General features: G+C 69.9%; 50 protein-coding genes and 2 tRNA genes (1 of these 52 only partly in view). 20 read left to right on the forward strand and 32 right to left on the reverse strand.

Annotation, left to right across the window (positions count from 1 at the left end):
• The 3 genes from Ato02nite_RS37905 to leuC form a co-directional block, all read right to left on the reverse strand.
• Positions 1–684: HU family DNA-binding protein (locus tag Ato02nite_RS37905; protein WP_213011520.1), on the reverse strand; the 684-nt coding region annotated here is incomplete at its 3' end.
• 260 nt (positions 685–944) lie between these two features.
• A complete protein-coding gene (leuD, locus tag Ato02nite_RS37910) occupies positions 945–1,532 on the reverse strand; it encodes a 3-isopropylmalate dehydratase small subunit (RefSeq protein WP_213011521.1) in 588 nt (195 codons plus the stop codon).
• A gap of 13 nt (positions 1,533–1,545) precedes the next feature.
• Entirely contained in the window at positions 1,546–2,985 is a 1,440-nt protein-coding gene (leuC, locus tag Ato02nite_RS37915; protein WP_213011522.1) for a 3-isopropylmalate dehydratase large subunit, read from the reverse strand.
• 49 nt (positions 2,986–3,034) lie between these two features.
• Here leuC and Ato02nite_RS37920 point away from each other — a divergent pair, with 49 nt between their 5' ends.
• The 4 genes from Ato02nite_RS37920 to Ato02nite_RS37935 all read left to right on the forward strand — a co-directional run bounded on the left by Ato02nite_RS37920 (position 3,035) and on the right by Ato02nite_RS37935 (position 5,547).
• Complete coding sequence (locus tag Ato02nite_RS37920) at positions 3,035–3,721, forward strand: IclR family transcriptional regulator (protein ID WP_213011523.1); 687 nt, start codon at positions 3,035–3,037, stop codon at positions 3,719–3,721.
• A gap of 31 nt (positions 3,722–3,752) precedes the next feature.
• Positions 3,753–3,932 carry an ATP-binding protein gene (locus tag Ato02nite_RS37925; RefSeq protein ID WP_213011524.1) on the forward strand — a complete coding sequence of 60 codons (180 nt, stop codon included), beginning with the start codon at positions 3,753–3,755 and terminating at the stop codon, positions 3,930–3,932.
• 52 nt (positions 3,933–3,984) lie between these two features.
• Positions 3,985–4,341 (forward strand): esterase/lipase family protein, encoded by a 357-nt coding sequence (locus tag Ato02nite_RS52100; protein WP_246607925.1) that lies wholly within the window; start codon positions 3,985–3,987, stop codon positions 4,339–4,341.
• A gap of 441 nt (positions 4,342–4,782) precedes the next feature.
• Positions 4,783–5,547 carry an MBL fold metallo-hydrolase gene (locus Ato02nite_RS37935; RefSeq protein ID WP_246607926.1) on the forward strand — a complete coding sequence of 255 codons (765 nt, stop codon included), beginning with the start codon at positions 4,783–4,785 and terminating at the stop codon, positions 5,545–5,547.
• Here the strand turns inward: Ato02nite_RS37935 and Ato02nite_RS37940 are convergent.
• The 4 genes from Ato02nite_RS37940 to Ato02nite_RS37955 all read right to left on the reverse strand — a co-directional run bounded on the left by Ato02nite_RS37940 (position 5,496) and on the right by Ato02nite_RS37955 (position 7,367).
• Positions 5,496–6,191: an N-acyl homoserine lactonase family protein gene (locus Ato02nite_RS37940; protein WP_213011525.1), complete on the reverse strand. Its 696-nt coding sequence runs from the start codon at positions 6,189–6,191 to the stop codon at positions 5,496–5,498. The genes Ato02nite_RS37935 and Ato02nite_RS37940 overlap by 52 nt on opposite strands.
• 68 nt (positions 6,192–6,259) lie before the next feature.
• Positions 6,260–6,332: transfer RNA gene (locus tag Ato02nite_RS37945), tRNA-Glu, on the reverse strand.
• Between the two features lie 90 nt (positions 6,333–6,422).
• Positions 6,423–6,494 (reverse strand) — tRNA-Gln (locus Ato02nite_RS37950).
• 63 nt (positions 6,495–6,557) lie between these two features.
• Positions 6,558–7,367 carry an NAD(P)H-binding protein gene (locus Ato02nite_RS37955; RefSeq protein WP_213011526.1) on the reverse strand — a complete coding sequence of 270 codons (810 nt, stop codon included), beginning with the start codon at positions 7,365–7,367 and terminating at the stop codon, positions 6,558–6,560.
• Positions 7,368–7,477: 110 nt separating this feature from the next.
• Here Ato02nite_RS37955 and Ato02nite_RS37960 point away from each other — a divergent pair, with 110 nt between their 5' ends.
• Positions 7,478–10,075, forward strand: coding sequence for an ATP-binding protein (locus tag Ato02nite_RS37960; RefSeq protein ID WP_213011527.1), 2,598 nt, complete (start codon positions 7,478–7,480; stop codon positions 10,073–10,075).
• On the opposite strand, the gene Ato02nite_RS37965 is transcribed toward Ato02nite_RS37960, so the two are convergent.
• The 4 genes from Ato02nite_RS37965 to Ato02nite_RS37980 are packed head-to-tail and all read right to left on the reverse strand — an operon-like array spanning position 10,064 to position 12,912.
• Positions 10,064–10,858 (reverse strand): fumarylacetoacetate hydrolase family protein, encoded by a 795-nt coding sequence (locus Ato02nite_RS37965; protein WP_213011528.1) that lies wholly within the window; start codon positions 10,856–10,858, stop codon positions 10,064–10,066. The genes Ato02nite_RS37960 and Ato02nite_RS37965 overlap by 12 nt on opposite strands.
• Before the next feature lie 37 nt (positions 10,859–10,895).
• Complete coding sequence (locus Ato02nite_RS37970; protein WP_213011529.1) at positions 10,896–11,150, reverse strand: helix-turn-helix transcriptional regulator; 255 nt, start codon at positions 11,148–11,150, stop codon at positions 10,896–10,898.
• Positions 11,147–11,989, reverse strand: a complete 843-nt coding sequence (locus Ato02nite_RS37975) for an ABC transporter permease (RefSeq protein WP_213011530.1) — start codon at positions 11,987–11,989, stop codon at positions 11,147–11,149. The genes Ato02nite_RS37970 and Ato02nite_RS37975 overlap by 4 nt, the downstream gene beginning before the upstream one ends.
• Entirely contained in the window at positions 11,986–12,912 is a 927-nt protein-coding gene (locus tag Ato02nite_RS37980) for an ABC transporter ATP-binding protein (protein ID WP_213011564.1), read from the reverse strand. Before Ato02nite_RS37980 ends, Ato02nite_RS37975 begins: the two co-directional genes overlap by 4 nt.
• Positions 12,913–12,968: 56 nt before the next feature.
• Between Ato02nite_RS37980 and Ato02nite_RS37985 the strand changes: the two genes are divergently transcribed.
• Both Ato02nite_RS37985 and Ato02nite_RS37990 read left to right on the forward strand, forming a co-directional pair.
• Positions 12,969–13,730 (forward strand): alpha/beta fold hydrolase, encoded by a 762-nt coding sequence (locus Ato02nite_RS37985; RefSeq protein WP_213011531.1) that lies wholly within the window; start codon positions 12,969–12,971, stop codon positions 13,728–13,730.
• Positions 13,731–13,771: 41 nt separating this feature from the next.
• A complete protein-coding gene (locus Ato02nite_RS37990) occupies positions 13,772–14,713 on the forward strand; it encodes a 3-methyladenine DNA glycosylase (protein WP_213011532.1) in 942 nt (313 codons plus the stop codon).
• Here the strand turns inward: Ato02nite_RS37990 and Ato02nite_RS37995 are convergent.
• A complete protein-coding gene (locus Ato02nite_RS37995; protein WP_213011533.1) occupies positions 14,700–15,290 on the reverse strand; it encodes a GyrI-like domain-containing protein in 591 nt (196 codons plus the stop codon). The genes Ato02nite_RS37990 and Ato02nite_RS37995 overlap by 14 nt on opposite strands.
• Positions 15,291–15,292: 2 nt before the next feature.
• Positions 15,293–15,733 carry an alternative ribosome rescue aminoacyl-tRNA hydrolase ArfB gene (arfB, locus tag Ato02nite_RS38000; protein ID WP_213011534.1) on the reverse strand — a complete coding sequence of 147 codons (441 nt, stop codon included), beginning with the start codon at positions 15,731–15,733 and terminating at the stop codon, positions 15,293–15,295.
• A 78-nt stretch (positions 15,734–15,811) separates the two neighbouring features.
• Here arfB and Ato02nite_RS38005 point away from each other — a divergent pair, with 78 nt between their 5' ends.
• Positions 15,812–17,137: a M16 family metallopeptidase gene (locus Ato02nite_RS38005; protein ID WP_213011535.1), complete on the forward strand. Its 1,326-nt coding sequence runs from the start codon at positions 15,812–15,814 to the stop codon at positions 17,135–17,137.
• Positions 17,134–18,477 (forward strand): M16 family metallopeptidase, encoded by a 1,344-nt coding sequence (locus Ato02nite_RS38010; RefSeq protein WP_213011536.1) that lies wholly within the window; start codon positions 17,134–17,136, stop codon positions 18,475–18,477. Before Ato02nite_RS38005 ends, Ato02nite_RS38010 begins: the two co-directional genes overlap by 4 nt.
• A 15-nt stretch (positions 18,478–18,492) precedes the next feature.
• On the opposite strand, the gene Ato02nite_RS38015 is transcribed toward Ato02nite_RS38010, so the two are convergent.
• Positions 18,493–19,479 carry a P1 family peptidase gene (locus Ato02nite_RS38015; RefSeq protein ID WP_213011537.1) on the reverse strand — a complete coding sequence of 329 codons (987 nt, stop codon included), beginning with the start codon at positions 19,477–19,479 and terminating at the stop codon, positions 18,493–18,495.
• A gap of 51 nt (positions 19,480–19,530) precedes the next feature.
• Here Ato02nite_RS38015 and Ato02nite_RS38020 point away from each other — a divergent pair, with 51 nt between their 5' ends.
• A complete protein-coding gene (locus Ato02nite_RS38020; RefSeq protein ID WP_213011538.1) occupies positions 19,531–20,517 on the forward strand; it encodes an endonuclease/exonuclease/phosphatase family protein in 987 nt (328 codons plus the stop codon).
• Positions 20,518–20,656: 139 nt separating this feature from the next.
• The gene (locus Ato02nite_RS38025) at positions 20,657–21,583 is read left to right on the forward strand and encodes an endonuclease/exonuclease/phosphatase family protein (protein ID WP_213011565.1); all 927 of its coding nucleotides are present in this window, start codon (positions 20,657–20,659) and stop codon (positions 21,581–21,583) included.
• Positions 21,584–21,871: 288 nt separating this feature from the next.
• Here Ato02nite_RS38025 and Ato02nite_RS38035 read toward each other — a convergent pair whose 3' ends face one another.
• Genes Ato02nite_RS38035 through Ato02nite_RS38045 form a run of 3 tightly spaced genes read right to left on the reverse strand, consistent with a single transcriptional unit; the run spans position 21,872 to position 23,238 of the window.
• Positions 21,872–22,174, reverse strand: a complete 303-nt coding sequence (locus Ato02nite_RS38035) for an Rdx family protein (RefSeq protein WP_213011539.1) — start codon at positions 22,172–22,174, stop codon at positions 21,872–21,874.
• Positions 22,175–22,198: 24 nt separating this feature from the next.
• On the reverse strand, positions 22,199–22,741 hold the full coding sequence (locus Ato02nite_RS38040; protein WP_213011540.1) for a DUF6036 family nucleotidyltransferase: 543 nt from the start codon (positions 22,739–22,741) through the stop codon (positions 22,199–22,201).
• The gene (locus Ato02nite_RS38045) at positions 22,738–23,238 is read right to left on the reverse strand and encodes a helix-turn-helix domain-containing protein (protein WP_246607927.1); all 501 of its coding nucleotides are present in this window, start codon (positions 23,236–23,238) and stop codon (positions 22,738–22,740) included. The genes Ato02nite_RS38040 and Ato02nite_RS38045 overlap by 4 nt, the downstream gene beginning before the upstream one ends.
• A gap of 231 nt (positions 23,239–23,469) precedes the next feature.
• On the opposite strand from Ato02nite_RS38045, the gene thrS reads away from it, so the two are divergent.
• On the forward strand, positions 23,470–24,672 hold the full coding sequence (gene thrS / locus Ato02nite_RS38050) for a threonine--tRNA ligase (RefSeq protein WP_213011541.1): 1,203 nt from the start codon (positions 23,470–23,472) through the stop codon (positions 24,670–24,672).
• Here thrS and cimA read toward each other — a convergent pair.
• Positions 24,669–26,255, reverse strand: coding sequence for a citramalate synthase (cimA, locus tag Ato02nite_RS38055; protein WP_213011542.1), 1,587 nt, complete (start codon positions 26,253–26,255; stop codon positions 24,669–24,671). The two genes, thrS and cimA, sit on opposite strands and share 4 nt — an antisense overlap.
• A gap of 200 nt (positions 26,256–26,455) precedes the next feature.
• On the opposite strand from cimA, the gene Ato02nite_RS38060 reads away from it, so the two are divergent.
• Positions 26,456–27,196 carry a tyrosine-protein phosphatase gene (locus Ato02nite_RS38060; RefSeq protein WP_213011543.1) on the forward strand — a complete coding sequence of 247 codons (741 nt, stop codon included), beginning with the start codon at positions 26,456–26,458 and terminating at the stop codon, positions 27,194–27,196.
• Positions 27,197–27,889: 693 nt separating this feature from the next.
• Here the strand turns inward: Ato02nite_RS38060 and Ato02nite_RS38065 are convergent.
• Together Ato02nite_RS38065 and Ato02nite_RS38070 are read right to left on the reverse strand one after the other, a co-directional pair.
• A complete protein-coding gene (locus tag Ato02nite_RS38065) occupies positions 27,890–28,987 on the reverse strand; it encodes a branched-chain amino acid aminotransferase (protein WP_213011544.1) in 1,098 nt (365 codons plus the stop codon).
• Between the two features lie 74 nt (positions 28,988–29,061).
• Positions 29,062–30,087, reverse strand: coding sequence for a 3-isopropylmalate dehydrogenase (locus tag Ato02nite_RS38070; RefSeq protein WP_213011567.1), 1,026 nt, complete (start codon positions 30,085–30,087; stop codon positions 29,062–29,064).
• A 375-nt stretch (positions 30,088–30,462) separates the two neighbouring features.
• Between Ato02nite_RS38070 and Ato02nite_RS38075 the strand changes: the two genes are divergently transcribed.
• Positions 30,463–30,804 (forward strand): hypothetical protein, encoded by a 342-nt coding sequence (locus Ato02nite_RS38075; protein WP_438873103.1) that lies wholly within the window; start codon positions 30,463–30,465, stop codon positions 30,802–30,804.
• Here Ato02nite_RS38075 and serA read toward each other — a convergent pair.
• The 6 genes from serA to Ato02nite_RS38105 form a co-directional block, all read right to left on the reverse strand.
• Complete coding sequence (gene serA / locus Ato02nite_RS38080) at positions 30,790–32,388, reverse strand: phosphoglycerate dehydrogenase (protein WP_213011546.1); 1,599 nt, start codon at positions 32,386–32,388, stop codon at positions 30,790–30,792. The genes Ato02nite_RS38075 and serA overlap by 15 nt on opposite strands.
• 101 nt (positions 32,389–32,489) lie before the next feature.
• The gene (gene mpgS, locus Ato02nite_RS38085) at positions 32,490–33,731 is read right to left on the reverse strand and encodes a mannosyl-3-phosphoglycerate synthase (RefSeq protein ID WP_213011547.1); all 1,242 of its coding nucleotides are present in this window, start codon (positions 33,729–33,731) and stop codon (positions 32,490–32,492) included.
• A 154-nt stretch (positions 33,732–33,885) separates the two neighbouring features.
• Entirely contained in the window at positions 33,886–34,899 is a 1,014-nt protein-coding gene (gene ilvC, locus Ato02nite_RS38090; protein ID WP_213011548.1) for a ketol-acid reductoisomerase, read from the reverse strand.
• 17 nt (positions 34,900–34,916) lie between these two features.
• On the reverse strand, positions 34,917–35,432 hold the full coding sequence (gene ilvN / locus Ato02nite_RS38095; protein WP_030436185.1) for an acetolactate synthase small subunit: 516 nt from the start codon (positions 35,430–35,432) through the stop codon (positions 34,917–34,919).
• A complete protein-coding gene (locus Ato02nite_RS38100) occupies positions 35,432–37,258 on the reverse strand; it encodes an acetolactate synthase large subunit (protein WP_213011549.1) in 1,827 nt (608 codons plus the stop codon). The genes ilvN and Ato02nite_RS38100 overlap by 1 nt, the downstream gene beginning before the upstream one ends.
• A 153-nt stretch (positions 37,259–37,411) precedes the next feature.
• A complete protein-coding gene (locus Ato02nite_RS38105; protein ID WP_246607928.1) occupies positions 37,412–39,775 on the reverse strand; it encodes a putative bifunctional diguanylate cyclase/phosphodiesterase in 2,364 nt (787 codons plus the stop codon).
• A gap of 101 nt (positions 39,776–39,876) precedes the next feature.
• Between Ato02nite_RS38105 and ilvD the strand changes: the two genes are divergently transcribed.
• Positions 39,877–41,724: a dihydroxy-acid dehydratase gene (gene ilvD, locus Ato02nite_RS38110; protein ID WP_213011550.1), complete on the forward strand. Its 1,848-nt coding sequence runs from the start codon at positions 39,877–39,879 to the stop codon at positions 41,722–41,724.
• Between the two features lie 122 nt (positions 41,725–41,846).
• On the opposite strand, the gene Ato02nite_RS38115 is transcribed toward ilvD, so the two are convergent.
• On the reverse strand, positions 41,847–42,410 hold the full coding sequence (locus Ato02nite_RS38115; RefSeq protein ID WP_213011551.1) for a TetR/AcrR family transcriptional regulator: 564 nt from the start codon (positions 42,408–42,410) through the stop codon (positions 41,847–41,849).
• 83 nt (positions 42,411–42,493) lie between these two features.
• Here Ato02nite_RS38115 and Ato02nite_RS38120 point away from each other — a divergent pair, with 83 nt between their 5' ends.
• Together Ato02nite_RS38120 and Ato02nite_RS38125 are read left to right on the forward strand one after the other, a co-directional pair.
• The gene (locus Ato02nite_RS38120; RefSeq protein ID WP_213011552.1) at positions 42,494–43,375 is read left to right on the forward strand and encodes an SDR family oxidoreductase; all 882 of its coding nucleotides are present in this window, start codon (positions 42,494–42,496) and stop codon (positions 43,373–43,375) included.
• Positions 43,376–43,420: 45 nt separating this feature from the next.
• Positions 43,421–46,069, forward strand: a complete 2,649-nt coding sequence (locus Ato02nite_RS38125; RefSeq protein ID WP_246607929.1) for an MFS transporter — start codon at positions 43,421–43,423, stop codon at positions 46,067–46,069.
• On the opposite strand, the gene Ato02nite_RS38130 is transcribed toward Ato02nite_RS38125, so the two are convergent.
• From Ato02nite_RS38130 to Ato02nite_RS38145, 4 genes are all read right to left on the reverse strand, one after another.
• Positions 46,056–48,548, reverse strand: a complete 2,493-nt coding sequence (locus tag Ato02nite_RS38130; protein WP_246607930.1) for a glycoside hydrolase family 2 protein — start codon at positions 48,546–48,548, stop codon at positions 46,056–46,058. The genes Ato02nite_RS38125 and Ato02nite_RS38130 overlap by 14 nt on opposite strands.
• Before the next feature lie 22 nt (positions 48,549–48,570).
• Positions 48,571–49,425, reverse strand: a complete 855-nt coding sequence (locus Ato02nite_RS38135) for a carbohydrate ABC transporter permease (protein ID WP_213011554.1) — start codon at positions 49,423–49,425, stop codon at positions 48,571–48,573.
• Positions 49,422–50,402 carry a carbohydrate ABC transporter permease gene (locus Ato02nite_RS38140; RefSeq protein WP_213011555.1) on the reverse strand — a complete coding sequence of 327 codons (981 nt, stop codon included), beginning with the start codon at positions 50,400–50,402 and terminating at the stop codon, positions 49,422–49,424. Before Ato02nite_RS38140 ends, Ato02nite_RS38135 begins: the two co-directional genes overlap by 4 nt.
• Before the next feature lie 63 nt (positions 50,403–50,465).
• Positions 50,466–51,740, reverse strand: coding sequence for an ABC transporter substrate-binding protein (locus Ato02nite_RS38145; RefSeq protein WP_213011556.1), 1,275 nt, complete (start codon positions 51,738–51,740; stop codon positions 50,466–50,468).
• A gap of 301 nt (positions 51,741–52,041) precedes the next feature.
• Between Ato02nite_RS38145 and Ato02nite_RS38150 the strand changes: the two genes are divergently transcribed.
• A complete protein-coding gene (locus tag Ato02nite_RS38150; RefSeq protein WP_213011557.1) occupies positions 52,042–53,052 on the forward strand; it encodes a LacI family DNA-binding transcriptional regulator in 1,011 nt (336 codons plus the stop codon).
• 3 nt (positions 53,053–53,055) lie between these two features.
• On the opposite strand, the gene Ato02nite_RS38155 is transcribed toward Ato02nite_RS38150, so the two are convergent.
• Positions 53,056–55,641 carry a putative bifunctional diguanylate cyclase/phosphodiesterase gene (locus Ato02nite_RS38155; RefSeq protein ID WP_213011558.1) on the reverse strand — a complete coding sequence of 862 codons (2,586 nt, stop codon included), beginning with the start codon at positions 55,639–55,641 and terminating at the stop codon, positions 53,056–53,058.
• Positions 55,642–55,750: 109 nt separating this feature from the next.
• Here Ato02nite_RS38155 and Ato02nite_RS38160 point away from each other — a divergent pair, with 109 nt between their 5' ends.
• Together Ato02nite_RS38160 and Ato02nite_RS38165 are read left to right on the forward strand one after the other, a co-directional pair.
• A complete protein-coding gene (locus Ato02nite_RS38160) occupies positions 55,751–56,125 on the forward strand; it encodes a PH domain-containing protein (protein WP_246607931.1) in 375 nt (124 codons plus the stop codon).
• Positions 56,126–56,214: 89 nt separating this feature from the next.
• On the forward strand, positions 56,215–57,099 hold the 5' portion of the coding sequence (locus Ato02nite_RS38165) for a PQQ-dependent sugar dehydrogenase (RefSeq protein ID WP_213011570.1). The gene runs 252 nt beyond the window's last position; the window shows 885 of its 1,137 coding nt (coding positions 1–885); its start codon is at positions 56,215–56,217; its stop codon lies beyond the right edge, outside the window.

Below are 57,099 nucleotides of genomic sequence, written 5' to 3' on the forward strand. Positions count from 1 at the left end.
CTTCTTGGCCGGAGCCGCCTTGGTGGCGGTCGCGGTCTTCTTGGCCGGAGCCGTCTTGGTGGCGGTCGCGGTCTTCTTGGCCGGGGCCGTCTTGGTGGCGGTCGCGGTCTTGGCGGACGCAGTCTTGGCGGGCGCGGTCTTCTTGGCCGCGGTCGCCTTGGTCGCGGTCGCCTTGGTGGCGGTCGCCTTTGTCGCGGTCGCCTTGGTGGCGGCGGCCTTGGTGGCGGTCGTCTTGGCGGGCGCGGTCTTCTTGGCCGCGGCCGTCTTGGTGGCGGTGGCCGTCTTCTTGGCCGGAGCCGCCTTGGTGGCCGGCGCCGCCTTGGCGGCGGTGGTGGTCGCCTTCCGGGCCGTGGTGGCCTTGGTGGCGGCGGCGGTCGCGGTCTTCTTGGCGGGAGCGGCCTTGGCGGCCTTCCCGTTCGCGACCATCTCCCGGAAAGCGGTACCGGGCCGGAACGCCGGCACCGATGTCTTCTTCACTTTCACCGCTTCGCCAGTCCTCGGATTGCGCGCGGTGCGCGCATTGCGAACCCGCTTCTCGAAGGACCCGAAGCCGGTGATCGCGACCTTGTCGCCCTTGGTGACGGCGTTCTCGACCTCGGCGATGACCGCATCCAATGCCGCCGTCGCCGTCTTCCGGTCTCCGAGTCGGGCGGCGAGCGCCTCGATGAGCTCGGCCTTGTTCACGGTATTCCTCCCGAACGATGAGAATGAAGCGTGTTCGCGACCTACCTTGAGTCGCGTAGGTGGTCGACCGGTGCAGAAAGACCTCATCCGTCGCGAACAAGCCTCACGTGGCCCAATGCGAGCCATTCTGCGCGCACCGTATGCCCTCTGACCAGCAGACACAAACATTCGTGGCAAAAAAACCCTTGTGTTGCAACGAATTCGCCCCCACCGGGGATCCGGTGGGGGCGAATTTCCGTGTACTGACAGCGTTTTCCGCCTCAGGCGACGACCGGCTTGAAAGCAAGCCGCCGCTTCTCGTACTCGGTGATCGATTCGGAGTGGCGCAAGGTCAGTCCGATGTCGTCGAGCCCCTCCATCAGGCGCCAACGACTGAAATCATCGATAGGGAACGGCCAGGATGCGTCGTCCACGCGCACCTGACGCGCGCCGAGGTCCACGGTGATCTCTTTCTCCGGCTCGCTGTCGGCCATATCCCAGAGGGCTTCGATGGCTTTCTGGTCGAGCTGGACCGGCAGCAGACCCTCCTTGAGGGCGTTGCCACGGAAGATGTCGCCGAACCGGGAGGCGATGACCACCTTGAAGCCCCAGTCGCGCAACGCCCACACCGCGTGCTGCCGGGACGAGCCGGTGCCGAAGTTGGGGCCGGCCACCAGGATCGTGGCTCCGGCGTGGGCCGGGTTGTGCAGCACGAAGCCCGGGTCCTCGCGCCAGGCGCTGAACAGCCCGTCCTCGAAGCCGGTGCGGGTGACCCGCTTCAGGTAGACGGCCGGGATGATCTGGTCGGTGTCCACATCAGAACGGCGCAGCGGCATGACCTTGCCGCTGTGGGTCTCGAATTTGTCCATCGGGAAACTCCTGTCACAGATCGGCGGGCGAGGCGAGGCGACCCACCACGGCCGTAGCGGCGGCAACCTGCGGGGAAACCAGATGCGTACGCCCGCCCTTGCCCTGCCGGCCCTCGAAGTTGCGGTTGGAAGTGGAGGCGGCGCGCTGGCCGGGGCTGAGCGTGTCGGGGTTCATGCCCAGGCACATCGAGCAGCCGGCGAAGCGCCACTCGGCACCCGCGGAGGTGAAGACCTTGTCGAGCCCCTCGGCCTCGGCGGCCTCGCGCACCTGATAGGAACCCGGGACGATCATCATCCGGACGTCGTCGTGCACCTTGTGGCCGCGCAGCACGTCGGCCGCGGCGCGCAGGTCCTCGAGCCGGCCGTTGGTGCACGAGCCGACGAAGACCACGTCGACCGGGACCTCGCGGAACGGGGTGCCGGGCGTGAGGGCCATGTATTCCAGGGCACGCCGGGCCGCGTTGCGGTCGGTCTCCTCGATGAACTCGTCCGGGTCGGGCACCACGCTGTCGAGCGCCGCGCCCTGGCCCGGGTTGGTGCCCCAGGTGATGAACGGGCTGACCGCCGAGGCATCCAGGATGATCTCGGTGTCGAACTCGGCGCCCTCGTCGGTGACGAGGGTCTTCCAGTAGGCCACCGCGGCGTCCCACGCCTCGCCCTTGGGCGCGTGCTCGCGGCCTTCGAGGTAGGCGAACGTCGTCTCGTCCGGCGCGATCATGCCGGCCTTGGCACCCCACTCGATGCTCATGTTGCAGATGGTCATCCGGCCCTCCATGGAGAGCTTGCGGATGGCCTCGCCGCGGTACTCCACGATGTGGCCGTTGCCGCCGCCGGTGCCGGTCTGCGTGATGAGCGCGAGGATCAGGTCCTTCGCGGAGACGCCGGGCTGCAGCTCGCCGACCACGGTCACGGCCATCGTCTTGGGTTTGGCCTGGGGCAGCGTCTGGGTCGCCAGGACGTGCTCGACCTCGCTGGTGCCGATGCCGAAGGCCAGCGCGCCGAACGCGCCGTGGGTCGCGGTGTGCGAGTCGCCGCAGACGATGGTCAGGCCGGGCTGGGTCAGGCCGAGCTGCGGCCCGATCACGTGCACGATGCCCTGGTTCACGTCGCCGAGCGGGCGGATCTGCACACCGAACTCGGCGCAGTTCTTGCGCAGCGTCTCGATCTGCGTGCGAGAGACGGTGTCGACGATCGTGAAGAGCTCGCCGCGCTTGGTGTTGAACGAGGGATCGTCATACCCGGTCGGGGTGTTGTGATCCTCGGTCGCGAGGGTCAGGTCGGTGCGGCGCACCGGGCGACCGGCCAGGCGCAGTCCATCGAAGGCCTGCGGGCTGGTCACCTCGTGCAGCAGGTGCAGGTCGATGTAGAGCAGATCAGGCTCACCCTCGGCAGCACGCACGACATGGTCGTCCCAGACCTTTTCGGCCAGGGTCCTCGGAGTGACTCCCACCATCTGGACATCCTAAATTCTGGGAGGTATGTTTCGGCTTGTGGGACACAGTATGAGCGGTGTCGGCGTTCTCGACAAGGCGGTTGTCATCCTCGCCGCATGTGTCGACGGCGCCAGCCTGGCCGAGCTAGTAGACCGTACGAAGCTGCCCCGGGCGACCGCACATCGCCTGGCCCAAGCCCTGGAGATCCATCGGCTGCTGGTCCGGGACACCCAGGGAAGGTGGCGTCCGGGCCCCCGTCTGGGCGAGCTCGCGAACGCCGCTCCGGACGTTCTGCTGACCGCCGCCGAACCCCTGCTTTCCGCATTGCGGGACGCAACCGGGGAGAGCGCGCAGTTGTACTTGCGTCGTGCAGACGAGCGAATCTGTGTTGCCGCCGCGGAACGCGCGAGTGGCCTCCGAGACACCGTACCGGTCGGTTCGGTGCTGCCGATGACGGCCGGTTCGGCCGCCCAGATCCTGCTCGCCTGGGAGCCGCCCGAGGCGGTCATGCCGCTGCTGCCCCGCTGCAAGTTCACCGGCCGCACGCTCGCCGAGGTGCGGCGCCGCGGCTGGGCGCAGAGCGTCGCCGAGCGCGAGCCGGGTGTGGCGAGTGTCTCGGCGCCGATCCGCGACCGGACGGGCCGGGTCATCGCGTCGATTTCGATAAGCGGTCCGATCGAGCGTCTGGGCCGCCGTCCCGGCGAGCGGCACGCGATGGCCGTCGTCCGCGCCGGGCAACGACTTTCCGGTTTGTAATCACGTAACGACAGCTCGACAGGGTGCGCGCGTGCGGCTCTTCGGGCGAGAGTTGGAGTGCGCGTCCATCGACGCGCTTGTGCAGCAGGCGCGAGGTGGGCGCAGCGCGAGCTCGGTGCTGCGCGGCGAGGCCGGCGTCGGCAAGACCGCACTGCTTCGGTACGCCGAGAGCACTGCCACCGACGCACTACGCGGGAGTTTGCACGACTGACTACGCGTCGCACGTGATTCGCCGATGGACGCGCTCCCACCACGATCGACGCATGAAGCCGATCGTTCTGGTACACGGGTTTTGGGTGACCCCGCGCAGCTGGGAGCACTGGAAAGCACACTACGAGGCCAAGGGCCGTCAGGTGATCGCGCCGGCCTACCCCGGTTTCGAGGTCGAGGTCGAGGCGCTGAACGCCGATCCGACCCCGATCAGCGACGTCACCGTGCCGCAGATCATCGCGCACTACGAGGAGGCGATCCGGGCCCTGCCCGAGCCGCGATCATCATCGGGCACTCGGCCGGCGGCGCGTTCACCCAGATCCTGCTCGACCACGGGTTCGGCGCGGCCGGCGTGGCCCTCAACTCGGCGCCCACCGAGGGGGTCCGGGTGGTGCTGCTGTCCCAGCTGAAGTCCACCTTCCCGGTGCTGAGGACCCCGGCCAACCGGCACAAGGCCATCGGGCTGACCTTCGAGGAATGGAAGTACGCCTTCACCAACACCTTCGCCGACGACGAGGCGCGGGCACTGTGGGAGCGGTACGCCATCCCGGCCAGCGGCGGCATCCTGTGGGGCGGGGTGCTCGCCAACTTCCAGCCCGGCCACCAGGACACCTGGGTCGATTACCACAACGACAACCGGGCACCGCTGCTGTTCGTCTCCGGCTCCGGCTCCGGCTCCGGCTCCGGCTCCGGCTCCGGCTCCGGCTCCGGCTCCGGCTCCGGCTCCGAGGACCACATCATGCCGCCCGCGATCCAGGAGTCGAACGCCAAGCACTACAAATCAGCCACGATCACCGAGCGGCGGGAGTACGAGGGTTACGCCCACCTGCTGCCGCCGACGAGGTCCTGGAATGGGCACTGGCGCACGCCGGATGAACATCACCCACATCGGCGGGCCGACCACGCTCCTGGAGATCGGCGGGGTGCGGCTGCTGGTCGACCCGACGTTCGACACCCCCGGCCGGCGGTACTCGTTCGGCTGGGGCACGTCGTCCCGCAAGACCACCGGGCCGGCGATTCCGCTCGCCGAGATCGGGCCGGTCGACGCCGTTCTGGTGACCCACGACCAGCACGCCGACAACCTCGACGACTCGGGCCGGGCGCTCCTGCCGTCGGTGCCGACGATGATCACCACGACGGTGGGCGCGCGGCGGCTCGGCGGCAACGCCACCGGCCTGAAACCGTGGGCGAGCACGCCCGTCGGCGAGCTGGAGATCACCGCGACACCGTCCCGGCACGGACCGGCCGTGCTGTTGCCGATCTTCGGACCGAGCATCGGCTTCGCGCTGCGGCCGGCCGGCTCGGCCACCGTGGTGTGGATCTCCGGGGACACGGTGGTCTTCCCCGGCGTGCTGGAGGTGGCGTCCCGGTTCGACGTGGACACCGCCGTCCTGCACCTGGGGAAGGTGCAGTTCGGGCTCACCGGGCCCGCCCGGTACACGATGACCGGGCGGGACGCGGTGCGGCTGGCGGCCGCCATCAAGCCGCGGCAGATCGTGCCGGTGCACTACGAGGGCTGGTCGCACTTCCACGAGGGGCGGGCCGAGATCACGGCAGCCTTTCCTCAGGGTGCGCTCACCTGGCTCGAACCGGGGGTCCAGACCGCGTTGTCGTGAGCGAAGACGACCTGTTTCGGGTCGTGCGCCAGGATCCGGTGCAGCCAGGCCGGATAGTGGCCGACCCCGGCCCGCTGGGCCAGGACGTCGCCGGTGAACAGGCTGGCGTTGTCGTGACTCTGGCCGGCCACGATCACGGTGCCGTCGCCGCGGGCCACCAGCACCGACTGGTGGCCCGCGGTGTGTCCGGGGGTCGGCAGGATCACCACGCCGGGCAGGATCTCGGTCTCGCCGTCCAGCTCCTCGTAGCGGGCACCGGGGTGATCGATCAGCGGCGGCAGCGTGTAGTCCGGCGTCGTCCGGGCCGAGGCCAGCTCGGCGCGCTGGGTGAAGACCGGGCGGCCGGCCAGCAGCGGGTTGCCGCCGCAGTGGTCGAAATGCAGGTGGCAGTTGACCACGTACCGCACGTCGTCGATCTTCGCGCCGGACGCTTTCAGCGCGGTGGCGAGCGGGATCCGGCGCGGGTGGTACCACGCGTCCACCTCCGGATGGCTGCCCATGCCGGTGTCGACCAGGACGGTGCCGAGCTCGTGCTCGATCAGGTAGCCGAGGGTGGGCTCAACGCGGGGGTGCCCGGTGCCGGTTTCCGACGCGGGACGGACGAAATAGCCGAGATCGACTCGACGGACCACGGTGTCAGCCATCCGGACATTATTCCGGCTGAAACACAGAAGCGGCCTCACATCTTTCGATGTAAGGCCGCTACGCTGTGTAGCCCCGAAGGGATTCGAACCCTCGCTACCGCCTTGAGAGGGCGGCGTCCTAGGCCGCTAGACGACGGGGCCAGGACTTGCTTTGCTGCTGCGCTCTCGCTCAGCGGCGGGCCGAACTCTATCAGAAGTCCAGCTCCACCGGCCTTTGCGGGAACGGTAGCGCTGGGGTACCAGGACTCGAACCTAGACTAACTGAACCAGAATCAGTCGGGCTGCCAATTACCCCATACCCCATTGGCCCGGTTTCCCGCGCCGAGAAGAAACTCTACCCGACCACCCCGGGCCTACCAAATCGGGTTACCGGTCCTCGAAGAGATCAGCGTTCCGGCGGGCCCACTCGAGAAACGTCGTCGCAGGTCGGCCCGTTATCTCGGCAACCGTCGGCACGGCCGGCTGGGGGTACTCAGCAAGCATCTCGAGGCCGTCGACGTACCAGGCGGCGTGCTCGCCCATGTCCGTCGCCAACTCCGCGACCGCCTCGTCGCGCGGTAACTCGACGTAACGAAGCTCACGGCCGAGCGCCTCCCCGATCAGCTCCACCTTCCGGCGGCGGCTGAGCGTCTCCGGTCCGGTCAACTCCAGCGAGCGACCCACCAGGCCGTCGTCGAGGAGCGCGCGGGCGGCCACCGCCGCGATGTCCTCCTGGGCGATCGGTGCGTTGGCCGCGTCCCCGAAGGCATCGCGCACCTCGTCGCCGGCCCGGATCTGCCGGCTCCAGATCGCCGCGTTGGCCATGAACTCGCCCGGCTCGAGGTGGGTGAACGGCAGCCCGGCCGCCTCGACCGCGTCCTCGACGGCCTGCCAGTGCTCGCCCTTGGGCCCGGCCAGGTCGACGACCCGGGAGATGCCGGCCTCGGCGGCCAGCCGGCACGCCTCGGTCACGGTGGGCAGGTAGGGCGCGAGGTAGAGAACGTCCACCCCGGCGTACGCGGCGGGCAGCGTCGACGGCCGACCGAGGAAGCCGCGGGCGATCTCGACGCCGGCCGGCAGCGCGGCCCGCACCGGGTCGACGGTCAGGGCGCGTACGTCGTCGGCGCCCAGTGCGAGCAACTCGTCGACGACCATCCGCCCGATGTTGGTGGTGGCTCCGGTAACCAGGATCTTCATCTCGATATCCCCCCACAGGACAGAATGCCGGAACGCTGGGGTGGTGGCGACGCTGACTGCGCCCGCTAGCGTGAGTCCGGTCGCCAAACAAACGCTTAAGACGGAGACCGATGCGCTTCGAGGTGCTGGGCCCGGTGCGGGTGGTGACCTCCGGCGGCGCCGTCGTGCCGCTCGCTCCCCGGCCGCGTGCCCTGCTCGCGGCGCTGCTCGCGGCGGACGGGCAGCTCGTCTCGGCCGAGAGGCTGATCGCCGAGCTGTGGCCCGAGGGTGCACCGGCCACCGCCGGGCCGGCCCTGCAGGTGCACGCGTCCGCTCTGCGCAAAGTGGTCGGTGACCGGCTGCTTTCGACGGCCGGTGGCTACGCGTTGCGGGCCGGCGAGCTGGACGCGGCCGAGTTCGAGACGACCGGTGACCTCGGGCTGTGGCGTGGGCCGGCCTACGAGGCCGGCGGCGCTGGGCCGATCGTCGAGGCGGCCGCGGCCCGGCTGACCGAGTTGCTGCTCGCGCGGCGGCGCGACTGGGTCGATCGGGAACTGGCCGCGGGCCGTCCGGTGCTGGCCGAGTTGAGTGCCTGGGTGGCCGCCGATCCGGTCGCCGAGCCGTTGGTCGAGCGCCTGATGCTGGTGCTGCATCGGGCCGGGCGGTCGGCCGAGGCACTGGAGGTCTTCGCCTCGGCGGCCACCGTGCTCCGGTCGTACGAAATGGAAGCCGGACCGAATCTCGCGGCCCTCGCCGCGGGTATTCGCCGGCGCGACCCGACGCTGGACCGTCCGGCGCCGGGTCTGCCCGGCTCGCGCAGCCGCTTCATCGGCCGCCGCGCCGAGCTGGACCGGGCGCACGCCCTGGCCGGCGAGACCCGGCTGCTCACCGTGACCGGGCCGGGCGGCTGCGGCAAGACCCGATTCGCGTACGAGCTGGCCCGCGAGGTCGCCGCCGAGTACGACCTGGTCCTGGTCGTCGAGCTGGCCGGTTACGCGTCGGCCGACGCGACCCGGTTCGCCGCCGCGGCGGGCGTGCGCGACGAACCGGGAGTGTCCGCGGTCGAGGCGTTCGCCCACCATGTCGGCGATCGCCGGGCGCTGCTCGTGGTGGACAACTGCGAGCACGTGCGGGCCGGCGCGGCGGCCACGGTGGACGATCTGATCCGGGCGGTGCCGAGCCTGCGGGTGCTGGCGACCAGCCGGGAGCCGTTGGGGATCCCCGGCGAGACACTCTGCCCGCTGCCCGGTCTGACCGCGTCCGACGCCGTGCGGCTGTTCGCCGACCGGGTGGCCGCCGCCCGGGGCGGCACCGGCCTGCGGGCCGCCGAGCAGGAGCCCGCCGCCGAGCTGTGCCGGCGCCTCGACGGCCTGCCGCTCGCCCTGGAACTGGCCGCCGCCCGGCTGCGCTCGCTGCCGCTGGCCGCCGTCACCGGCCGTCTCGACCTGCTCATCGGCAACTCCCCGGTGGAACGGCACCGCACCATGCGGGCGGCCATCGACTGGGGGCACGACCTGCTCGACGAGGTTCAGCAGGGTTTGCTGGCCCGGCTCAGCCTGTTCGCCGGGCCGTTCGATCTCGACGCCGCCGGGCGGGTGCACGGCGCCGACGCGCTCGACCCGCTGACCCAGCTCACCGATCGTTCGATGGTCGACTGGGACGGTTCTCGGTACCGGCTGATCGCGACGATCCGGGAGTACGCGGCCGAGCGCCTGCCCGCCGCCGACCCGGCCCGCCGCCGGTTCGTGGCGCTCTGGCTCGACCGGCTCGCCACCCCGCCCCCGCCGGACGGCCCGGCCCACACCGCCTGGCTGGCGTCGATGGACGCCGCGCACCCGAGCGTGCTGGCCGCGCTGGAGTGGTCGCTGACCGACGGCGACCCGGCCGACGGGCTGACCCTGGCCGCCGCGATGTGGTGGTACTGGTGGATCACCGGCCGGATGGCCGAGGGCCGTGGGTGGCTGCGGCACGCGCTCGACACCGCGCCGCCAGGTCCGTCGGTGGGCCGGGCCAAGGCGCTCCGGGCGGCAGCCGCACTCGCTCGTAACAGCGGTGACCTGAGCGAGGCACGACGGCTCGGTGAGCAGGGCCTGGCGACGTTCCGGCTGCTCGACGACCAGCCCGGGGTGCTGGCCGCGCTGAACAACCTGCTGATCACCGCGCAGGGGCAGGGCGACTACGAGGCCTCGCTGGCCTACGGCTATGAAGCTCTGACGCTGGCCGAAAAGGCGGGCGATGCCCGGATGATCGCGGCCGGGCTGAACAACACGGCCGGGACGCTGCGCTGCCTGGATCGTCTCGACGAGGCCGGGCCGCTGTTCGAGCGAGCCCGGGTGGCGTTCCGAGCGATCGGCGAAAAACGCGGCGAGGCCGCCGCGCTGACGAACCTCGGGATCGTCGCTCGGCGTCTGCGGGATCCGGAAAAATCCGGCGGTCACCTGCGACAGGCGCTCGCCCTCTACACCGAGCTGGGCATCACCGAGGGTCAGCTCGACGCCGTCGAAGGACTGGCCCAGCTGGAGCCGCCCGAACGGGCGCTGACCCTGCTGGCCGTGGCCGAACGGGAGCGGTCGGCCCTCGGTTCGGCGATCTTCACCCCCGATGAGGTACGCGATCGGGACGCGGCCGAGAAAAATGCCCGGTCCGCCCTGACCACCGATGAGGTGGCCCGGGCGTACCGGGCGGCGAGCGGCATGTCGTGGGCCGCGGCGGTCGCGCTATTCCAATGAGACCACCGGGTTGCGCAGCTCCCCGATGCCCTGCACGGTGATCGAGACGGTGTCGCCGGTGGTCAGCTCGCTGACCCCGGCCGGGGTGCCGGTCAGGATGATGTCGCCGGGCAGCAGCGTCATGACGTGCGAGACGTACGACACCAGGGTGGGGACGTCGAAGACCATGTCCTTGGTGCGGCCGATCTGGCGCACCTCCATCGCGTCGGGGTTGCGACCGACCTCGCAGCGGATCTCGAGGTCGCTCACGTCGAGACCGGTGACGATCCACGGGCCGATCGGGCAGAACGAGTCGAAACCCTTGGCCCTGGTCCACTGCGGGTCGCTGCGCTGCAGGTCACGGGCGGTGACGTCGTTGCCGATGGTGTAGCCGAAGATCGCCGCCTCGGCGCCGGCCCGGTCGACCCGGCGGGCGCCGCTCGCGCCGATCACGACGGCCAGCTCGGCCTCCTCCTCGACCCGCTGCGACTGCGGTGGCAGCCGGATCGCGTCGTTCGGCCCGATCACCGAGGTGGACGGCTTCAGGAAGATCAACGGCTCTTTGGGTACGGCGTTGCCGAGCTCGGCGGCGTGGTCGGCGTAGTTGCGGCCGACTCCGATCACCTTGCTCGCGAAGATCGGGGCGAGCAGCCGGACGTCGGCGAGCGCCCAGCGCTGGCCGGTGAACTGCACCTTCGCGAACGGAATCGAGTCGATCTCGGCGATGGTCAGGCCTTCGCCCTCGGCGCCCTCGACGACACCGAACGAAACTCCACCAGCATGGACAAAGCGGGCGAAACGCACGAAGAATTCCCTATCTCTCGAGGCTCTCCCCCGAAATCTACGCCGACCGGGCAGCTCCGTTGGACTCCGCGCCCAGCCGCGGGAACGGCTCGAGCGAGAACACCACCTCGACCGGCACCTCGAAGTAGGCGCAGATCCGCAGCGCCAGGTGCAGGCTCGGGCTGAACTCGCCGCGCTCCAGGTAGCCCACCGTCTGGTAGTGCACCCCGAGAGCGTCGGCGAGCTGCCGCCGCGAGATGCCGCGCTCGGCACGCAGCATCGCGATCCGGTTGTACGTGACCTCGCTGCTCATCGGCCGACGGTCGCCATTGCCCGCTGCCGCCGCGCCTCGACCGCCGAACCGGACTCCCGGCGCGCCATCCGCCGCAACACGGCCGGCGCCAGCCCGAGACCCACCACGGTCCACAGCGCGAGCACGCCGAACGTCTCCAGATGCCGCCAGGAGTGGGTCAACTCGACCAGGGCCATCGAATCGGGCAGGAACACCGAACGCATGCCCAACCCTAGCCAGTAGATCGGGAAGACCTGCCCGATGGCCTGCAGCCAGCCCGGGAAACCGGTGATCGGATAGAAGATGCCGGAGAGCGCGACCAGTCCGAAGATCGGCAGGGTCACCAGGGCCATGTTGCGCGGGTTGTCGAAGATCGAGCCGAGCACCGCGCCGAGCGGCATGGTCGCCAGGAACCCGAGCGGCACCAGCCACAGCAGGGTGAGCCAGCCGGTTGCGCTCACGTGCAGGCCCTCCACCAAGAACAGCCCCGGCACCAACTGGAGCAGCAGGCTCACCCCGGTCATGCCGCCGACCAGCACGGCCTTGCCGGCCAGGTATCCACCCATCCCGTTCGGCGTGGCCTTGGCTCGCAGCAGCGTGCCGTCCTCCCGCTCCACGGTCAGCAGCTGGGCGACCGTCAGCAGGCTGCCGAACGCGATGCCCATCCCGAACACCCCGGGCAGCGTGCTCGCCCCGAGCGAGAAGGACGTGCCGGGCACGTGCGCGTCGCGCTGGAAGAAGATCGTGCCGAACAGGATGAGCGCCGGGATCAGGTACGACGACAGGTCGCTCGGCGTGGTCAGGGTCTGCTTCAACTCGATGCCACCGCGGGCCAGCCCGGCCCGGAGAGTCGAGATCATCGCTCGCCTCCCTCGGCGTCCAGCACCAGCTTCATGTACGTGTCTTCCAGACTGTTGCGACGCACTTCCAGGTCGGCGATGTCCTCGCCGTACTGCAGGAAGAGCTGCCGGACGAACGCGGTCGCGTCTTCCGCCGCGTGGATGAACCGCTGGCCGTCACGGGTCCAGCGGACCTCGGTGAGGCCGGTCACCTGGCGGGACAACTGGTCGGCCGAGCCGTCCGCGATGATCAGGCCGTCGTTGAGGATCACGATGCGGTCGGCCAGTTTCTCGGCCTCGTCGAGGTCGTGGGTGGTCAGCAGGATGGTGGTTTCGTCCACATCGGTGAGCCGGTGCACCAGGTCATGGAACTCGCGGCGGGCGGCCGGGTCGAACCCGGTCGTCGGCTCGTCGAGGAACAGCAGCTCGGGCCGGCCCACGATGCCGATCGCCACGTCGAGACGGCGCCGCTGGCCGCCGGAGAGCCGCATGACCCGCTGATCGGCGTGCGCGGTGAGCCCGACCGCGTCGAGCAGGTCGTCGACCGGCCACGGCCGGCGGATCTCGTCGGTCGAGTAGGGCGCGTAATACGTACCCAAATGCTTGAGCAGCTCCCGGACCCGCCACTTGCCGTGGTCGCGCCAGGACTGCAGGACCACGCCGACGCGGGCCCGCCAGTGCTCGCCGGCGCCCGCCGGGTCGACGCCGAGCACCCGCACCTCGCCGGCCGATCGCATGCGGAAACCCTCGAGGATCTCGATGGTCGTGGTCTTGCCCGCGCCGTTGGGCCCGAGCAGGGCCAGCACCTCACCACGCCGGGCCGTGAAGCTGACGCCGGCCAGCACGTCCTTCGCGCCGTAACGCATGCGCAGGTCACGGACGTCGATGACCCGCTCGTCGACCGGCACGTCGAGGCCGGCGTCGAGCTCCCCCGTCAAAGTCATTCCTCCCATGTCCAGCACAGTATCAAAATTGTAGTAGGTGTACTACATTCGAGAACATGTCTTCTGTCGATGTTGTGACCGTCGGTCAAGGGCCCGGGCTCGTCGTGCTCCCCGGTTCGACCCGGCGCGCCCGCCATTACGCCGCGCTGGCCGCCGCCCTGTCACCGGCGTACACCGTGCATGTGGTCGAACGGCGCGGCCGCGGCCGCAGCCCGGCCCAAGGCTCCTCCTACGGCCTGGACCAAGAGGTGTCCGACGCCCTCGAGGTGCTGTCGGAGACCGGGTCCCGGCAGCTCTTCGGGCACAGCTACGGCGGGCTGATCGCCCTGCACGCCGCGCTGCGCACCGATCTCGACCGGGTCATCGCCTACGAGCCCGGGGTGAGCATCCACGGCGCGATGCCGTTCGACTGGATGCCCCGCTACGCGCAGCTGCTCGCCGCGGGCAAGCCCGCTCGAGCCCAGGTCCACTTCCTGCACTCGGTCGACCTGATGCCGGGCGGGCCGGTCGTCACCGCAGCCGTCTGGGCGATGCAGCGGTTCACCACCGAGGGCCGGGCGGTGCGCGAACTGCTGCCGACGGTCACCCGGGAACTCGGGGAGATACGAGCGATGGACTCCGACGGAAGTCGCTATGCGGCGGTCACCGCGCCGGCTCTCCTGCTCGGCGGCGGCCGGTCCCCGGCGTACATCCAGGAGGCTTTGCCGTTTCTTGCCGAGATCATGCCGAACGCCAAGGTCATCATGACGCCCGAATTTGACCATAATGCACCAGACTTGGGAGACCCGGCCGCCGTGGCGGACCTCATTCGCGCCTAACGGTGATCGTGTTGATCGCGTCGGCTGGATACGCTGATGCGATGGGGATCAAGCAGGTGAGGGCGCTCACCACCACGCTGCCCTCGGTCACCTGGATTCCCCTCGCCCGAGCCCACGCCGAGCGGGCCGACGAGATGACCGCGGGCCACCGCTCCCGTCGCGCCACCGGGGAAAAGCACGCGATCGAAGACTTCCTCTACGACTACTACGGCACCCGGCCGGCCCAGCTGCGCCGCTGGCACCCCGGCGTCGGCGCCGGCCTGGCGCCCGCCCCCGCCGGCCTGGCCGAGCAGGGCACGTGGAAGTTCTACATGACATTCCCCGACGGCGTGGTGACCCTCGACCAGGTCGCGTTCCTGCACGCCCGCGGCGAGAGCGTCCGCTACATCCACGGCCTGCTCACCGCGACCGCGTCCCGCCCGGTCTTCTCCGGCTGCTTCGGCCTGCACGAGTGGGCGATGGTCTACCGCGACCCCGACCACCGCCACCCCCTGCCGCTGCGTCTCGGCCAGGCCGAGACCGACCGGGTGGTAGAGCAGAACCCCATCCGGTGTACGCATTTCGACGCGTTCCGCTTCTTCACCCCCGAGGCCGTCGGCCTGAACCGGTTGCAGCCCACCCGGGCCACCCAGGTCGACCTGGACCAGCCCGGCTGCCTGCACGCCGCGATGGACGTGCACAAGTGGGCACAGAAACTCGGCCCGGCCGTCCCCGGCGCGCTGGCCCTCGACTGCTTCGCCCTGGCCGGCGACATCCGGCTGCTCGACATGCAGGCCAGCCCCTACGACCTGACCTCCTACGGCCACGAACCGGTGAAAATCGAAACCCCGGAGGGCAAGGCGGAGTATGTGGCGCGCCAGCGCGAGTTCGCCCGGCGGGCGGCCGCCCTACGAGCCCGCCTGATCCGGGTGTGCGAGGAATTGATGGGCCCGGAGAACGCCGTCCGCAACCGCGAGGCGGTCGCGCCTTTCAACCACCGCTGACCGGCTGCCGCAGAATGGTCCGGAGTTTTTCCGGGGCAGTCTTGCGGGCGTCGCTGAGGTAGATCTCGTGGTGCTTGCCGGTCATCCGGAGGCCGTTGGCCGGGATGAACTCGTGGTGCATCCGGGCCAGCGCCGGGGCCTCGTCGTCGTAGGAACCGACGTGCAGGGTCTGCACGCAGCTTCCCTCGGACAGCGACTCCAGACGGACGCCGGGCTTCTCCGCCGCGTCGGCGAACATGGCCTGGTCGATCCAGTCCGGGACCATGATCATGAGCGTCCAGTCCCAACGTGACTTGTCGCGATCCCCGGTGAACGACTCCATGTCGTCGGCCCACCACAGGCCTTCCAGGGGCATCACGACGTAGTCGCGTCCCAGGATTTTCCTGCTGGCGAACTTCAGGCGGTAGGCCACCGGGTAGAGCGCCTCGGTGGCGGCGGCGAACTCCGCGCCGGTGTTGGGGTCGCCGTGGCCGTCGATCATGAGGTACTGCAGGTCGGGCACGTCGACGATCTCGAACCGGGCCGCCCGCGCGCGGTAGGCGGCGATCTCGCGCTTGAAGTCGACCTTGCCCGTCATGATCAGTCGGTGGGATAGGAGCGCCGGTTCTTCTTCGTCTCGCCGCGGCGTTTCTTGCCGGCGATGCGGCGCTCGACCGAGCCCCTGGTCGGGCGGGTGGCCCGCCGGGCCTGCGGCGGTGGGGCGACCGCCGAAGCGACGAGGGCGGCCAGCCGGGCCGCCGCTGCCTCGCGGTTGCGGAGCTGGGACCGGTGCTCGGAGGCGACGACGGTCAGCACGCCGTGCACCAGGCGCGACTCGAGACGCGCGAGCGCCCGCTCGCGCAGCGCGGTGGGCAGCAGCGGCGAGCCGGCCAGGTCCCAGGAAAGCTCTACCCGCGAGTCGGTGGTGTTGACCCCCTGGCCGCCGGGCCCGCCGGAGCGCGAGAAGCGCCAGGAGAGCTCGGCCGCCGGAATCGTCAGGCGGTCGTTGACCCGGACATCCTCAAGCACGCCGCCCAGCATGGCACCCGATGCGGCGACGCCGCCACGCGGTTATCGATCAGGCGCGGCGACCGTTGACCTACGAGGCAGTATGGGTGGGTGACGTCCCCAAGTGCGCCGGTTGTCACCACCGGCTATCCGTGGCCTATTGAAACCACGCGACTGGACAACGGCCTTCGGGTTGTGGTCAGTGCGGACCGGAGCTCGCCGGTCGTCTGCGTCAACCTCTGGTACGACGTGGGCTCGCGGCATGAGCCGGCCGGGCAGACCGGCTTCGCGCATCTCTTCGAGCATCTGATGTTCGAGGGGTCGGTGCATGTCAAGAAGACCGAGCACATGCGTCTGGTGCAGGGGAACGGTGGGTCGCTGAACGCGACCACCAACCCGGACCGCACCAACTACTTCGAGACCATGCCGTCCGAGCACCTCGAGTTGGCCCTGTGGCTGGAGGCCGACCGGATGGGCGGGCTGGTGCCGGCGCTCACCCAGGAGACCCTGGACAACCAGCGCGAGGTGGTGAAGAACGAGCGCCGCCAGCGCTACGAGAACGTGCCCTACGGGGACGCCTGGCTGCGGCTTCTCGAGCTGCTCTACCCGCCGGGGCATCCTTACCACCACGCCACGATCGGGTCGATGGAAGACCTGAACGCCGCGAGCCTGGACACCTTCAAGGCCTTCCACCAGCAGTATTACGCGCCCAACAACTGTGTGCTGACGGTGGCCGGCGATGCCGAGGCGCAGACGGTGTTCGCGCTGGCGGAGAAGTATTTCGGGGCGCTCGCGCCGGTCGCCGGCATTCCGCCGGCGCCGCACGGCCACCTGACGGGGCCGGCGACCACGCCGGCCCGGGAGACGGTCACCGCGGCCGTTCCGGCTCCGCGGATCTATCTTTCGCACCGTACGCATCCCTTCGGCACCAGGGGCTACGACGCGGTCACCGTGCTCGCCACGATCCTCGGTAACGGCCGGGGCAGTCGGCTCTACCAGCGGCTCGCCGACGGTAAGCGGATCGCCCAGCCCGACTACATCGGGTCGTACGGGGTGGATCTCGCGCACGCGGCGGCGCCGTTGATCATCACGGCTACCGCGAAGGACGGCGTGGACGTGGCCGAGCTGGAGGAGGGCCTCGCCGAGGTCGTCGGCAGCCTGGTCACCGAGCCGGTCACCGACGACGAGCTGTCCCGGGCGAAGGCGCTGCTGACCACCGCCTGGTGGCGCTCGCTGTCCACGGTGGGCGGCCGGGCCGACACCCTCGGCCGATATGCGACCCAGTTCGGCGACCCGGCCACGGTGGCCTACCGGCTGCCGCAGTGGCTCGCGGTGACCGCCGACGACGTGACCGAGGCCGCCGCGTACGCCCTGAAGCCCGAGTCCCGGGTGACGCTGACCTACCTGCCCGAGGAAAAGCCGGAGGAGAACGCATGACGCTCGTCGCCACCAGGCCGGGGACGGGCGAGGCCCGGCCGTACACCTTCCCGGAGATCCGGCGCGTCAGCGTCGGCGGCGGCACCGTGATCGCCGCCCACCTGCCGGGCCAGCTTCTGGCCAGCGCCATCCTGATGCTGGACGCGGGCGCCGCGCACGAGGCCGACGGCCGGGAGGGCACCGCCACGGTGCTGGCCAAGTCGCTCGAGGAGGGAACGAAGGCGCGCGACTCGGCGGCCTACGCGCTCGCGCTGGAGGGGCTGGGCGCCGAGCTGTCCCCGTCGGTGGACTGGGACTCGTTCCGGGTCGGTGTCTCGGCGCCGGTTCCGCTGCTGCTGGACGCGGTGCGGCTGGCCGCCGAGGCGATCCGCACGCCGCGGCTGGACGCCACCGATGTGCTGCGGGTGCGCGACGACGAGGTGACCGCGCTGCGGATGGACTGGGCGCAGCCGGGGCCGCGGGCCGACGCGACGCTGCGGGCCGACCTGTTCGGCACCGGACGGTACGGCCGTCCGCTGCACGGTGACCCGGCGTCGGTGGCCGCGGTGACGGTCGACGACGTGCTCGCGTTCCACCAGGCCTGGCTGCTGCGCCCGGGGGTGCTGCTGGTCGCCGGTGACCTGGACACGCTCGATCTGGCCGCGCTGGGTGAGGCCGCGTTCGGCGGCACTGCCGGCGAGGCGCACACCGGCGAGGGTCCGCTGCTCTGGTCGGTGCGCGACCACCGCCGGGTGATCCTGGTGGACCGGCCCGGTTCGGTGCAGTCGACGTTGCGTCTTGGCCACCGGTCGCCGGAGCGGGCCACCCCCGACTACGTGCCGATGACTCTCGCGGCGACGGTGCTGGGCGGGGCGTTCACGTCCCGGCTCAATCACCTGATCCGCGAGGTGAAGGGCTACACGTACGGCATTCGTGGCAGTTATGCGATGTCCCGGCGGTTCGGCCGGTTCGAGGTGGCCGCGGGGGTGCAGACCGCGGTGACCGTGCCGGCGATCGTGGACACGCTCGGCGAGATCGACCGCACCCAGCTGGACGGGGTGACCGAGGACGAGCTGGCGGTGGCCCGCTCGTGGCGGGCCGGTCAGTTGTCGGTGGAGATGCAGACGCCGGGTGCGATCGTGGGCGCGCTGAGCACCCTGGTGCTGCACGGCCTGCCGGACGACTACTACCCGTCGCTGCGCAAGCAGTACCTGGAGGCGACCGTCGAGCAGGTGTCGGCGGCCGCGGCGGCGCAACTGCACCCGAAGGGGCTGACCCTGGTGGTGGAGGGCGACGCCGCCGCGATCCGCGACGAGCTGGTGGCGGCGAACATCGGCGACGTTCTCGACGCCGAGATCTGAACCGGGTTACCGGGCCTATCGCGGCGGTTCGCGGTAGGCCCGGAGACCGCCGGCGCCGGTGGCGGCGAGCAGGCCGTGCACGATCGCCCGGCTGAACGTGTCGGCCGCGACCGTGAGCAGGGTGTTGAAGTCCTCCACGGCGAGCGGCAGGCCGTTCCCGGTGGCCAGCGCGAAGATCGTGTCGCCGTCGAACATGGAGTGTGCCGGCCGGATGGCCCGGGCCAGCCCGTCGTGCGCGACACCGGCGAGTTTCTGGCATTGCGCCTTGGTGAGGGCGGCGTCGGTGGCGACGACCCCGATCGTGGTGTGGAAGTCGGCGTCGGAAGCGCCGGGCGGGTCGTGCGGCCGGGGCGCGACCGCCGGGAACTCCCCGGCCAGGCCGTACGGCAGGCCGTAGAGCTCGCCGGTCGCCGGGTCCACGCCCGAACCGACCGCGTTGACCACGGCCAGCGCGCCGAGGGTCAGGCCGTCGACGACCGTGCTGGCCGAGCCGACCCCGCCCTTGAGGCCGCCCGCCTTGGCGCCGGCGCCGGCCCCGACCGTGCCCATCGGCACCGGACCGGACGAGGCCGCGTCGTGGGCGGCCGCCCCGAACGAGGCGTCCGGCACGGCCTGCCAGTCACCGCCGCGACCGAGATCGAACAGCACCGCTGCGGGCACGATCGGCACGACCTGGCCGGGTGCGGCGCCGACCGGGAACCCGATCCCGGCGTCGGCGAGTCGCCGCATCACCCCGCCGGCGGCGTCCAGCCCGAACGCGCTTCCTCCGCCCAGCACCACCGCGTGCACCCGTTCCACCAGGTTGCGAGGGTCGAGCAGATCGGTCTCGCGAGTGCCGGGGCCGGCCCCGCGCACGTCCACCCCGCCGACCGCGCCGCCCGGCGGAGCCAGCACAACGGTGGTGCCGGTGAGCCAGCCGTCGCCGATTTTCTCGTAATGGCCGACCCGCACCCCGGTCACATCGGTGATGCCATTAAGCCGTCCGGGTCTGATTTCGGTCACCCGAGTCACAGTAACCGTGTTCGGTAACCCACGGCCGATACGGTCCCCGGCATGACGCTCACCAGCACGTCGGCCAGGGTAAAACCGGCGCGGCGGGCCACCCGTACGGCGCTGATGGCTTTTCTGGTCTTTCCCGGTCTGCTCTGGGCGCTCATCCGGTTGTTCGGCCAGGAACGCGGCCCGCTGGTGCAGTTGCTGGCCTACACGCCCTACGTGGCGGTGTGGGCGTGGGTGCCGGTGGTGATCGCGCTGCGGGCCCGGAAATGGCCGGTCGGCGCGGCCGCCGTGCTCGCCGCGCTGGTGCTGGCGGTGTGCGTGGTGCCGCGGGCCCTGCCGAATGCCGACCGCGGACCGGCCACCGGGGTCCGGGTGACCGTCATGACGATCAACATGTTCCTCGGCGACGCCGACCCGGCCGCGGTGGTCGAGCTGGTCCGGGACCACGACGTGGCCGTGCTGGCCGTGCAGGAGTTCTCGCCCGACGCCCGGAACGGCCTGACCGCGGCCGGCCTGGACACGCTGCTGCCCTATCACTCGCTCGCCGACGAGTGGGGCGCGACCGGGTCCGGCGTCTACTCCCGGTTCCCGGTCAGCGCGGCCGGTTCGACCCGGGCCAAGGGCAACAACCAGCAGGCGTACGCGACGGTGCAGCCACCCGGTGGCACGGCTCTGGCCGTGCAGTCGGCGCATCCGCTCGCGCCGTACGCCGTCTCGGCGCTCGGCGACTGGCGGGCGGACATCGAGGCGGAACCGGTCCCCGACGGCGGCCGGCCCCGCATCCTGCTCGGCGACTTCAACTCGACCCTCGACCACGCGCCGATCCGCGACCTGATCGGGCGGGGCTACCGGGACGCCGCAGACACCGTCGGCAAAGGGCTGGTGCCCACCTGGGGGCCGTGGGAGCACCACCTGCCGCCGGTGACGCTGGACCACGTGCTGGTCGACGAGCGGATCGGGGTGCGGGACGTGTCGGTACACGGCGTGACCGGGAGTGATCACCGGGCGGTGATCGCGACGCTGACCGTGCCGACGGCGTGACCGGGTTGTGCAGAACTCGTGATGACGGCTCGTAAGCTGGCCGAACGCGGCTAGCCTCGCCAACATGAAGATCATCGGCCAGGCGGCGGTCACTCAGCCTGAGGTCACACCGAAGCCGCGACGCAAAGTAGTAGGCGTGATGCTCTGGATTCTGGTGATACCGGCGGCGGTGTGGGCGGTGGCCCGGCTCAGCGGGTCGGAACGCGGGCCGCTGGTGCCGTTCATGGCCTTCACGCCGTACGTTGCCGGTTGGAGCCTGCTGCCCGCCGTGCTCGCCGTCGCCGGGCGGCGCTGGACCACCGCCGTGGCCGCGGCGATCGTGATGCTGGTTTTCGCGGCACTTGTCCTGCCCCGCGCCCGCACCGGTGATCAAGGGCCGTCCGCGGGCGTCGCGCTGCACGTGATGACCAGCAACATGCTCGCCGGCGGCGCCGACCCGGCCACCATCGTCCAGCTGGTCCGGGACAACGACGTGGCGGTGCTGGCCGTGCAGGAGTTCACCCCGGCCGCGCGACAGGCGCTGACCGGCGCCGGGCTCGATCAGCTCCTGCCCTATGCCTCGCTCGCCGACACGGTGGGGGTCGCCGGCTCCGGCCTCTACTCGCGCTTCCCGGTCACCGGGGCAGGCTGGAAACAGAACGGCGGCGGCTTCCGGCAGGCGTACGCGACGATCCAGCCGCCCGGCGCCGGACCATTGGTGATCGAGTCGGCGCACCCGGTGGCACCCTCATCCGCGGAGCGCATCCGGGCCTGGCGCGCCGACCTTGCCGCCGAACCCGAAGCCGACCCGAACGGCCCGCCCCGCATCCTGCTCGGCGACTTCAACTCCACCCTCGACCACCGCTCGCTGCGCGACCTGATCGCCACCGGCTATCGGGACGCCGCCGACGCGACCGGCAAGGGCCTGGTCACCACCTGGCCGTACTACGGGCCCCACATCCCCCGGGTGACCATCGACCACGTGCTGGTCGACCGCCGGATCGGCGTACGCGAAACAAGCGCGCACCGGATCCCCCGCAGCGACCACCGCGCCCTGATCGCCACCCTCACCGTGCCGGCGGCATGATGACCGGCGTGACCACCCGCCTCGTCGCCGTCGGCGACGCCCCCGGGATGGCCGCGCTGCTGACCGCCAACCGCGACTTCCTGGCGCCGTGGGAACCGTTCCGCCCCGAGGATTACTTCACCGCCGACGGCCAGCACGGCTACCTGGAGGAGGCGTTGCGGCAGGCGGCGGCACGCTGCTGCACAACTCGGCCTCCCAGCGGGTGCTGCACCGAAACGGCTTCCAGCGGTACGGGACGGCACCGCGCTACCTGCGCATCAACGGCGAGTGGCGCGACCACGCCCTGTTTCAGCTGCTCTCCGACGACGACTGACCGGCCCGGTCGGTGTGCCCGAGGTCGCGGTCGGGCGCGACCCGGTCACGCACCTGGCGCTTGAGATCGGCCAGCTCGGGGAAGCCCTTCTGCTCCTTGCGCGACCAGAGCGTCTCCCCGTCGAGCCGGATCTCGAAGACCCCGCCGATGCCCGGAACGAGCGCCACCTCGCCGAGATCCCGCGGAAAGGTGGTCAGCACCTCCTGCGCATACCAGGCCGCCCGCAGAAGCCAGCGACACTGCGTGCAGTACTCGATCTCCAACCGAGGCGTCGTCACGGCCCCGAGTATGCCGCGCCCCCGTCAATCGGTCGTCCTGTACATGCCGATCCACTTCCGTAGGCGCTCCAGTACGAGCGGGTGGACCTCGACCATTTCAATGCGGTCCGCGATAGTCACCGGGTCGATGAGACCTTCGCGAATGAGGGCGTGAGCGAAGGCGTAATCCTTCTCTCGCCCGGCTACCAGCTTCGAGACCACGCAGTCATGCGGGTCGAGCGTGTATCCGCGTCCGGGCCGAGTGCTCTGCGACTCGACGAGGACCAATCGATCCCGCCACCGGTCGGGCAGGGTCGCGGTGGTCACGCTGACTCCCTGGGCGTAGTAGCCGTTCATCTCGTGGAACGGCGACAGCTCGCCGATGGCGCCGTCGACCTGATCGGCCTTCCGGTCACCCGGATCGTCGAAGAAGGCCACATCGACCTCCATTGAAGCGGTGGCCTCCAGCGGCAGGCGTTCCTCAGGGATCGAGCCCAGCACCGACTGGCTGCCGATGACGAGCACGTTCGGGTCGTCGGCGATCTGGCATGCGGCTCGCAGTACATGCTCGAGCTGGTCACGCCTCACGCTGCCCGTCCCGCTCCGCTGTGTGCGAAGGCGGCAAGCACCTTTCGACGCTGCTCCTGAGGAAGCACCCCGGCGAACGGCGAATTCTGCCGGAGTTCGAGAGACTCGGGATCTTCGGAGGTAAGTGCCCTGAGGACAGCACCGGGGCCCTCATCGATCCTTTCCTGCCATCGCGTCAGCCAGACTTCAGCCATCGTGTTGCGGTGGAGCTGCAGAAGCCGATCCAGATTTTCGCTGGCTTTGGCCAACACAAGGTCGGGATCGGCGACCAGGTTGCCGGCCACTGCCTGATGCAGCCAGAGCGACTTGAGCTGGTCGCGCGTGAGTTTCGGCTGAGGGTGCAGGAACGCCTCCACCTGGCGCCGTTCAACTCGCCGATGCTTGCCGACTTTGACGAAGGGCAGGTCTCCACGCTCGCACAGGTTCACGACCTGCTGACGGGACACACCCAGCAGGTCGGCCACCTGGCCGGTAGTCAAGAACTGACCTGACGTCACGTTCGAACCGTAGATCGTAAACGCTAAAAACACAAACGGAAGTCGGCGGCGCCGTTGGTAATTCGGATGCCTCGGTGGGGTGGGGATGCCTAGCATCGGGGGCATGATGCGCAGGTTCGTGACGACGACGCCGGTTTTTCCCGGCGTTGATTCTCGCTGACCTGACAGCGACCACACCGGGCGAGATGCCCGGGTGTGGGGTCTCGCCCTCATTTCCCAGGGAGACCCCAGATGTCTGTCGACCATCGCAAGCTCGGGCGTGAGCTCGACCTCTTCGACTCCGATCCGCTCATCGGCGCGGGGCTGCCGTTCTGGCTTCCGGCCGGGGCCGCCGCGCGCCACGCGGTCGAGTCCTACCTGTACGAGTTGGAACGGCGCAACGGTTATCAGCACGTGCACTCCCCCGCCCTTGGCAAACGCCAGATGTACGAGATGTCGGGGCACTGGCAGAACTTCTCCGAGGACATGTTTCCGCCGATGCGGCTCGGTGGCGACGAGCTGGTGCTGCGGCCCAGCCAGTGTCCGCATCACGCGCTCATCTTCAAGGCGCGGCAACGGTCGTACCGTGATTTGCCGTTGCGGATCGCCGAGGTCGGGCCGATGTACCGGGCCGAGCGCTCCGGTGTGCTCGGCGGGCTCGCCCGGGTGCGGTCGATTCAGCTCGACGACGCGCACAACTTCTGCGCCCTTGACCAGGTGGGCGACGAGGTTGCCGCGGTGCTGCGGTTGATGCGTGTCTCCCATGCCGCGCTCGGCTTCGAGCCGTCGTCTTTTCGGCTTTCGTTGCGCGGTGACAGCGGAAAGTATGCCGGTGGGGACGCCATGTGGGCACGGGCCGAAAGCCTCTTGCGGGGTGCTCTCGGCGCCGAGGGCATCGAGTTCGAGGCGGTGCCGGGCGAGGCCGCCTTCTACGGGCCGAAGATCGATGTGCAGATCGAGGACTCGGCCGGCCGGGAGTGGAGCCTCGCCACCATTCAGATCGACTTCCACCAGCCGGCCCAGTTCGACCTGTCCTACGCGGCGGCGGACGGCGGGCGGGAACGGCCGGTCATGGTGCACCAGAGCCTGATCGGCTCGATGGAACGGCTCTTCGGGCACCTGATCGAGGTGCACCAGGGCGCCTTCCCGGTCTGGTACGCGCCGGTGCAGATCGACGTGCTGCCGCTCGGCGCGGGCCAGGCCGACGCGGCGCGCGCCTTCGCCGCCGCGGCCGTCCGGGCCGGGCTCCGGGCCGAGGTGCACGAGGAGGGCTCGCTCGGCGCGCGCATCAGATCGGCGGCCGAGCGCAAAATCCCGTACGCCGGAATCGTCGGCGAGCGGGAGGTCGCGGACGGCCTGATCGCTCTCCGCCTGCGGGACGGAGGTCAGGTGCCGCCGATGCCGCAGGCAGAGGCGATCGCGATGATCGCCTCTGCCGGCCGGCCCGAGCTCTAGGCCGCCGCGGTCGTGCGGGCCAGGCCGTAGGTGAGGGCGTCCACCAGGGCGACCCAGCTGGCCTCGACGATGTTCTCGTGCACGCCGACGGTGGTCCAGTCGCGGTTGCCGTCGGCGCTCTCCAACAGCACCCGGGTGACCGCGTTGGTGCCGTGGCTGCCCTCCAGGATGCGCACCTTGTAGTCGGTCAGTTCGACGGTCTTGAGCTGCGGGTAGTGCTGCGACAGTGCTACCCGCAGGGCCTCATCGAGGGCGTTGACCGGGCCGTTGCCCTCGGCCGTCGCGATCACCCGCTCGCCGCGGACCCGCACCTTGACGGTCGCCTCGGAGACCACCGCGCCGTCCTCACGATGCTCGACCTGCACCCGGTAGGACTCGAGGTTGAACGGGCGGGCGTAGCCCTCGCCCGGCAGCTCGCCGCGCACCAGCAACTCGAACGAGGCGTCCGCGGCCTCGAACGACCAGCCGCCGGCCTCCAGCTCCTTGACCTTCCGGGTGACGGCCGAGACCGCGTCCGGGTGGCCGGCCAGGTCCAGGCCGAGCTCGCGACTCTTGAGCTCGATGCTGGCCCGGCCGGCCATCTCCGTCACCAGGATCCGCATGTCATTGCCGACAACCGACGGGTCGACGTGGTTGTAGAGCAGCGGATCCACCTTGATCGCGCTCGCGTGCAACCCCGCCTTGTGAGCGAAAGCCGCGGCCCCGACGTAGGCCTGGTGGGTGTCGGGGGCGATGTTGGCGATCTCGGCGAGCGCGGTGGAAACCCGCGTCGCCTGTTCGAGGCAGCCGTCCGGTAGGACCTGAACCCCGAGCTTGAGCTGTACGTTGCTGACCGTGGCGAACAGGTCGGCGTTGCCGGGCCGCTCGCCGTACCCGTTGGCGGTGCACTGGAAGTGCTTCACGCCGGCCTCGACGGCCGCGATCGTGTTGGCGACCGCGCAGGACGTGTCGTTCTGGCAGTGGATGCCGAGCCGGTCGGCGCTGACGCCGGTGCGCGCGACAACCTCCTCGATCGCCTTGGTGATCATCGACGGGAGCATGCCGCCGTTGGTGTCGCACATCACGACCCGCTCGGCGCCGGCTTCGAAAGCCGCCAACACCACCGAAGCGGTGTACGCCGGGTCGTAGCGGAAGCCGTCGAAGAAGTGCTCGCAGTCGACGAACGCGCGCCGGCCGTTCTCCTTCAGGAACCGGACGGTGTCCCGGACCATCGCCAGGTTCTCGTCGCCGGTGGTGCGCAGCGCCCGCTCCACGTGCCGGATGTCCGACTTGGCGACCACGCAGACAACCGGGGTCTCCGCGTCGAGCAACGCCTTGACCTGCTTGTCCTCCTCGACGGCGACGCCCGCCTTGCGGGTCGCGCCGAACGCCACGAGCAGCGCGTTCTTGAGGTCCAGCTCGGTTTTCGCCCGTTCGAAGAACTCGGTGTCCTTGGGCATGGCACCGGGCCACCCGCCCTCGATGAAGCCCACCCCGAACTCGTCCAGCAGCTTCGCGACCGCGAGCTTGTCGGCAACCGAGTAGCTGATGCCCTCGCGCTGCCCGCCGTCGCGCAGCGTGGTGTCGAAAACCTGGTAGTCCATGGGGGAGCTCCCTTTCCGAGGATGGTTTGGCGGGCCCAACAAAAAGACCCCCCGCGGATGCGGGAGGTCTGCGCGTCGGCGTGTGGTCAGCCGGCGCGCTAGGTGCCAATAATCAGCACGGAGTGGGTCACGACATGAAGCATGCCACTCTCGGCTCTCGTGGGAAGCGTTGTTCCACCTTTCGAGACTAGGTTGGGAGCGTGGTGACCGACTCTTACCCCCGGAATCTCGGTTTCTCGAAGACCTACAACTTCCGCGACGTCGGTGGTTACGCCGGGCTCGACGGCCGCACCGTGCGCTGGCGGCGGCTCTTCCGGTCGGACGCGTTGCACCGCATCGGCGACGAGGACGCGTCGGCCTTCGCCGCCCTGGGCGTCCGCACCGTGATCGACCTGCGGCGGCCGCACGAGGTCGAGCGGTACGGCCGGGTGGCCGAACGGTACGGCCTCGACTACCGCAATCTCGTGCTCCAGCACGTCGACTGGGAAGAGGTAGCCCACCCCGACGACGTCGTGCACGAGCGCTGGCTGGCCGACCGCTACCTGAACTTCGCCGAGGACGGGCGCGAGGCGCTGCTCGCCTCCCTGCGGATCATCGCCGACCCGGAGCGGGCACCGGTGATCGTGCATTGCATGGCGGGCAAGGACCGGACGGGCACGGTGTGCGCGCTGGCCTTGTCTCTGTTGGGGGTGTCCGACGAGGACATCGCGGCGGATTACGCCTTGACGACGTCATCGATGAAGCGCCTTACGGACTATTTGTTGGAGAACCATCCGTCGGCGGTTCTGGGCAATGAGCACATGTTCGATTCCCCGCCGGACGCCATGCTGATGTTTTTGTCCGATTTGCGGGCTCTGCATGGGTCGGTTGAGAATTATGTTCGGGAGATCGGTCTGCTCGGGTCCGAGATCTCCGCTATGCGGGGGCATCTGCTTTCCTGACGGATTCTTGCGCTGGGACGGTTGGGGGCCGGGAGTGACCATGCTGGGCGGTAAAGCATCTATGCCCTGCATGGCCACTCCCGGCCCCCAACCTTGCATGGCAGCACCTGACGGCCGGGACTTTGGTCGCTCGCTGGCGAGGCTGGGCGACTCCCTCGCTCTAACTGGGGACTGGCTGCCGCGCTTGTGGTGACTCCGGGCGATCTGCTCACGCCGGCCGCGCTGGGTGGTGGGCTAAGCGAACATTCCGCGCCCCTTACGGCCGTAGACGGGGAAACCCGGCGGTGGCTGGGGAAGCGGGCGGGCATCAGCTTTTAAAAGCTTGCGCGTTTATGTCGTTGAACAGTTGCTGGGTCGGGGGCGACGACGGGTTCGAAGTTGACTTTGCTGGTCACGTGGCGGGCAAGCCCGTTAGTGGGTCACCCAGCCTTACCCAACCCGTTCGCGTCTACGGTCGTCAGGGGCGCTGAATGTTCGCTTAGCCCACCACTCGGCGTGGCCGGCGCGAGCGATTCTCCCACCGCGGCCACAAGTGCGGCAGCAGTGCCCACCCGGGGTGACGGAGACGCTGAGCCCTCACCAACGGGTGACCGAGTCCTGGGGGCCGGGAGTGGCCATGCAGGGCATAGATGCTTTACCGCCCAGCATGGTCACTCCCGGCCCACAAGCGTCCTAGCGCAAGAAACAGACGGCCTAGAGAACCCGATGAACCCAGCCGAACGGATCGGCGGCGCGGCCGCGCTGAATGTCGACCAGCTCCTTGCGGATGCCCATGGTGACCGACCCGGACCCGCCGTCGGCGACGGTGAACTCGCCCTCGGGGGACTTGATCGTGCCGATCGGGGTGATCACGGCGGCTGTGCCGCAGGCGAAGGCCTCGCGGATTCGGCCCGACGCTGCGCCCTCGCGCCACTCGTCGATGCTTACCGGGCGCTCGGTGACCTGGCGGCCGGCCCGCTCGGCCAGTTTGATCACCGAGTCGCGGGTGATGCCGGGGAGGATCGTGCCGGTCAGGGGTGGGGTTACCAGGTTGCCGTCGTCCTGGACGAAGAAGACGTTCATGCCGCCCAGCTCGTCGACGTATTTGCGCTCGACGGCGTCGAGGTAGACGACCTGGTCACAGCCGTTTTCGATGGCCTCGGCCTGGGCGGAGAGGCCGGCCGCGTAGTTGCCGCCGCACTTGGCCGCGCCGGTGCCGCCGGGGGCCGCCCGGGTGAAGTCGGGGGTCACCCACACCGAGACCGGCTTGACGCCGCCGGAGAAGTAGGCGCCGACCGGCGAGGCGATCACCAGGTAGAGGTATTCGAGGGCGGGCCGCACGCCGAGGAAGACCTCGCTCGCGTACGCGAACGGGCGCAGGTAGAGGCTGCCCTCGTCGCTCTGCGGGATCCAGTCCTGGTCGATCCGGATGATCTCGCGCAGGGACTGGAGGAAGGCGGCCTGGGACAGCTGCGGCATCGCCATCCGCTGCGCGGACTGGGCGAACCGGGCGGCGTTGGCGTCGGGGCGGAACATCGCCACGCCGCCGTCGGCCATCTTGTACGCCTTCAGGCCCTCGAAGATCTCCTGGGCATAGTGCAGCACCGCGGAAGCGGGGTCGATCGAGATCGGCGCCCGAGCCTCGACGCGACCGTCATACCAGCCCTTGCCGTCGGCGTAGCGCACCGTGACCATGTGGTCGGTGAAGACGCGGCCGAAACCGGGGTTGACCAGTAGCGCGTCGCGCTCGGCGGCGGTTACCGGCGCCGGGTTCGGACGGATCTCGAAATCGAGGTTGTCACCACCGCTCATGGTTCGGAGACCTGCTTTCTAGGCGTAAGAAAAGATGCACCTGAAGATACCCCGAACGCCCGTTAAGACAACGATCAGAGCGCGGCGGCCACGCGATCGCCGACCTCGTCGGTGCGCAGCGACGCACCGGCGGTGCGGGACGCGACCTCGGCGGCGACCGCCTCGGACACCCGGCGGGCCTCGTCGTCGTGGCCCAGGTGCTCGAGCAGCAGCGAGGCGGAGAGGATCGCGGCGGCCGGGTCGGCGATGCCCTGGCCGGCGATGTCCGGTGCGGAGCCGTGCACCGGCTCGAACGTCGACGGGTACTTGCGCTCCGGGTTGACGGAGCCGCTGGCCGCCATGCCGATGCCGCCGGTCACGGCCGCGGCGATGTCGGTGATGATGTCACCGAAGAGGTTGTCGGTAACCACGACGTCGAACCGCTGCGGGTTGCTGACCATGAACATGCTGGCCGCGTCGACGTGCTGGTATTCCGTGGTGACCTCGGGGAACTCGGCGGCGACGGCGGCGAACGTGCGCGCCCAGAGGCTGCCGGCCTTGGTCAGGACGTTGGTCTTGTGCACCAGGGTGAGATGGCGGCGTTCGCGGCGCTGGGCGCGGGCGAACGCGTCGCGGATGACCCGCTCGACGCCGTACCGGGTGTTCAGACTTTCCTCGGTGGCGATCTCGGCGGGGGTGTCCTTGTGCAGGACGCCGCCGGCGCCGACGTAGAGGCCCTCGGTGCCCTCGCGGACCACGACCATGTCGATCTCGCCGGGCTTGATGCCGGCCAGCGGGCTGGTGGTGCCGGGCCAGAGCTTGGAGGGGCGCAGGTTTACGTACTGGTCGAAGTCGAACCGCAGTTTCAGCAGCAGGCCGCGCTCGAGGACGCCGGGCGGGACGCTGGGGTCGCCGATCGCGCCGAGCAGGATGGCGTCGTGGCGGGCCAGCTCCTCCTCGATGGCCTGGGGCAGGACCTCGCCGGTGCGGTTGTAGAAGCGGGCGCCGAGGTCGTAGTCGTTGAACTCGGTGTCGGGGAGCACGGCCTCGATGACCTTGCGGGCCTGCGCGGTCACCTCGGTTCCGATGCCGTCGCCGGCCACCACCGCGATCCGCGCCACGCTCACGTCTGCTCCCTAATGTCGCACTCCAGAACGGGCCCAGGCTAGCGCCGTGGTCCCGCCCTACGGTAACGCCGTCCCAAGGTATGAAAGGCCCGGACACGAACAGCCCCCGGATCGCGGCAAACGATCACGGGGGCTGTTGCGACGATGACGCGTGGCTCGGTCCCGCCGGATTCCTGCCGCGCGGCTCGCGATGGCGGACACGTCACCCGAAGACAGGCCCACCCGCGTGCTGCACGGCACGGACAACGCTAGCGATGCGGACTAATGACGCGCAAGACGCATCCCCCGCGTGTCGGCGGCGTAGTTCCGGCGTGTCGCCCGTCGTGATGGCACCATGCGCCGGTGAGTTTCGACCTAGTGGTGTGGGCGATGGACAAGTCGGACCCGCCGGACGCCGTGCGCGCCGCCAACGCGCGTTGTGCGCGCGGCGAGCATCCGCAACGCCCGGCCGACCCCCGTGTCGTCGCCTTCTACGACGCCCTGACCAGCGATTATCCCGACCGTGGCCCGCGCGCTTCGACGCCCGGTTCGCCGTGGGCGCACGCGCCGCTGCACGCCGCGGCCGACCACATCGAGATGCGGTTGCAGGAGGACTGCCCGGACGTGGTGCTGGAGACGATCGAGCGGCTGGCCGGCGAGCTCAACCTCGACCTTCTCGACCTGCAGGACGGCACGGTCTACCCGCCGCCGGCCCGCTCATTCGCTTCGTAGGTCCACCAGGCTGCCCCGGGCCGAGCCGATCGCCGCGGCCACGGCCGAGAGCAGCTCGGCGTCGATCGAGGAGTCCAGCTTGAGGGTCATCAGCGCCTCGCCGCCGGCCTCCCGCCGGGCCACCTGCATGGCCGCGATGTTGACCCCCGACTCGCCCAGCTCGGTGCCGATCGCGCCGATCACGCCGGGCCGGTCGCTGTAGCGGAAGAACAGCAGCACCCCGTCGGCGATCAGGTCCAGGTCGAAGTCGTCGACGTGGGTCAGCTTGCTGATCTCCCGGGTGCTGGTCACGGTCAGGGTGCCGGAGACGCTCACCCGGCGCCCGTCGGGCAGCGCACCGCGTACGGTAACCAGATTTTGATGTTCGCAGGGCTCTTCGCTGACCGTGAGCTCGACGTCGACACCGCGGTCGGCGGCGAGTTGCGGGGCGTTCACATATGTCACCCGCTCGTCCACCACCGAGGCGAACAGCCCTTTGGTGGCCGCGAGTTTCAGGACGCCCACGTCGTGGGTGACGATCTCGCCGCGTACCTCCACCGTCACGCTGGCGGCGACGCCGCCGGCCACGGCGGTGAACACCCGGCCGAGTTTCTCGGCGAGCGACAGCATCGGGCGGACGTCCTCGTCCACCACCCCGCCGGCCTGCACGTTCACCGCGTCCGGCACAAATTCACCCTGGAGCGCGAGTTTCACGCTGCGCGCCACCGACAGGCCGGCCTTGTCCTGCGCCTCGGCGGTCGAGGCGCCCAGGTGCGGGGTGACCACCACGTTGTCGAAGGCGAACAGCGGCGATTCGGTGGTCGGCTCGGTGACGAACACGTCCAGACCGGCTCCGGCCACCCGGCCCTCGGCCAGCGCGACCGCGAGGGCCTGCTCGTCGATCAGGCCGCCGCGGGCCGCGTTGACGATCCGGACGCCCGGCTTGACCATGCCGAGCTCCTTCTCGCCGATCAGGCCGAACGTCTCCGGCGTGCGGGGCAGGTGCACCGAGATGAAGTCGCTCTCGCGCAGCAGTTCCTCGAGCCCGACCAGGCGTACGCCGAGCTGGGCAGCCCGGGCCGGCTGGATGTACGGGTCGTAGGCGATCAGCCGGGTGCCGAAGGACGCCATCCGCTGCGCGAACAGCACCCCGATCCGGCCCAGCCCGACCACGCCGACGGTTTTGCCCTGCACCTCGACCCCGGTGTAGCGGGCCCGCTTCCACTCGCCGCTCTTGAGCGACCGGCTGGCGCTCGCGGTGTTGCGGGCGACCGCGAGCAGCAGGGCGATGGCCTGCTCGGCGGCCGAGACGATGTTGCTGGTCGGCGCGTTGACCACCATCACGCCGCGGGCGGTGGCGGACACCACGTCGACGTTGTCGAGTCCGACGCCGGCCCGGGCGACCACCTTCAGCGAGTGACCGGCCGCGTACACCTCGGCGTCGACCGTGGTGGCGCTGCGCACGATCAGAGCGTCGGCCTCGGCGACGGCGGCGAGCAGGGCGGGGCGATCGGTGCCGTCGACATGCCGGACGTCGAAGTCGTAGGCAAGGACGTCGATGGCGGATGGGGCGAGTTCCTCAGCGATCAGAACGACGGGAGTCAAAGCGCCTCCATCCGTTGGCGCGACGCGTGCCGCGCTACGTATGGTGCCGCCGACTCCCGCCGTCGCGTCACGTTTTTGTGACCGGCGTCACATTCTCGTAATCAAGCCGCCCGGCGCGGAATGGCGGCCCGGTCGATCGGCGGCGCCGGCTTCAAACCGGTGGAGGCCAGGCCGTCCGGCTGCCGGAAGCTGAGCGCCTCGGCGTCCAGCGCGTCGTAGAGCAGATCCAGGTCGAGCGTGCCGACCGGCGGATAGGTCCGCTCGCGCGGCGGCTCCTGGCCGGGGCCGAGCGCGCCCTGCTCGATCATGAACTCGAGAATGGCCTGCTTGACCGCGGGCAGCGTGACCGGCGAGTGATAGAGAACGTTGAGGGCCTGCATCCGCATGCCCTGCACGTGCTCCTCGCCCTTGTTGTCATGGAAGTGCGGGTTTCGGGTCTCGATCTGCAGCACCGGCACCGAATTGGCCATGACGTCGGCATTCGTGCTCTCCAGCACGCCGCCGAACTGCTCGAACAGGTCCATGTACTCGTACGGTTCGACCGCGAAACCGCCGGCAAGGCGCAGTTTGAGGCCGAGGTCGAGGGTCATCGCGTGCTCGCCCGCATTGCCGGTGGCGATCACCTCGGTGCCGAAGCCGGAGTATTCCGCGAGGAACCGGTTCAGCCACTCGTTGGTGATCTGCGAACTGCGGCCCTTACGGCTGAAGAACAGCCGGTTGTCCCGCAGCTTCGGCTTCGAGTGCCAGGAGATGCGGACCATCGAGTACGGCGACTCGGCCAGGTAGAGGCCCGCCGCGTAGACCTTGCAGTACTCGTGGACCGAACCGGGCACGTAGTTGTCGGCATCCACGTATCCGATATATCGCCGCCCGGTCGTCGCGGCCAGTGCCATGCCGATCAGCATGGCCTCGCCCTTACCCGCCCGGACCAGGCCGTCGTCGTCGATCAGCTCGGGCATGCCGGCCGCCTTGAACGCTCCGGCCACCCCCGGATCGCGCTGATGCACGGTGATCGCCGAGCGCCCGGCCAGCCGGCAGAACTGCTCGACGGTCTGCGCCTCGCTCTCGTACCGGTCGACCGGAGCGCGGTCGCTGTTCGAGACGAGAACTATCAGGCAGTCGTGCGGAATGCCGGAGAGCACTCCCTCGATGACGCTTCGTGTCTCATTCATGCAGGGCACGACGATTACCATTTGCGATTCGACGGCGCGCAACGCATCCGCCGGCACGATACGACTGCCGGCAGCGGCCGACAGACCCGAGTCCAGCTCAATGACACGCTGCAGCTCGTGGATCCGAACCGCGCCGAAACGCTCACTCCGGAAAGAATCAGCCAGTCGCATGCGGGGAATGTACCCGCCGGGCACCACTCCTAAGTGCCTGAACAGCGCACAATTCTATTTCGGCGCCCGGAAGGTAAGCAGGACGTAACGTGGACGTTTCGAATATGCGTCGGCGCCCGCTTTCCCTGCGGAAAACGGGCGCCGAAGAGGAACGTCAGGCGGTCTCGGTGATCGGCCGGTCTACCCAGCTCATCATGTCCCGCAGCTTCTTGCCGGTGACCTCGATCGGGTGGTTGGCGCCCTGCTCGCGGTACTTGGCCAGCAGCGGGCCGCCGTTGTCGTCGTCCTCGATCAGCTGGCGGGTGAACTCGCCCGACTGGATGTCGGCGAGGATCCGCTTCATCTCGGCCTTGGTCTCCGCGTTGATCACCCGCGGGCCGCTGACGTAGTCGCCGAACTCGGCGGTGTCCGAGACGCTGTACCGCATCCGCGAGATGCCGCCCTCGTACATCAGGTCGACGATCAGCTTGAGCTCGTGCAGGCACTCGAAGTACGCGATCTCCGGGGCGTAACCGGCCTCGGTGAGCACCTCGAAGCCGGTCTGCACCAGCGCCGCGGTGCCGCCGCAGAGCACGGCCTGCTCGCCGAAGAGGTCGGTCTCGGTCTCCTCCTTGAAGGTGGTCTTGATGACACCCGCGCGGGCACCACCGATCGCCTTCGCGTAGGAGAGCGCGAGCGCGAGGCCCTCGCCGGTCGGGTCCTGCTCGACGGCCACCAGACACGGGACGCCCTTGCCGTCCACGTACTGGCGGCGGACCAGGTGGCCGGGGCCCTTCGGGGCCACCATCGCCACGGTCACGTCGGCCGGCGGCTTGATGAGCTCGAACCGGATGTTCAGGCCGTGGCCGAAGAAGAGCGCCTTGCCGGCGGTCAGGTTCGGGGCGATCGACTCGGTGTAGATCTTGCGCTGCGCGGTGTCCGGCGCCAGCAGCATGATCACGTCGGCCCAGGCCGACGCCTCGGCCGGCGTCTTGACCTCGAGGCCCTGCTCCTCGGCCTTGGCCCGGCTCTTCGAGCCCTCCTTCAGGCCGACGACCACCTGGACGCCGGAGTCACGCAGCGACAGCGAGTGGGCGTGGCCCTGGCTGCCGTAGCCGATCACGGCGACCTTCTTGCCCTGGATGATCGACAGGTCGGCGTCGTCGTCGTAAAACACTTCCGCGGTCATTTCTTACCCTCTGTGATTTAAGCGGCGCGGAGCGCCGGGCCGGTCGTGATGGAGCGCGAGCCGCGGCCGATGGCCACGAGGCCCGACTGCACCATCTCCTTGATGCCGTACGGCTCGAGATCGCGCAGCAACGCATCCAGTTTGTCGGGGTTACCAGTTGCCTCGATGGTGAGGGTGTCCGGGGCGACGTCGATCACCTTCGCCCGGAACAGCTCGACCGTCTCGAGGACCTGGCTTCGCTGCGCGCGATCGGCGCGCACCTTGACCAGCAGGAGCTCGCGCTGGACCGACTGCTGCGGGTCCAGCTCGACGATCTTCAGCACGTTCACCAGCTTGTTGAGCTGCTTGGTCACCTGCTCCAGGGGTGAGGAGTCGGCGTTGACCACGATCGTGATGCGGGAGACGTCCGGGTTCTCCGTCTCGCCCACCGCCAGGGAGTCGATGTTGAAGCTGCGCCGGGAGAAGAGGCCGCTGACCCGGGCGAGCACCCCAGGCTTGTTCTCGACCAGCACCGACAGCGTGTGCTTGTTCATTACAGGTCGTCCTCTTCGAAGGTCGGGCGCACGTCCCGGGCGAACATGATTTCGTCATTGCTCGTGCCGGCCGCGACCATGGGCCACACCATGGCGTCCTTGCCGACGGTGAAGTCGATGACCACGGGGGCGTCGTTGATTTCCATGGCCTGCTTGATGATCTTGTCAACATCGTCCTTGGACTCACACCGCAGCCCGATGCAGCCGAGCGCCTCGGCCAGCTTCACGAAGTCGGGGATGCGGTGCTTGTGCGTGCCCAGTTCGGTGTTGGAGTAGCGGCCGTCGTAGAACAGCGTCTGCCACTGCCGGACCATGCCCAGGTTGCCATTGTTGATCACGGCGATCTTGACCGGGATGCCCTCCAGGGCACAGGTGGCCAGCTCCTGGTTGGTCATCTGGAAGCAGCCGTCACCGTCGATCGCCCAGACCGCCGTGTCCGGCCGGCCCACCTTGGCGCCCATCGCGGCCGGAACCGCGTAGCCCATGGTGCCGGCGCCGCCCGAGTTGAGCCAGGTGCCCGGCTTCTCGTACTTGATGAACTGCGACGCCCACATCTGGTGCTGCCCGACTCCGGCCACGTAGATCGCGTCCGGGCCGACCAGCTCGCCGATCCGCTCGATCACGTATTGCGGGGCCAGGGTGCCGTCGGTCGGCTCGTCGTAGCCCAGCGGGTAACGCTCGCGCAGCTCGTTGAGGGTGGCCCACCACGACTCGTACTGTGCGGTGCCGCCGGCCGAGGCGGACACCGCGGCGATCAGCTCGTCGATGACGTGCCGGGCGTCGCCCACGATCGGGACGTCGGCGTGCCGGTTCTTGCCGATCTCGGCCGGGTCGATGTCGGCGTGCACCACCTTGGCGTCCGGCGCGAACGAGTCCAGCTTGCCGGTGACCCGGTCGTCGAAGCGGGCGCCCAGGGTGATCAGCAGGTCGGACTTCTGCAGCGCGTACACCGCCGGGACGGTGCCGTGCATGCCCGGCATGCCCAGGTGCTGAGGGTGCGAGTCGGGGAACGAGCCGAGCGCCATCAGCGTGGTGATGACCGGGATGCCGGTCAGCTCGGCCAGCTTGCGCAGCCCGTCGGTGGCACCGGCCTTGAGCACGCCGCCACCCACGTACAGCACCGGGCGCCGGGCCGCGGCGATCAGCCGGGCCGCCTCGCGGATCTGCTTGCCGTGCGGGTGCAGGGTGGGCCGGTAGCCGGGCAGGTCGAGGGTCGGCGGCCAGGTGAACGTGGTCGGTGCCTGCAGCACGTCCTTGGGGATGTCGACCAGGACCGGGCCGGGCCGGCCGGTGGCGGCCAGGTGGAACGCCTCGGCCAGGATCCGCGGCAGCTCCTCGGGCGTCTGCACCAGGAAGTTGTGCTTGGTGATCGGCAGCGTGATGCCCTGGATGTCGGCTTCCTGGAAGGCGTCCGTGCCGATCGACGGGCGGGCGACCTGGCCGGTGATCGCGACCATCGGCACCGAGTCCATGTAGGCGTCGGCGATCGGGGTGACCAGGTTGGTCGCGCCCGGGCCGCTGGTCGCGATGCAGACGCCGACCTTGCCGGTGGCCTGCGCGTAACCGGTGGCGGCGTGCCCGGCGCCCTGCTCGTGGCGCACCAGGATGTGCCGGACCTTCGAGTCGAAGAGCGGGTCGTACGCCGGCAGGATCGCCCCACCCGGGATGCCGAAGAGGACCTCGACCCCGAGCGCCTCGAGCGACCGAACTAGAGAGCCGGCTCCGGAGGTGGGCACCGGGGAGGCTACGGCCGGGGCCGGGCTGGCGGCCGCGACAGTGGCCGGATTGGCTCGGTGGGCGAGAGTCTCGGGAGTGGGTCTCGTCATGGCTATCGAACCTTCTCGGGATGGTCGTCCAGTCGTACTTTGAGCAACAAAAAAGGCCCTCGTGCTGTAAGCACGGGACCTAGCGCACCCTCACCGCAGTTAGCTCGGCAGGAGTGCGCTCAACTAAGTACTCGGGACGCGAAGCACATGGACCTAACCTTGCCCCATCTCACTCGGCGAGTCAACTGATCCCACATTTTGATCACTCGCCATTGCCCCGAACGCGGGATCCGTCGGCAAAACGGCCCTGAGCTGCTTCATTCCAGGCCCGAGCGACACCACCTGGCTGCGCGCGGCGGCGCCTTTCGGCGGCTCGTTGCGCGGTTGCGGCACCGGCCGGGTGCCGGTGCGCAGTCCGTCCAGCTGTGCCTCGAGGTGCTCGGCCGGCACGCCCCAGCCGAACAGCGACCCCTGCCCGAGCCGGCAGCCGGCCTCCACCACCGCGGCCCGCTGAGCCGGGGTGCCGATCCCCTCGGCCAGAACTTCGAGCCCGAGCCGGTGTCCGAGCCGGACCACCACGTCGACCAGTGGCGCGGCCTCGCCGGTGCGCGACTCGGGCTCGGCCACCAGCGCGTGGTCGATCTTGAGAATGTCCACCGGAAGAGTGCGCAGCTGGCCGAGCGACGAGTAGCCGGCGCCGAAGTCGTCGAGGGCGATCCGCACCCCGGTCGCGCGCAGCTCGGTCAGCCGGCCGATCAGCTCCTCCATGTCGGTGGCGACGGCGTGCTCGGTGACCTCCAGCACCAGGCGCTGGGCGGGCACGCCGTGCTCGGCCAGCACGTCGGCGACCTGACCGGCGTAGTCGGCCGCGTGCAGCTCCTTGGGCGACAGGTTGACCGACACCCAGACGTCGTGCCCCTTGGCGAGCCAGTCGGCGAGCTGCTTGCAGGCGTTGTCGAGCACCCACGAACCGATCCGGTTGATCAGCCCGGAGTCCTCGGCCACCGGGATGAACTCGTCCGGCCGCACCGCGCCGAGCGTGGGGTGGTGCCAGCGCAGCAGCGCCTCGGCGCCGACCGGCCGCATCGACGGCAGCGCCACCACCGGCTGGAAGACCAGGCGCAGCTGCTCGCGGTCGATCGCGTGCCGCAGCTCGCTCTCCAGCGTGCCCCGGCGGCGCAGCAGCTCGTCGTAGCGGACCTGGTAGCGCTCGACGCGGTTCTTACCGCGCTGCTTGGCATAGCGCAGGGCGAGATCGGCGTCGCGGATCAGCTCGCCGGCCTCGGACAGGCCCTCGGCCACCCCGAGGCTGGCGGACAGGAAGACCGAGATGCCGTCGACCTCGTAGGGCTCCCCCAGCACGGCCAGCAGCCGGTGCGCGGTGAGCGTCGCCTCGTCGGCCGTGCCGTGCATGAGGATCGCGAACTCGTCGCCGCCGAGCCGGGCCGCCACGTCACCGGCCAGCAGGTTGCGGCGCAGCCGCTCACCCACCTCGACCAGCACCGCGTCGCCCACGTCGTGCCCGCGCATGTCGTTGACCGTCTTGAAGCCGTCGAGGTCGATGCCGACCAGCACCAGCGGCTGCTCGGGGCCGTGGCACTCCTTGAGCGCCCGCTGCAGGCCGCGCCGGTTGGCCAGGCCGGTGAGCGGATCGGTGTGCGCCAGCTCGCGGAAGTGCGCCTCGCTCTGCCGCAGCTTGAGGGTGTAGCGCCGGACGTCGCCGAGCGCGAGGTACTGCCGGGCGACCAGCGCGAAGCCCTCCACGCTTCCGCCCAGGAAGGCGTAGAAGCCGAACTTGCCGCCCTGGAAGAGGTGCCAGCCGAGGGCGGCCACCATGGCCATCATCGGGACCACCGCGTACGCCGTGCCGCGCTCGCTGACGTCGCCGACCACCTCGACCGGCCGGTCGGCCACCTTCACCGCCCGGGCGATCACGAACAGGCCGCCGGGCAGCAGCAGCGCGCCGCACAGCACGTCGACGTCGCGGTCCTGGCAGATGCCGCCGCCCAGGGCCACCGCCGCGGCGGCCACCAGGGTCACGCCGCCGGCCACCCGCACGGTGGTGAGGCGGGGCCGGTGCGCGTGCAGGGCCAGCACGATGGTCAGGCCCAGCGAGATGACCGCGAGCCCGGCCGGGACCAGGATCGACGGGCAGGCCATCGGGGTGGCGTCGCCGAGCAGGCGGGTGGGCTCGGTGAGCAGCACCCACCCGACGAACCAGAAGGCCGCCGCGATCACCACACCGTCGATCAGGTGGCGCAGGGCCGCGCCCGGGCTCTCCGCCGCGCCGGGCAGCACGGCCGTGCCGATGAGTAGAAGAAGCGTGCCGATCGCGGTGCCGAGCGCCACCGCCGAGCCGAGGCTGACCCGGGGCACCGGAGCGTCGGTGATCAGGGCGCTGAGCACCCCCGCGAGGGCCGCCGCGGTGGCCAGGGCCCCGCCGAGGGCCAATATGAGGTGTGCCCGGCGGGCTGCTCCGGTGTGCCGGCGGCCGGAATTGCCCAGCAGGGCAACGGCCGGGACGGCGATCAGGAGACCGGCCAGCCCGGCCAGCTCCACGCCGGACGGTGATTGCACGGGAACACTGTGCCCGATCTCGCTCCGAATAGGGAGCCCCGAAATCCCGCGCAGTGGACGCGACTGGCATTTGACGGAGACGGCGGTGGCACACTGAGGGGATGCCTGACCTGCGTTCCCGGACCTCGACCCACGGTCGCACCATGGCCGGCGCGCGTGCCCTGTGGCGCGCCACCGGGATGACCGACGACGACTTCGGCAAGCCCATCGTGGCGATTGCCAACAGCTACACCCAGTTCGTACCCGGGCACGTGCACCTCAAAGACATGGGTGGCATCGTCGCCGACGCCATCGCCGAGGCGGGCGGCGTCGGGCGCGAGTTCAACACCATCGCCGTCGACGACGGCATCGCGATGGGCCACGGCGGCATGCTCTATTCGCTGCCCAGCCGTGAGCTGATCGCCGACGCGGTGGAGTACATGGTGAACGCGCACTGCGCCGACGCCCTGGTCTGCATCTCGAACTGCGACAAGATCACTCCCGGCATGCTGATCGCCGCCCTGCGGCTCAACATCCCGACGGTGTTCGTCTCCGGCGGCCCGATGGAGGCCGGCAAGACGGTCGCGATCGAGGGCATCGTGCACGAGAAACTCGACCTGATCGACGCCATGAGCGCGTCGGCCAACGAGAACGTGACCGACGAGCAGCTCGGCACCATCGAGCGGTCGGCCTGCCCCACCTGCGGTTCCTGCTCCGGCATGTTCACCGCCAACTCGATGAACTGCCTCACCGAGGCGATCGGCCTGGCGCTGCCCGGCAACGGCTCGACGCTGGCCACGCACGCCTCCCGCCGGGCGCTCTTCGAGCGGGCCGGCGAGCTGATCGTCGACATCGCGAAGCAGTACTACGAGAACGACGACGAGAGCGTGCTCCCGCGCAACATCGCCAACCGCAGCGCCTTCGAGAACGCGGTGGCCCTCGACGTGGCGATGGGCGGCTCGACCAACACGGTGCTGCACCTGCTGGCCGCGGCCCGGGAGGCCGAGCTCGACTTCAGCGTGGCGGACATCGACGCGATCTCCCGCCGGGTGCCGTGTTTGTCCAAGGTTGCCCCGAACAGCGTGAAGTACCACATGGAGGACGTGCACCGGGCCGGCGGCATCCCGGCCCTGCTCGGTGAGCTCTACCGCGGCGGCTCCCTCAAGACCGACGTGCGCAGCGTCCACTCGCCCGACCTGCCGAGCTGGCTCGACAAATGGGACATCCGCAGCGGAAACCCCAGCCCGGAAGCGCTCGAGCTGTTCCACGCGGCCCCCGGCGGCGTCCGCACCACCCAGCCGTTCAGCACGGAGAACCGCTGGGCGACGCTCGACACCGACAGTGAGAACGGCTGCATCCGCGCGGTCGACCACGCCTACACGGTCGACGGCGGCCTGGCCATCCTCTTCGGCAACCTCGCCCCCGACGGCTGCGTCGTCAAGACCGCCGGCGTCGACGAGAGCCTGTGGAAGTTCAGCGGCCCGGCCCGCGTCTTCGAGTCGCAGGACGCCGCGGTCGACGGCATCCTCGGCAAGCAGGTGGTCGAGGGCGACGTCGTGGTGATCCGCTACGAGGGCCCGCGCGGCGGCCCCGGCATGCAGGAGATGCTCTACCCCACGAGCTTCCTGAAGGGCCGCGGCCTCGGCAAGGCGTGCGCGCTGATCACCGACGGCCGCTTCTCCGGCGGCACGAGCGGCCTGTCCATCGGCCACGTCTCCCCCGAGGCGGCGTCCGGCGGCCTGATCTCCCTGGTGGAGACCGGCGACGAGATCACCATCGACATCCCGGGCCGGAGCATCTCGCTGCACGTCGACGACGAGACCCTGGCCCAGCGCCGGCACGAGCAGGAGCGTCGCCCGAAGCCGTACACCCCGGTCGACCGCACCCGCCCGGTCTCGGCGGCGCTGCGCGCCTACGCCTCGATGGCCACCAGCGCCAGCGACGGCGCCTACCGCCGCGTGCCCGAATAAAAACCATATAAATACGGGCATCGCCTCCCACAACCGCAAGACACCCGAACCCGAGCCAGGCACCAGCAAGGTGCCTGGCTCGGGCCGTCGGCAGCTTCCGGCCCGGCCCCGGTGGTCACCCCTCAGGGCGCCGCTACCTGCGGGAGGCGGGCCATCGTCGCGCGCATCAGGTCGCGCAGGGATGCTTCGGGCGGGCCGTTCAGCCACTGCTCGAAAGCGACCCGCAGCACCACGGCGCCGGCCTCGGCAGCCAGGCTCGCGTCACCGGCCGGAACGCCTCGCTTGCGCAGTTCGTCGGCCATGGCGGCGGCCAGCGTGGCCATCTTGATCAGCTCGCGCTCCATGAGTTCGGCGTTCGCGCTGATCACCGCACCTCGCGTGCGGGAGTGCGCGTGATCGCGGCCCAGGAGCACGGCCGAGGCGTCCAGCGCGGCCGCGACCGCCGCCATCGGGCCGGCCGCGGGCGGCACCGCGTCGAGGGCTTCGAGCATGCCGTCGCGCAGCCGCTCGGAGCCGGCGAAGAGCACCTCACGCTTGTCGGCGTAGTGCCGGAAGAACGTGCGGGCGGTCACCCCGGCCTCGCTCGCAATGTCGGCCACCGTCGTCTGCTCGTAGCCGCGCTCCGCATAGAGCCGTAGCGCCGCCTCCTGGAGACGACCCGCCGCGCCTTCCTGCCACCTTGCCACCACATGATTCTAGTCATGTCACCGGATGACATCACTCGTGCTAGCGTATTCGATGTCATCAAGTGACATCACTGGAGGTTGCAATGCGCATCTTCGTCACCGGCGCATCCGGCTGGATCGGCTCCGCCACCACCGCCGAGCTGCTCAAAGCCGGCCACCAGGTGGTCGGACTGGCCCGCTCGGACGAGTCCGCCGCCAAGCTCGAAGCCGCGGGCGCCGAGGTCCGCCGCGGCGATCTGGACGACCTCGACGGCCTGCGCGCCGCCGCCACCGAGGCGGACGGCGTGATCCATCTCGGCTACAAGCACGACTTCTCCCCGGCCGGCATCGCCGAGGGAGCCCGCGCCGACACCGCCGCGATCACCACGCTGGGCGACGCCCTCGAGGGCACCGGCAAGCCGCTCGTGATCGCATCGGGCGTGGTCGGCCTCGCCACCGGCCGGTTCGCCACCGAACAGGACCAGCCCAACCCGGCCGCACACCCGCGGAGTGCCAACGCGGCGGCCACGCTCGCCTACGCCGACCGCGGCGTGCGCTCGGCGGTCGTCCGGTTCGCGCCCACCGTGCACGGCCGTGGCGACTACGGTTTCATGGCCTTCCTCGTCGACATCGCCCGCCGCAACGGCGTCAGCGGTTACCCCGGCGACGGCAGCAACCGCTGGCCGGCCGTCCACGTGTCGGACGCCGCTGCCCTGGTCCGGCTCGTCGTCGAGCAGGCCCCGGCCGGCACGTCCTGGCACGCCGTCGCCGACGAGGGGGTGCCGACCCGGGAGATCGCCGAGGCGATCGGCCGGGCGCTCGATCTGCCGGTCAGGTCGGTGCCGGCCGAGCACTTCGAGTGGCTGGCCATGTTCATCGCCATGGACGCTCCGGTCACCAGCGAATACACCCAGCGCACGCTGGGCTGGAAGCCGACCGGGCCGAGCCTTCTGCAGGACCTCGACGCCGGGGCGTACACCGGCTGAGGCCCGGCCGGGCAACCTCCCGGCACGATGCATCGTTGCGGAGTAGTGAGCGTTGATGAATCACCGCAGCTCGGTCATCGCCAGATCCTCGAGGTGCTCGCCGGCCTGATGCTCGGCATGTTCCTCGCGGCCCTCGACCAGACCATCGTGGCGTCGGCCATCCGCACCATCGGCGACGACCTGCACGGGCTGTCGATGCAGGCGTGGGTGACCACGGCGTACCTCATCACCGCGACCATCTCCACCCCGCTGTACGGCAAGCTCTCCGACATCTACGGCCGTAAGCGCTTCTTCCTGGCCGCCATCACCATCTTCGTGATCGGCTCGGCGGCCTGCTCGTTCGCCACTTCGATGTACACGCTGGCCGGCTGCCGGGCCCTGCAGGGGCTCGGCGCCGGCGGCCTCTTCTCGCTGGCACTGGCGATCATCGCGGACGTCGTGCCGGCCCGGGACCGCCCCCGCTACCAGGGCTACTTCCTCGGCGTCTTCGGCATGTCCAGCGTGCTCGGCCCGGTCGTCGGCGGTTTCTTCGCCGGCGCCGACGAGATCCTCGGCATCGCCGGCTGGCGCTGGGTCTTCCTGGTCAACGTGCCGATCGGCATCGTCGCCCTGCTGGTCGTCGCGCGCGTGCTGCGGCTGCCGCACAAGCGCCGCGACCACCGGATCGACTGGTGGGGCGCGGTCACCATCTGCGTCTGCCTGGTGCCCCTGCTCACGGTGGCCGAACAGGGTCGTGCCTGGGGCTGGAACGACCTGCGCTCGGTCGCCTGCTTCGCCGTCGGCGGGGTCGGCCTGCTGGCGTTCCTGCTGGTCGAGGCCCAGATGAAGGAGGAGGCGCTGATCCCGCTGCGGTTCTTCACCAACCGCACCTTCGCGCTCACCTCGGCCGGCGGCTTCGTGATCGGCATGGGCATGTTCGGCGGGCTCGCCCTGCTGCCGCTCTACCTGCAGATCACCCGTGGCGCGACACCCACCGAGTCGGGCCTGCAGCTGCTGCCGCTGACCGCCGGCATCATGCTCGGCTCGCTCGTCTCCGGCCGGCTGATCAGCCGCACCGGCCGGTACAAGCCGTACCCCGTTCTCGGCGCGCTCCTGATGGTCGCCGGCCTGCTGCTGCTGGCGACGCTCGGCGTGGACACCCCGTACTGGCGTACCGGTCTCTTCATGGGGGTTTTCGGTCTGGGTCTGGGTTTCGTCCTGCAGCCGATCACCCTGGCCGTGCAGAACGCGATGGCCCCGTCGGAGATCGGCGTGGCCACCGCGTCGGCGACGTTCTTCCGCCAGATGGGCGCGACCGCGGGCACCGCGGTGTTCCTCTCCATCCTGTTCGGCACGGTCGGCGATCGGATCGCGGAAGCCTTCGCCACCGACACCGCCCGCCGCGCGCTGGCCGATCCGGCGCTGGCCGCGCTGCCCGCCAACAGGCCACTGCTGGCCATGCTGCAGGGCAGTGGCACGGCCACCCTGGACGACACGTCGTTCCTGGCCAGGGCGTCGCCGGCGCTGACCCGCCCGTTCCAGTCCGGCTTCTCCACCGCGATGGACCACATCTTCCTGCTGGCCGCCGCGATCCTGGTCGTGGCGTTCGTCCTGTTCCTGTTTCTGCCCCAGGTCGCGCTGCCCGCCAAGTCCACCCCGGCCACCCGCTCCGCACCCGGCCCGGCGCCCGTCACCACGGCCGCACCCGCGGCCGGCCCCGAGCCGGCGTCTGGCAGCACGGCAGTCTCCGGTGCCGCAACCGCGTCCGGCGCCGCGCCCGCATCCACCGCCACGTCTCCCGTCGCGGCTGCCGCCGCGACTTCGTCCGCTGCCATGCCGGAGGCCGCCACGCCTGCGGCTGCCGGCTCGTCCTCCTCGGAGCCGACCGTTATGCCGACTCACGCCGAACACCGCTCTGCCTCCGCCGTCGTCGTCGGCGGGCGGATCGACAGTGCCGAAGGCAGCGTCCTGGGCGGCGCCACGGTGACGGTCGCCGACTTCGAGGGCGGGCACGTGGCCCACGCCACCACCGGCGCGGACGGGGAGTTCCGGCTGTCGCTGCCGCGCGGTGGCACGTTCATGCTGATCTGCGCGGCGGAGGACCATCAGCCGGCCGCGGTCCTGATCAACGCCGGCTCCGGGGAGATCCGCCGGGTGCTGTCGCTGGCCGCCGCGAGCCACGTCGACGGCCGCATCACCGACCGCCGGGACCGCCCGGTGGTCGGCGCCACGGTCACCCTGACCGACCTGTCCGGCGCCGTGGTGGCCACCGCGACCACCGACACCGAGGGTCGCTACCGCCTGTCCGGCCTGGACGAGACGGACTACATGCTCACCGCCACCGCCGAGCACGCCCGTCCGGCCACCCGGATCATCTTCCCCGGCCGGTCCCGCCACGCCGACCTGGTCCTGACGATCGGCGGCACGCTCACCGGCATCGTGCGGGCCGCCTCCTCGGGCCGTGCGATCCCCGAGGCCTCGGTGGTGGCGGTCAACGAGTTGGGCGAGGTCTCCGCTTCCACGACGACCGACGGTGAGGGTCGCTACGAGCTGCACGACCTCCCGCCGGGCGTCTACACGATCGCCGCGAGCGGCCACGCCCCGGTGGCGACCAGGGTGGAGATGACCGGCGACCACACCGACCACGACATCCTGCTCGGCACCCCACGCGCGTACGCGGACGCGGCAGCTACGGGTGGAGTCAGAGGTCGGTGATGTCGTTGACGCAGCGCAGGACCGGGCGGGTGGTGAGGGCCTTCTCGTCGAGTGGCTGGTCGGTGGTGACGGTGAAGGTGACGGTGTCGCCGGGGAGCAGGGTTACTCCGGATCTGTCGGTCTCGGCCGACGGGTTCAGGCGGTCGGGGTAGAGGGTCAGTGCGCGCAGGATCGACCGTGCCGTCACGGTGACCTTTGTGGACTCGTCGTCCTGGGCCACCGACGTCTCGTAGGCCGGGGGCGGCCAGGTGATGTCCTTGTCCTCGGTGAAGAAGAACCACGCTCGGTCGTCGTCGGACTCGGCGAGCACCAGCTCCGTCGCGGGGTCGTTCGGCGTCGTGAGGTCGGCGGGGAGTGGGATGGTCACCGCGCTGCCCGGGGCGACCGTGGCGTTGAGGAAGGACGCGGCCAGGACGTCGCCGGAAAGGCTGCGGCGGGTCACGGTGGCGGCGACGGTCCACGGCTCGGCGCCGTCGTTGACCGCTACCAGGGCGGGGGCTCCCTCGGGGGTGAAGACCTCGCCGGTCGGGACCGGGTCGGGGCCGCCGGGGACGGGGGCCGCCGCGGTGCGGGGCTGCAGCGTCAGCAGGTGGTCGGCGTATGCGTCGCGCATGGCGTACCACAGGGGTTTCTTGCGCGCGTCGCCGTCGACCGCGGCCCAGGATGTCACCGGCCAGCAGTCGTTGAGCTGCCACATGATGCTACCCATGCACAGTGGACGCAGCGAGCGGAAGTGCTCGATGCCGAAGGCGACCGCCCGGGCCTGGTTGAGCTGGGTCAGGTAGTGCCAGTCGTCGAAGTCGCGCGGGGCGGGCAGGTGGTTGGCCAGGCCGCGTTCGAGTTTCTGGTCGCCGCCGATGGCCTTCTGGTGGTGGGCCATGCCGGGTGAGTCGGGGGCCAGGGGCTGGTCGGACAGGGCGCGGCGAAGCGTCGCGTACGCCGGTGGGGCCTGGAAACCGAACTCGGCGACGAAGCGCGGGCGGTAGGCGGCGTACTTCGTGTAGTCGTCGGTGTTCCACACGTCCCAGATGTGGGTGGTGCCGGCCGCCGGATCGTTGGGGTGGCGGTTCGGAACGCCGGAGTACGGGCTGCCGGGCCAGTAGGGGCGGGACGGGTCGAGCTCGGCGACGATGCGCGGGAGCAGTTTGAAGTAGTAGCCGGCGCCCCACGTGCGGCCGGCCAGCGGGGCTTTCCAGTCCCAGTCCTCGTGGCCCCAGATGTTCTCGTTGTTGCCGGTCCACAGGACGAGGCTGGGGTGCGAGCTGAGCCGGATCACGTTCTCCCGGGCCTCGGCCTCGACCTCGGCGGAAAGGGGCTCCTCCTCGGGGTACGCGGCGCAGGCGAACAGGAAGTCCTGGCCGACCAGGAAGCCCATCTCGTCGGCCAGCTCGTAGAAGTCCTCGGACTCGTAGCGGCCGCCGCCCCACACCCGGAGGAAGTTGACGTTGGCGTCGGCCGCCTGGACGAAGCGGTCCCGGAGCCGCGCGCGGGTGATCCGGTCGGCGAACACGTCGTCGGGGATCCAGTTGACCCCGCGCACGAAGATCGGTACGTCGTTGACGTGCAGGGTGAACGCGTCGCCGGCGGTGTCGACGCGCACCTTGCGAAAACCGACACGGCGGTGCCACGAGTCGAGCGTTTCGCCGCCGGCTTGAAGAGCGACATCGAGGTCGTAGAGAGGCTGCTCGCCGAAGCCGCGCGGCCACCACAGCGACGGCTCGTCGACGGTGAGGATGAGCAGCGCCTCGATGCCGTCGACGGTGGCCTGGGCGCGGCAGCCGGCGGCCTCGAAACGGGTTTGCATCGGTTTTCCGCCGCGGGTGAGCGCAGCGGTGATGGTCACCGGTTCCTCGGCCGCCCGCTCGAGTCGCACCCGCACCTCGACCCGGCCGGTTCCGTCCGGCGCCACCGTCACCTGCGGCCGCACCTCGGCGAGCCGGGCCACCGACCAGGGGTGCAGGCCGATCGGCTGCCAGATGCCGGACGTGACCAGGGTGGGACCCCAGTCCCAGCCGAAGTTGCAGGCCTGCTTGCGGATGAAGTTGAACGGCTCGGGGTACGCGTTCGGCCGGTCGCCCAGCTTTGCGCGCACTTCCTCGGCGTACGCGTAGGGGCTGTTGAATTTGATCTTCAGGGAGTTGGTGCCCGCCCGCACGAAGGGCCGGACGTCGAAGCGGTAGCCCCGGTGCATGTTGGCCGTCCGGCCGACCGGCTCGCCGTTCAGGAAGATCTCGGCGACCGTATCGAGGCCGGCGCAGACCAGGTCGAGCCGGGGTGCGCCGAGGTCGGCGGTGAAGGTCGTCGAGTAGGACCAGTCGGTGCGCCCGATCCAGGCCAGCTTCGTCTCGTTCTCGTCGAGGTACGGGTCGTCGATCCGGCCGGCGGCGAGCAGCGCGGTGTGCACGCATCCGGGCACGGTCGCCGGCAGATCGGTCACCTCACCGCCGGAGATCGTCCAGCCTTCGTGCAGGGGTTTCACTGTGCTCCCTATAACGGAAAAATCAGGACTTAACTGCGCCTTCCATGATCCCTCGAACGATCTGCCTACCACCGACGAGCAGCAGAACGATCAAGGGAACGGTAGCCACAAAGGCGCCGGCCAGCACCCGGCGGTAGATCACATAGTTGCCGCTGGCCAGGTCGCTGAGCGCGACCATCGAGGTGGGGAACTCGGTGCCGTTCAGCGTGATCAGCGGCCACTGGAAGTCGTTCCAGGCCATCACGAAGGTCAGCAGGCCGAGCACCGCGAGGGCCGGCCGGATCGCCGGCAGCACGATGCTCCAGTAGACCCGCATGGTCATCGCGCCGTCGATCCGGGCCGACTCGACCAGCTCGTCCGGCACCGCGTGCGCGATGAACTGCCGCATGTAGAAGACGCCGAACGCGCTGACCAGCCCGGGCGCGATGACCGCGAGCAGGGTGCCGTTCCAGCCGAGCTTGCCCATCAGGATGTAGAGGGCCACCACGCCGAGCTGGTTGGGCACGGTCAGGGTCAGGATCACCACGAACATCAGCGCGTTGCGGGCCGGGAAGCGCAGCTTCGCGAAGGCGAACCCGGCCAGCGAGCAGAAGAACAGCGTCGACGCGGTGATCACCGAGGACACGATGAAGCTGTTGATCAGCGAGGCGGTGAAGTAGACCTCGTTCATCGTGAAGACTTCGCGCAGGTTGTTCATCAGCTCGCCGCCGGGGATCACCGACGGCGGGATCTGCGTGACGGCCGCGTCGGTGCTCGTCGCGATGACGAGCATCCAATACACCGGAAAAGCCGAGAAGAGCAAAATCAGGACGAGACCGAGGTACGTCTTCCAACTGCCGCGAGTGTCCTGCGGCGCCCGGTTCACGAAGGTCGTCACCGGTCCCCTCCGATGCGCTTGGTGAGCGTGGCGTTGATGGCGGCGACGATCAGGATGAGCAGGAAGAGCGCCCAGGAGATCGCGGCCGCGTACCCGAGGTTGAGGTCCTTCCAGCCGACCTTGTAGATCATCACGGCGATGGTCTGGAACTGGTGGGCGGAACCGCCGCTGGCCGACTGCGGGTTCTCGTCGAACATCATCGGCTCGTTGAACAGCTGCAGCCCGCCGATCGTCGACAGGATCACGGTGAACACCACGACCGGCTGGATCATCGGCACGGTGATCCGCCACAGCTGACGCCAGGGTCCGGCGCCGTCGACGGCCGCCGCCTCGTACACGTCCTTGGGAATCGCCTGCATCGCCGAGAGGTAGAGCAATGCGTTGTAGCCGATCCACTTCCAGTTGACCATCGTGGCGATGGCGATCCAGCTGCTCCACTTGTCGGCCCGCCAGTCGAGCGGCTGCTCCTGGCCATAGCCGACGAGCGACAGGAACCAGTTCGCCATGCCGCTGTCGCGGGCGAAGAACACCGCGAAGACCAGCGTCGAGGCGACCACCGGGGTCAGGTAGGGCAGCAGGATGCCGATCCGCCAGAAGGTCTGCCCGCTCAGCTTACGGTTGAGCAGATTGGCCAGGATCAGCGCGAGGAGCAGCTGCGGCACCGTCGACAGGATGAAGATGCCGATCGTGTTGTACAGCGCGTTCCAGAAGTCGGAATCGGAAAGCAGCTTGCTGAAGTTGTCAAAGCCGGCCCAGCCGTCCTTGTCCGGGTCGTCCAGCCGCCAGGTCCGCAGCGAGACGATGGCGTTGAAGATGATCGGGAAGAGCCCGAAGATCGTGAAGATGATGAAGAACGGGGCGATGAAGATGTACGGCGTTGCCTTGGTGTCGAACCGGTAGAGCCAGAGCTTGGCCCGGTTCGGCTTGGGCGGCGGCGCCGCGTGCTGCGGCGACGGCCGGAGCTGGGTGAGGGACACGGCCACTCCTAGTGGGAAGGGCGGGGCGGCAGAAGCCGCCCCGCCGCTATCAGAGGTTCAGACTCAGGAGGTGGACGCCTTCTCGGCCTGCTTGACCGCCTCGGCCCAGGCGTTGGCCGACTTCAGCTTGCCCTGCTGGACCTGGGTGATCACGTTCTCCACGGCAACGCGGGTCGGGCCGTTCTTCTTGCCCAGGTACTGCGGCTTCAGCTGCTCCGCGGTGGCCGCGAAGATCTGGCCGGTGGGCGCGTTGCTCATGAACTCCTTCTTGTAGTCCAGCACCGCCGCGTCCTTGTAGAGGGCCGGCTGCGAGGGCAGGTTGCCGACCGTCTTGAAGACCTCGATCTGCTGCTCCGGCGCGACGAGCCACTTCACGAAGTCGGCCGCGGCGTCGACGTTCTTGCCCTGGGACGGGATGGTCCACCACGAGCCACCCCAGTTACCGCCGCCGCCGGGGATCGCGGCGATGTCCCACTTGCCCTTCTGCTCGGGCGCGGTGTCCTGGATGTGGCCGAGCATCCAGGCCGGGCAGGCGAGGACGGCGAACTGGTCCTTCTTGAAGCCCTGGTCCCAGTTGGGCTGGAAGCTGGCGAGGTTGGCCGAGATGCCGGCGTCGACGGCCTTCATGCTGACGTCGAACGCGACCTTGGGGCCGCCCTCCATCTGCAGCTTCTCGCTCTCGTCGTAGAAGCCGACCGCCTGCTGGGAGAGCACCGGGTTGAACATGTTGGTGCCCGAGTCGATGAACTTCTTGCCGGTCTTCGCGGTGTACTGCTTGCCGACGTTGATGAAGTCGTCCCAGTTGGTCCAGAGCTTGCTGACCGCCTCGCGGTCGGTGGGCAGGCCGGCCTTCTGGAACAGGTCGGATCGGTAGCACATGGCCAGGCCGCCGACGTCGGTGCCGAGGCCGATCTGCTTGCCGTCGCTGGACAGCGACTGCTTCCACTTCCAGGGCAGGTACTTCGCCTCGTAGTCGGCGCCGCCCTTGTCCATGAAGTTCACGAACTTGTCGGCCTGGCTGCGGAACTGGACGATGAAGCCCTCGTCGATGGCCGAGATGTCCGGGGCGCCGGAGCCGGCCACCAGCTTCTTCTGCAGGTCCTCGTGCTGGGCGTTGTACTCGCCCGAGTTCAGCACGATCTTGACGTTCGGATGGGCCGCCTCGTACTGGGTCTTGAGTTTGTCGAGGCCCATGTCGCCCCAGAAGGCGATCTTGAGGGTCACCGCGCCCTCGGCCGCCTTGTCGTTGTTGCCCTCGAGGCTCTGCCCGCTGCATCCGGAAAGGAGCAGCGCTGCCGCGGCCGCTGCCGCCAGCCCACTCTTGCCAAGGTGTTTCATTGCGCCTCCACAGAGGAGAGAATTTACTGAACCGGGTAAGTTGTGGAGACGCTAAGCCTCACCTCGATGACTGTCAATAGCGTGTTACAGCGTTGATTTGCCATCGTTGTCAGTGAACGTTAAGTTGGGCGAATCGGACTTTTATGGCGATCGGCGTTTACAAGCGGGCTTGTGTCCCGTAACACTTAACCGATCAAGCCGCTACCCCGTCGCTTGATCATCTGGCCGCGCGACCGCGTGAGAGCGCTCTACCGATTTCAGTTGCCGGTAAGCTTCAGCCGGAAAGTCAGAGGGAGACCGAGTGAAGCGGCCCACGATCGCCGACATCGCGCGGCGGGCGGGCGTGTCCAAGGGTGCCGTCTCGTACGCGCTCAACGGACAGCCCGGAGTCTCCGAAGCGACCCGGCAGCGCATCGTTGCCATCGCCCAGGAAATCGGGTTCAACCCGAACAGTGCTGCCCGCGCGCTGTCCGGCGCCAGCGCGCGCGCCGTCGGACTGACGCTGTGCCGGCCGGCCCGCATCCTCGGCATCGAGCCCTGGTTCATGGGCCTGATCAGCGGTTTCGAGGCCGAGCTCTCGGCCCGGTCGTACGCCTTGACCCTCCAGGTCGTGGCCACGCCCGAGCTCGAGGTGGAGGTCTACCGCCGGTGGTGGGGCGAGCGCCGGATCGACGGCGTGATCGTCACCGACCTCCGAGAAAATGACATCCGCATCCCGGTCCTGCAACAGTTGCAGTTGCCCGCCGTGGTGATCGGTGGCCCCGGCGAGACCGGCAACATCGCCCAGATCTGGTCGGACGACGCCGGCGCGATCACCGAGGCGGTTCGCTACCTGGTCGCGCTCGGCCATCGGCGGATCGCCCGGGTCAGCGGCCTGCCCGGCCTGCTGCACACCCAGGCCCGCACCCGGGCGTTCAACGACATCTGCACATCGCTCGGGCTCGAGGCGACGACCGTGCCGTCCGACTACACCGGCGAGGAGGGCAGCCGGGCCACCCGCCGGCTGCTCATCGACACCGAGCGCCCGACCGCGATCATCTACGACAACGACGTGATGGCCGTGGCGGGTCTGGCCGTGGCGCAGGAGATGGGCCTGGCCGTTCCGGGCGATCTGTCCATCGTGGCCTGGGACGACTCGCCGCTGTGCAGTCTCGTGCACCCACCGCTGACCGCCCTGTCCCGCGACATCGCGGAGTACGGCGCGCACGCGGCCCGCGAGTTGCTCGCCACCATCGACGGCAAACAGGTCACCAATGTGGAGGCCGGCCCGGCCCAGCTGACCCCGCGCGGAAGCACCGCCCCGCCCCGCTAGGCGCTAACCGCGGTGGCTCTCCAGGTAAGCCTCCATCCGCTCGGCCGGGGCCGGACGGGCCAGCCCGAAGCCCTGGCCGTACCGGCAGCCGGCCGCGGCGGCCCGCTCGGCCTGCCCGGACGCCTCCAGACCCTTCGCGACGATCTCCATGCCGAGGCGGCGCCCCAGGCTCACCACCACGTCCATGACGGCCGGCGCACCGTCCACGGCCGGCGGAGCGGCCAGCGAGGCGTCCAGCTTCAGCATGTCGACCGGCAGGCGGCGCAGGTGGGACAGGGACGCCTGGCCGGCGCCGAAGTCGTCGAGTGCGGCCCGAACGCCCAACGTACGCAGCCCGGACAGAGCCGCCACGATCGACGGCAGGTCCTCGGCGATCCAGTCCTCGGCCACCTCGATCACCAGCCGCTCGGGAGCCAGCCCGCGCCGCCGCAGCGTCGCCGCCACCCGCTCGGGGAAACGAGCCGTGAGCAGCTCACGTGGCGACACGTTGACCGACAGCCAGAAACTCGTCGACCAACTCGCCACATGCTTGCAAGCCGCGTCCAGCACCCACTCGTCCAGCTGCGCGGCGATGCCCACCGACCGGGCGATCGGCAGCAGCTCGGCCGGCAGGATCGTGCCGAGTTCCGGGTGCCGCCAGCGCAGCAGTGCCTCGACGCCGACCGGCCGGCCCGCCCGCAGGTCGATGACCGGCTGGAAGACCACGTCGAGTTCACCCCGCGCACCCGCCCCGATCACCTGCCGCTCCAGGTCCATCCAGCGGTTGAGCTGCCGTTCGACGTCCGGGTCGTACCACTCCACCCGGTCCCGGCCGATCTGCCGGGCCCGTTTGCGGGCCAGGTCGGCCTGGCGCAGCACCTCGTCGCAGTCACCGCCGCCGGCCAGCTCGGCCAGGCCGATGCTGGTGTGCACATCGACGATCACGCCGGGCAGCTGGTACGGCTCGGCCAGCACCGTGGCGATCCGGCAGGCCAGCGCGTACGCCAGCACCGCCCCGTCGGCACTGAGCACCGCGAAGTCGGCACCGCCGAGCCGGGCGGCCACATCACCCTCGTGCAGCAGCGCCCGGATCCGGCGGCTCACCTCGATCAGCACCGCGTCGCCGACCTCCCGGCCGCGGGTGTCGTTGATCGTGGGCAGGCCGTGCAGATCGATCACCAGCAGGGTGCCCTGCTGACCGGCCCCGCGCCGGTAGGCGAGCAGGTCGCGCATCAGCGCACGCCGGTTGGCCAGGCCGGTGAGCTGGTCGGAGTACGACAGCTTGTGCAGCGTGCGCTCGAGATGCCGCCGCTCGCCGACGTCCCGCACATGCACCACCAGCGCCGCCACCTCGGGCACCGCCCGCTGGTCGGAGATGGTCGACTCGGTGTCCCGCCACAGCCGCGCACCGTCCCGCAGCCGGGCGTTGACCAGGGCCGGTGACCCGCCGTCGGGCCCGCCGGCCAGCACCGAGTCGATCACCGCCTGGGCGCCGGCCACATCCTCGGGGTGGATCAGGTCACCGAAGGCGCGGCCCACCACCTCGTCGTCGGAGAGGCCGAACAGCCGGGACGCGGCCGGCGACTGCCAGCGGACCCGCAGCCGCTCGTCGAGCACCAGGGTCAGGTCGGTCGCACCGGCCACCAGCGAACGGAAGTGCGCCTCGGCGACCTGGAGCTGACCGGCGTACCGCCGGATGTCCCGCACCACCAGCAGCTCGCGCATGGCCAGCACGGCCACCATGCCGATGCCGAGGATCACCCCGGTCGTGTCGAAGGTGCCGACCGTGATCAGGTGCCAGAGGGCGGCCACCACCCCCACCCCGGCCGGAACCGCGAGCAGCGGATAGCTGGCCAGGTACTGGTCCGGGTGGCGCGGCTCGAGCGGGGGCGGCGGCAGGCCGCGGCGACCGCCGGCGTCGGCCGCGACGGCCAGCCCGGCCACGATCGGCAGGCCGGTCAACGGCAGCGCGACGCCGCCCAGCCCCAGCGTGGTCAACGCGACCACCGTGCCGAGGGCCAGCAGGACGACGATCACGCCGACCCCGCAGCGCACCGACGACAGGCGGTGCGGGCGGCCGCGCAGGACCGCCACCACGGTGATCGAGATGCCGACCGCGCCGAGCAGGACCGCCGGCAGGATGGGCAGATGCGGGTGCCGGACGACGGGAATCAGGTAGCCCGCGAAGGCGAGACTCACCCCGAGACCGGTGCCGTCGAACGCCCGGCGGGCCAGGACCTGCCATCGGTCGGCCCAGCCGGGAAGGAACAACACACCCGCCGAACAAAGGGCCACCACCACGGCGTACGCCGAAGTGGCCCAGACGCCCGCCGACGGCGGGCCCCAGAGCGGGACCATCGCGGTGAGGCCGGTGGCCAGAGCGCCGAGACCGACGAAGCCGGCGCCGCGACAGGCGACCGTGGTGCCGTCCCGATGGTGGGTCTCGAGCGCCGAACGGATCAGGTGAAGACCGGCCCACAGGCCGGTACCGCCGATGCCGATGGCCAGCGCCACCGCGGGCGGCGTCCAGCCGAGAGCACCGGCAATGAGCACGGTCACGGCGACCAGCGGTACGCCGAGCCGGGCGTGCACGGGGGGTTGCACAGCCATGTCAGTAATCAACGACGATCGACCGAAGAGGTTACGGTCCGGAATCCGTCGCCTGTGGACAACGGTCACCGGTCCCGGCCGCTCAGACGGCGGATGGGACAATGCCGGGGTGAGAAGAAAGCCCCTCCTTCGGGTCCGCAAGACCGGCGCGCTCCTGGTCGCCGCGGTCATCGCGTTCGTCGGCACGGTTCCGCTCGCCGGCGCCGGGTGGGAGTGGACCCCCGTGCTGCTGCTGCCGGCCGCCGCCTTCGTCTGGGCGTGGCGGGCCGGCACCGACGTCTACGCCGACGAACTGCGGGTCAGGGCCCTGGTCGGCAGCGTCAAGGTGCCCTGGCCGCGGATCGCCGAGCTCGCTCCCGACCGGTCCGGTCAGATCTCCGCGCTGCTCGACAACGGCCACATGATCCGGCTGACCGGCGTCACGCAGGCCAATCTCCCCCGCGTCCTGGCGGCCGGCAAACAGGAGATCACCAACCCGGAGTGATCGCCCGGTGTTTCCAGGTGGCGCCGCTACCCTGGGGGGCGTCAAGTCGAGGAGGTTGCGTGATCGTGCGTTCCCGCCGGGCCCGGGCCATGGCCCTGTCGCTCGGCGCCGTACTGGCGCTGACCACGGCGTGCAGCTTCGGGCCACCCGATCCCGACGAGCAGGGCACCCCACCCAACCTGCCGAAACCTTCCGCCGCACTGCCCTCCGGCGAGTCCGGCGGCGACCAGGAGGTCGCCGTCACGGTGCTGGCGAAAAACCTGGAGATCCCGTGGGGCATGACCTTCCTGCCCGATGGCGCGGCCCTGGTCACCGAGCGTGACACCGGCCGCATCCTGCAGGTCGGACCGGAGTCGGATGCGAACGGACTGAAAGTCACCGAGGTGCAGCGGCTGGCCGAGGTGCAGGCCGCCGGCGACGGCGGCCTGCTGGGCATCGCCGTCTCCCCGAAATACCCGACCGACAAAACGATCTTCGTGTACTACTCGACCGCCAAGGACAACCGGATCGGCAAGCTGGTGCTCAAGGGCGCGCTCCAGCCGATCCTGACCGGCATCCCCCGCTCCCGCGACGACAACGGCGGTGCGCTGGCGTTCGGCCCGGACGGCTACCTCTACGCCGGCACCGGCGACGCCACCGCCACCGGCACGCAGGCGCAGAACCCGAAGAGCCTGGCCGGCAAGATCCTCCGGATGACCACGGCGGGCAAGCCGGCGCCGGGTAACCCGGTCAAGGATTCGCTGGTCTGGAGCTCCGGCCACCGCAACGTGCAGGGCTTCGCCTGGGGCGGCGACCGCAAGATGTATGCGACGGAGAACGCCCAGCCCAAATTCGGCGAGCTCAACGTGATCGAGAAGGGCAAGAACTACGGCTGGGGCAAGGTCGACGGCACCGGCACCGACCCCACGTTCACCAACCCGCTGCGCACCTGGCCGATCGCCGAGTCCTACTGCGCGGGGGTGGCGCTCGTCGAG

The sequence above is a fragment of the Paractinoplanes toevensis genome, from assembly GCF_018332695.1.
Classification (GTDB): domain Bacteria; phylum Actinomycetota; class Actinomycetes; order Mycobacteriales; family Micromonosporaceae; genus Actinoplanes; species Actinoplanes toevensis.

Coding starts and splice junctions, on each gene's coding strand:
- leuD (WP_213011521.1), bottom strand. CDS start 1,532: ATGGACAAATTCGAGACCCACAGCGGCAAGGTCATGCCGCTGCGCCGT.
- leuC (WP_213011522.1), bottom strand. CDS start 2,985: ATGGTGGGAGTCACTCCGAGGACCCTGGCCGAAAAGGTCTGGGACGAC.
- Ato02nite_RS37920 (WP_213011523.1), top strand. CDS start 3,035: ATGAGCGGTGTCGGCGTTCTCGACAAGGCGGTTGTCATCCTCGCCGCA.
- Ato02nite_RS52100 (WP_246607925.1), top strand. CDS start 3,985: ATGAAGCCGATCGTTCTGGTACACGGGTTTTGGGTGACCCCGCGCAGC.
- Ato02nite_RS37935 (WP_246607926.1), top strand. CDS start 4,783: ATGGGCACTGGCGCACGCCGGATGAACATCACCCACATCGGCGGGCCG.
- Ato02nite_RS37940 (WP_213011525.1), bottom strand. CDS start 6,191: ATGGCTGACACCGTGGTCCGTCGAGTCGATCTCGGCTATTTCGTCCGT.
- Ato02nite_RS37955 (WP_213011526.1), bottom strand. CDS start 7,367: ATGAAGATCCTGGTTACCGGAGCCACCACCAACATCGGGCGGATGGTC.
- Ato02nite_RS37960 (WP_213011527.1), top strand. CDS start 7,478: ATGCGCTTCGAGGTGCTGGGCCCGGTGCGGGTGGTGACCTCCGGCGGC.
- Ato02nite_RS37970 (WP_213011529.1), bottom strand. CDS start 11,150: ATGAGCAGCGAGGTCACGTACAACCGGATCGCGATGCTGCGTGCCGAG.
- Ato02nite_RS37975 (WP_213011530.1), bottom strand. CDS start 11,989: ATGATCTCGACTCTCCGGGCCGGGCTGGCCCGCGGTGGCATCGAGTTG.
- Ato02nite_RS37980 (WP_213011564.1), bottom strand. CDS start 12,912: ATGACTTTGACGGGGGAGCTCGACGCCGGCCTCGACGTGCCGGTCGAC.
- Ato02nite_RS37985 (WP_213011531.1), top strand. CDS start 12,969: ATGTCTTCTGTCGATGTTGTGACCGTCGGTCAAGGGCCCGGGCTCGTC.
- Ato02nite_RS37990 (WP_213011532.1), top strand. CDS start 13,772: ATGGGGATCAAGCAGGTGAGGGCGCTCACCACCACGCTGCCCTCGGTC.
- Ato02nite_RS37995 (WP_213011533.1), bottom strand. CDS start 15,290: ATGACGGGCAAGGTCGACTTCAAGCGCGAGATCGCCGCCTACCGCGCG.
- arfB (WP_213011534.1), bottom strand. CDS start 15,733: ATGCTGGGCGGCGTGCTTGAGGATGTCCGGGTCAACGACCGCCTGACG.
- Ato02nite_RS38010 (WP_213011536.1), top strand. CDS start 17,134: ATGACGCTCGTCGCCACCAGGCCGGGGACGGGCGAGGCCCGGCCGTAC.
- Ato02nite_RS38020 (WP_213011538.1), top strand. CDS start 19,531: ATGACGCTCACCAGCACGTCGGCCAGGGTAAAACCGGCGCGGCGGGCC.
- Ato02nite_RS38025 (WP_213011565.1), top strand. CDS start 20,657: ATGCTCTGGATTCTGGTGATACCGGCGGCGGTGTGGGCGGTGGCCCGG.
- thrS (WP_213011541.1), top strand. CDS start 23,470: ATGTCTGTCGACCATCGCAAGCTCGGGCGTGAGCTCGACCTCTTCGAC.
- cimA (WP_213011542.1), bottom strand. CDS start 26,255: ATGGACTACCAGGTTTTCGACACCACGCTGCGCGACGGCGGGCAGCGC.
- Ato02nite_RS38065 (WP_213011544.1), bottom strand. CDS start 28,987: ATGAGCGGTGGTGACAACCTCGATTTCGAGATCCGTCCGAACCCGGCG.
- Ato02nite_RS38075 (WP_438873103.1), top strand. CDS start 30,463: ATGGACAAGTCGGACCCGCCGGACGCCGTGCGCGCCGCCAACGCGCGT.
- mpgS (WP_213011547.1), bottom strand. CDS start 33,731: ATGCGACTGGCTGATTCTTTCCGGAGTGAGCGTTTCGGCGCGGTTCGG.
- ilvC (WP_213011548.1), bottom strand. CDS start 34,899: ATGACCGCGGAAGTGTTTTACGACGACGACGCCGACCTGTCGATCATC.
- ilvN (WP_030436185.1), bottom strand. CDS start 35,432: ATGAACAAGCACACGCTGTCGGTGCTGGTCGAGAACAAGCCTGGGGTG.
- Ato02nite_RS38100 (WP_213011549.1), bottom strand. CDS start 37,258: ATGACGAGACCCACTCCCGAGACTCTCGCCCACCGAGCCAATCCGGCC.
- ilvD (WP_213011550.1), top strand. CDS start 39,877: ATGCCTGACCTGCGTTCCCGGACCTCGACCCACGGTCGCACCATGGCC.
- Ato02nite_RS38120 (WP_213011552.1), top strand. CDS start 42,494: ATGCGCATCTTCGTCACCGGCGCATCCGGCTGGATCGGCTCCGCCACC.
- Ato02nite_RS38145 (WP_213011556.1), bottom strand. CDS start 51,740: ATGAAACACCTTGGCAAGAGTGGGCTGGCGGCAGCGGCCGCGGCAGCG.
- Ato02nite_RS38155 (WP_213011558.1), bottom strand. CDS start 55,641: ATGGCTGTGCAACCCCCCGTGCACGCCCGGCTCGGCGTACCGCTGGTC.